The organism is Sutcliffiella rhizosphaerae (assembly GCF_917563925.1).
Classification (GTDB): Bacteria; Bacillota; Bacilli; order Bacillales; family Bacillaceae_I; genus Sutcliffiella_A; species Sutcliffiella_A rhizosphaerae.
This window is the reverse complement of the sequence record NZ_CAKJTJ010000027.1, coordinates 1-54,246: the sequence shown is the minus strand read 5'-3', so window position 1 is coordinate 54,246 and position 54,246 is coordinate 1. Positions and strand designations below refer to the sequence as shown.

Below are 54,246 nucleotides of genomic sequence, written 5' to 3'. Positions count from 1 at the left end.
GGATTAACAACTTAACGAAAGTTATGAAACGGAACGCTTTTGGTTTTAGAAGCTTTCAGCGTTTTCGAGCAAAAATACTCTTAACACATAAGTATAAAAGATTGGGTACGCATATTGGATAGGGTGAAGTAAAAATCACTTCACCCCAACATTTGACGTAGAACCTTTTTTAGATAGATTCAAATTTAACACCTCCTCGCTTTTCTATGTAAGGATATAATTTTTTCCATAATATTGAAATGTCATTTCCTTAAGATAATGATTAATTTTTTTTAATGAAGCTGATTCAAAAATTGATGGTATATGGCTTCGTATTACTAAACACTAAAGGGGACCTGACTATTTTTCAACAAGTTCCGAGGAAGGTATACGATTTACGTAAATATAAAACTTTCGAATATAACGAGTTTGCTAATAAATACAAAAGTTGAAATTACAATAAAAATTAGACAACTAAAAACACTGAAAAAACAAAGCTAAAGATGGAATGCGTCAGTGTTTAAGGATCTGTGAATACCACGCTCTTCACCATTTTTCATTCACCTCTTTACCTTCATTTTACCCTTTTAATCAACTCAAGTTTTTCTTGCAAAAACTTATCATAACATGTAACTTTATGGTGTTTTATATTCACATAGCTTTTGAGTAATACTTATCTGCAGCTGGACAATTTCCATTAATACATAGTTGTATGCTATTTGATAGTGGAATTCTCCGAAAAAGCTTGAGATTCCTCCTTAATGCAGTACTCTATACCTTCTTCACAGTGTTTTATGGATAGGTCGTATTCAGCTTGTCCTAGTTTAAACCCTAGCTATACTGTAACAATAGCGCGAAAATATTTTGGAGGTTTTAATTAAGGTTTTCTTTTCTATTTCTTCTTTTATAAGCTGATATAAATCCGCTTTTTCTTAATCTTCCATGGTATTATGAACAGAACCAAGACTTAGTGCAATTTCAATTTGTTGTTCACTCCATATTTTATCAACTGGAGTAACTTTAAAGGCTTTTTCCAATGTCTTAATTTAAGTAATTCACACTGGATAACACCTTTATGCCAAAGTAAGTATTGAAAATTCATACCGTTGTCCTGGAATCAGAATCTCATCTAGTTTTGGTGTTGTACTAATGTCGAAAAAGTAGGGTCAACTCCGACCTTTTCTGAAATATGAAATAAAGTATTGGCAATTGGGAAGACGCTTCCTCTTTCAATCTTGCTTATTTGAGCTTGGGGACAAATACCGTCAGCTAGCTCTCTTTGAGAATACCCGGCATTTATACGAAGTTCTTTTATTTTGTCTCCTATTAATTTGGGATTCAAATACTTCACCAACCTAAAGTTAATAATGAACTCAATTGTATAATTAGATAATTCATTAGTTTAATCCTATATAGTTTTTTATTTCTCCTTTTGATTTTCCCATTTCAATTCTTTAGATTTACGATAGAAGGTAGTTTTTGACATCCCTACACGTTTCATAGCTTCTGTAGCAGTAATTTGATTTTTCTTCCATTGTTCATGAATTTCTATAAAGAAAGAAGTTATTTCTGTTTTAGGTCTGCCAAGATGCTTCCCTTTTAATTTAGCTGCTGCAATCCCCTCAAATTGTCTAATTTTTGTATCTTGAATTTCTTTTTCAGCAAAAGCAGCTAGAATAGTTAAAATAACCTTTTGAATAGCTTGTTGTAGTACATCTTCTTCATCGGTTGTGTTTATCATTGGTTCTTTGATAAATTTTAATTTCACACCGTTTTCCACAAACCATTCATATTCTTTTAATGTATCATTCATCGATCGCCCCATCCTGGTAATTGAATCAAATACTATTTCGTCCCCTTCTCTAATTAACTGTTTTAACAATTGGTATTGTGGCCGTTCATAATTTCTTCCACTTAATTTGTCTATAAAAATATCTCTTTCTTCTATTCCTTCTTTTTTCATCGTTTCTAGTTGACGGTCTACATTTTGTTCTTTTGAAGATACACGGATATATGCAAAACGTTTCATAAATTTCAACCTCCCATAAAAATTATACCGAAAACGAACCAAAAGGTAGATATTATTTATGGAACGTTCTTTTATTTATTATATAACCTTTTGAAACTGTAGGTTATCAATATTTTCAAGTACACTAGTAAAGGATAAAAAGGTACACCTTTTGAAACTAAAAAGATACAAAATTATTAAAAATGAATGTACTAATTAGGATTAGGAAAAATATTAAATTAAATCAAGTGAAATTCGCAAAAAAATTTATCTTTCGACAAAATATGCAAAGAAATGATGGTAAAAAAAGAATAGGATATTTAAACTATGATAAATTTCGTTACTTGGGAATTAATTCTAAATTAGATAAGGAGAAAATTAGTGAGAATCGTTCATTTGTCAGATGCACATTTTAATCCAAAAAGAAGCTCGGAGTTTATAAATAACATTGTTAAACCACTTATAAAAGATTTAGTTAAGTACCATAAAACAAAGCCAATAGATTTAATTTGTTTTACAGGAGATTTAATAGATAAAGGTGGGGGGATGGATGCTCCTATTGCATTTAACTTATTCCAAAAAATTTTTATTGAAGAAATCCTATCACAATTAGATTTACCCAAAGAGAGTTTCTTATTTATCCCCGGTAATCATGATGTAGAAAGAAATAAGATACACAATAAAATTGAAAAACAGTTACAACAAGAGTTAATAGATAAAGATAGTATTAATTCAAACATGGCTGAACCGAAAGATTTAAATTTAGAAAGACTGCAAAGTTATAAAAGCTTTCAAGATGCATATTACAAAGATATTGATAGTTTTCAGTCTGACAATTTTGGGTATTCATTAAAGTTAAAAGTGAACGAAAAACATATTGCAATTGCAGGAGTAAATAGTTCTTGGAGATGTAGCGATGAAAATGATCGAATGCGTCTCATAGTGGGGCGTAAACAATTAAATACAATATTAAAATCTTTTGAGGGATGCGAATTTGATATAAAAATTGCACTAATGCATCATCCATACGATCATCTAATAGAGTGTGATAAAGATGAAATAGAAGGATTAATTACGAGAGAGTTTGACCTACTACTGACTGGGCATGTACATCAAACGGGTTCTCATTTTTACCAAAATAACTTAGGGCATGGAACTGTCCGTTCTATTGCCTCTTCAAATTGGGATGATAATGTAGGAAATGATAGTATCATACACTGCAATGGATATACTATTATTGACTTTAATGAAATTGAAAAAGTAGCAACATTACATAATAGAAAATACAGTTTAAATAAATTATCATATATTCCAAACATTGAAATTTCTATGAATGAAGATGGAACAAGTATATTTAGACTTCCAAATAATGAAGAAAAAAAACAGTTTAATCAACAATCAGAAGTCATTGATAAAATTAAATCGAATTACTTACCAATACTGGATGAGAAATTGTTAATTTATAATACAGACACTCAGGCGCCTAAGGATTTGGAATCTATTTTTGTTTTACCTAAAATTGAAATGAAGCAAGAGAAACTAATGGAAGACAAAAAGGCGGAAGAAAAAAAAGAATTAGACTTAGATTTCCTTTGTACTACTTCGGATCATTTCTTGTTATTTGGAGATCGAGAAAGCGGAAAGTCGACTATTTTATACCGTCTGCTTCAATACGCTGCAAAAACGCATACAGAAAATAAAAAAATTCCTATATATATTGATTTAAAAAGAGCAGATTTAAGCACACATATTATTAATGATATTGTTCATTATTTGGGGATACGTAAAGAAAATGTAGAAGATTATCTCCAAAATAATAATGTATTGCTTTTATTGGATAATGTGTCTTTCAGTAAAAAACAAGAAAAGTATCTAAATAAATTACTTGTATTGCTAAAAAAGAATTCTAATCTAAATGTCGTCTCAACTGCTGAAGGTTTAGGGGATGGGGAAATTCCACTAGAGTTTTTATCCCAACAATTTTTTAAGGTTTGCAAAGTGGCAACCATAAAACATTTTCAGAGTAATCAAATACGTACATTAATGAAAAAATGGTTTGGCTTAAAGGAAAATGAAAAATTAAATGAGCAATTTGAAACAATTATTGAAACTTTTCATTCTTTAAATATTCCTACAACACCAATGGCGGTGTCAATGTTTTTATGGATTGTTGAAAAGCAGGATTCCTATAAACCAAAAAATAATGCAGCAATGCTTCAAAATTTCCTGGAAAAATTGCTCGATAAGCATAATATGGTAGAAATTCGATCTGAAGATTTTGATTACCAAAATCAAAATAGCTTGTTAGTCCATATATCAAAAAAAATGTTTGAGAGTAGTAACATAAACTATCGCTTAAGCGTACTAGATTTGAAGACTATTATTCAACAACATTTTAAAGAAGTAGGTTGGACACCAAAAGCTTATGGTAAACAACCATATTACGATTGGATTCCTGACTACTTTACATCCGTTGGGTTATTTATCGAGGATAATGCAGAGGATGACACCTACATTAAGTTTCGCTTAAATTGTTTCTTTCATTATTTTCTAATGCAGAATATTGATATTGATGAAAAATTTAGAGAGCATGTCTTTCATGAAGATCATTTTCTTGAGTTCCTTTCGGAAATTGATTATTATACAGCTCTATTTCGTGACAGAACAGATGCTTTAAAAAGAATTAATACTTTAATGAATGAAACATATGATTCTGTATTTGAAGTAAGAGAATTCAGGGAAACTTATAATGAACATTTTTTTGATACGCTATTTAAGAAAGAAGAAAATGAAAAATTTATTGATCAATTTAATACAGAAAAAGACATTGACAATTTTATTAGTGCATCGGCTGTTTCAGAAGAAAAAGAAGATCAATTAAATGACATGCTATTAGAAGATAGTAACTCTTTTCCTCAAGCAAGAATAAAAAATAAGGAACCTCAAATAGAGTATTCTAAAATGAAATTATTAGAAAAAGCTTGGATTCTAGGAGCAAGAGTTTTGAAGAATTCTGAAGAATCCAAGGATATTTTATTGAAAAAGCGAGCTTATCAAGATGTTTTAGAAAATTCATTAACTTTCATGGGACTGTATTATAGTATTCTTATCAAAATAAAAAAGAAAAATGAAAAAAGGTCAGTTACGGATGTATCTAAAGAAACAGTCATAGCCAATGAATTTTTAGAAGTAATGATGAAATTTATAGTGCCGGCTCACCAAATGTTACTTTTTAATAATCTAGGTACATCTAAGTTAGACTCTGTATTTAAAGAATATTTAGAGGATGTGAAAAATAAGCCCAATGTAAGTAATATATATAAATTTACAGCATTATTTATGTATACTGACTTACATCAAGAAGATAGTAAAGAGTATTTAAATGCAATGGTTCCACACCAGGTTAGAAATATTGTATTAGATTTTGTTTTTACAAAGTTAAGGCAGTATGAATCAAAAAAATTAGGACAAGAACATGAGTACTATCCAGATTTGATGAAAAAATTAGTATACATGAAGGATAGTCAAAAATATCATCCAAAGCGTCAAAGCAATCAAGAGGAAACGAAAAATAAAATTAAAAAAAGGCAATTCCTAGCTAGTGTGAAAAATAAAAGGTCTAGTAAAAGAAAAAGAAAGAAAAAGAAAGATCCAAGAGAAATATTTTGAGAGTGAGTAAAATGTAAACTAAGATATTTGAGATAAAAAAAGATCACTTATAACCAAAAGTGGTCTTTTTTTTATGAATTTAACTAAATCAACATGACCTTTTCTACCAAGAGTGATCTATAAGTAATCACTTCCAACCAAGAGTGTTCTATAAAGCATTTGCCAATAAGTGGCTATATTATCATCATACTTAAGAATACTAAACATTAAGTTTGTCTTAAGTGATCATTTTATTACCAAAAGTGACCCATATGGTGATCTTTATGAAGAAAGTGGCAACCATGAGTGTTCCGTCCAAAAAACAAAAAGTGATTATTTTATAACCAAGAGTGTTCCATATGAAGAGTCAATCTTTCTAGTATATTGGTTGATAGTAAAGGATTTTAGAAGTTTATTAATAAATGTTCACTACCGTTAATCGGTGTTCACTTGTTAACCAAAGGTGTTCCGTTCAAAAAAAAAGTAAATTTTTTTCGCTTAGAGCCACAAGGGATTCAAGCGTTTTCAAAGTGATCACTTTTCTCTAAGGGGAGAGGGGATGTAGAAAAAACGTGTGCTATAATACGGGTAATTAAAGGCTAGAGGGAAATAAAGGATAATCAACAGTGATCACTATTAACCAAAATTGATAAAAATGTTCATAGAAAAAGAACCAGTGTTGGAGCACTGATTCTTAAAAATAGTAGCAAACAAATCGGTTGGTCGCCATCTTGTTTGTACATTACTATTCAATTTATTGATTTCATATTATCATTTTTTAGATTGCAAGTAAAGTCTCTATATGTATAAATCAAGGTATATTTACTGCCTTTTTAGGAGAATTTTTACTGCAATTTTTGACAAGGATGAGAATAGGAGAATCAAAGATTGTTAGATAATGTTGAACCCGATTGAGCTTTGCTACTACTTAAAAAAGTAGAGCAAAGCTTTTTTGTTCTAGGAAAAGGAATGAATCGGTTATGACGTTATTTGATGTAGCACAAGTTCAACAACCTGATAAAAGTTACCCATCATCAAAGGTAAGAGAAGTAATGAACTTTATCTTAAAGGGTGCTTTGCAGCCATTTAAACCAACACTTTCAACGCACTCAAATAAAGAGGAAAAAAAGACGTATAAAAAAGGAGTCATTTTTGTCACACCAACAAAAGAGCACCTTGTAAATGGGAAAGGCCATGTTATTACGAGTGTTGAAACCTTATTAGAGCAATATAAATACCTATCTCACTGGACACCAAATGCGTATTATGGTGGAGGCTACAAAGATTTTAGTCGCCGATACATAACAGGTCACTCACTAGATAATTTAAAACAGATCAATGTGATCACTTTAGATATTGACATAAAGAGAGCTGAAATTCTATACGCCTTATTTTTGGGATGTGATGAATGGGAACTACCAAGACCGAATCTTATTTTAGAAACGCCAAGAGGGTATCAAGTTTTTTTCGTTCTGGACAAGCCTATTTTTATACGTAAAGAACAACAGTTTAATGGTTTATCGTTTGCAAAACGTCTAAGCTCTAATATTCGTCTAGCCTTAAAGGAGCATGTTCAAGTTGATACCAATGCTACTTACTTTGGTTTTTTCCGTATGCCCAATGACCATAATATTGTGTACTACGATGAAAATCCTATTTGTAATGAGTCGTTATTCACCTGGTCAAAAGAGTACGAAAAACAAACACAAGTTAAAAGAAGTGATCACTTTATAACCAAGAGTGTTCTAAATGCAACACAATCTTCCTGGTATTATGCACTGATGAACGCTGAACATATTAAAGGAGAACAGGGAGTATTTGGCCGTAATAACGCTATTCTGACACTAGCTTTAGCTAACTATGCCGATGGTGTGCCATATGCAGACATGTTTGATGAATTGGACCAGTTTAACAGTAAATTAGAGTCACCATTAACCCTAAGAGAATTTGTAAAGACAGTCAAAAGTGCATATTCTGGCAAATATAAAGGTCCTAAAAAAGAGTATGTACAAGCTCTAATTGAGAGTGCTGGTATCAAAGAAACTTCTTATCTTTCTGGTGTTAATGGATTTTACAAGCATGCAAAATTGCGTAAAGATCGAGAACGCTCACATTACGACGAGTGGGAAAATGACATTTTAACATATATGGAGAAACACACTTCTGCAGTGCAGCCGTTTCTAGAGGGATCTTTAAAGAAATTAGCTGCTTTATTCGGTATGGCCGTCTCTAGTTTACGAGAGGTATTAAAACGTTCTAAGAGGATCGTTAGGTTTACTGTTGGTGTTGGGCGAAAGGCAACCACAACGATTACAAGTCGAAAAATACTAGTAAAACATTACGTGTATAGAGTAAAAAGAAATAAACAACCGATGCTACTAGAGAAGATTGTTAAAAAGAGATTTCTCTCTATTAATGACTTCCTAGGGATGGGAGACGTTATTCAAGAGTTTAGCAGAGTGCTAGATTCAAAAGAGCAGCGAGGAAGTCCACCTATAACCAAATGGGAACACGCATTATAGAACAGGTATAAGTACCTTTGTTTTTAATGTGCCAGTCTGCCATTACATATAGTTTATAAGGGTTCTTTTGCTTTTGGGTTTTTAACTGTTACCTCTTTAAAGGATTTATATTTTTTACAGTGAGTCTTACATGTTAGGGGAAGAATCTTTTTTCCTCCAAGATTATTAGTGAATTTGAGGTTCTTGTGTATGCGAACTTATATATGTATTTCTATGTTTGGATTTTTGAGGAGTTGAAGTGTTAAGTAGTTGAATGAGGGATAATCTCTATTGGTAATTTTAGGTAGTATGTAAGACATTGCTATTTTTAGCTTAAATGCTGCTTTAATCTGGGTTAAATCAGGGGATTAATGAAATTTAATAAATTCATTTGGTAGATTCCTAGAAGAGCAGCCACACCAACCATCTTTTATTATGCTATCGCCTAATAAATCTCCTGACCTCACACAAGCAACATACTTTGTGTGAGGTCAGGAGAACACTGGCTGGTGTGGCTGTAATAAAATGGGTATTATGTATGATTGAATTCAGAAAATATTGAATGTTAAGGTAGATAGGAAGGATAAATTTAAGTGACTTTTAAGGTCAAGGGAGGGAAGATCAAGAGAAGTAGGTCAAGTAATTAATGTCAAGAGAAAGAGAAAAGATTAAGTAGGATGTTAGTTTAATACTTGTATGGAAGCTATTTCTTTAGAGAATAAAGAAGGAGATGATAAATAGGAGGAGATTAGCATTAGAGTATTATTATCAGAGAAGCAAGAACAAGTGTTAGAAGCGATAAACCGATTCGGTGTGATTACGTCGACGCAACTATCGGAATATCTTAAGGGAAAGATTAGTTATGTTACAGTATATGCTGCAAAGCCAAGATTAGTAGATTTAGGCTTTATTGCTGAAGAGAAGATTGGACGGGTACTAATTCTATATATGCGTCCGTCTGGAGTGGACTATCTAGGTAGTACTTTAACGCCTTTTACTAAAATTAATTATGCAGGTTTAAAACATCAATTGATAATGAATGATTGTTTGTTGGCTTTAAGAAGTTTAGCGATAAAAAAAGGTGCTTCTTTTGAATTTATTACAGAGCGAGAGTTAAGAAGCCAATATTTAGAACAAAACTTTACCTTAGCAGACCGAAAGAACACAACTTTATTAAAAAAACTACCTGATCGTATTCCTGATTTTGTAGTTACGGAGAACGGAGAACAGGTAGCTCATGAAGTAGAGTTGACTCAAAAATCTTACAAACGACTGTTACGTAAATTTGATACGTACACAGGTGAAATTTTAAACGGTCGATATTCAAAAATACGTTATTTATGTTATTCGGATGTTATTAGGCAGGCTGTTACTAGAGCAGCAACCGCACAAAACTTTCGAAAGGATGCACTTCAATTAGAATTAATTGAAAGGCTGATGCATTTTGCAGATAAAGAATGAAAAAGATGTTGGAAAAGAGATAGGTATGGTTAGTGCTCTTTTGCTTTCTGTCTTGTTTATTTTTCCTTTGCTCGTATTTTCGATTCCCCTCTATATATTGGCCAGAATGTTCCATAAACCTATACTTCATTTGATATTAGCTGTTATTGGCTGTTGTTTTTTGGTATTAGGGTTTATGAATAATCCTGCTGCTTATTTTGGACTTTATAGCATGTTGCCTTTTAATATGAATTGGTTAGTCGAATTAACGGGTTATCCTTTGGTTTTGTCACGAGCATCGTACATCATGTATATAAGTGGAGCTTTAGTGATTTCCTATGGCTTTTACTTATATAGTGAAATGTTCAGAAATAAAAAGGTGAATTCAATTGAAGATGAACGTGATCGATTTAAAGAATCTGGGAAGTATCACAAGGTCCGAAAACAGAGGCATAAGCTCAATGCAAAACTTCAGGAGAAATGGAGGAGAGAAGGCAAATACAATCGTGTTTTATTAGGAATTACGGAGCAAGGAAAAGCATATGAATTGGACTTTTCGGAAATTAATCAACATCATTTTATCGTTGCAACTACAGGCGGTGGTAAAACCATCTATCTATTAAATTATGTAGAGTACGCACTAGCCAATGATTATCCGATGATATTTATTGATGGAAAAGGCTCAATGGAGTCTATTGAAGAAGTATCCACCATTTGCAAAGCATATAAGAAAAACCTCCAAATATTTAGCGATCAAGAATCTCTCACATACAACCCTCTGAAATATGGTAATGCTACCGTCATTACTGACAAATTAAAAGAATTAGTGGAAACGGAAAGTAAATACTACAGTGAAATTTCCACTTCACTCGTGCAGGTGATTATCCAGTTTATTGATGCTTATGGCTTTAAACGAGATTTACACACCTTTGCATACTACCTCGAACCTAACCATATAAAACAAATCCTAGTGAATGATACGGTTGAAAAAGTAATAGATGTAGAAGATACATCAACAGAGCAAGATGGCTATCGTGGCTTATTTGATAACGAAGAGATGGGCATTGCCACACATACTGTGAAAGTTGAAAAAGAACTGAGTGAACGTGCAAAAAAGCATCAGTATAAAATTTTTGGCAGATATGAAGCTTCAGAAGAAGGAGAACTGTACCTTTTTGAAAACGCAGCATCTGTTAGAACGCAAATTCATCTGCTGTTAGATAGTGAATTAGGCCATCTATTTGAAGAAAAAGAAAATGGGTTGGACCTGTTATCGTTGAGCGAAAAGAAAGAATCGCTGTTTGTTTCTTTTGATGGGACGATCTATGATTCTTTTATTAAAAAAATTGCCCGTTTTCTTATATTAGACTTGAACTATCTAGTTTCTTATCGGAATCGAACGATGCAAAAAGATCAACCGTTACTTGCGATTTATGACGAGTTTAGCGTTTATGCAAATGACAAAATAGTTGATACCGTCAATAAATCACGTTCTGCAGGTTTTCATTGTTGTATTGCGACCCAACTAGTCGCAGATTTAGATGATGTTAGTCCGACACTTGCTAGGCGTGTGATTGGTAATACAAATACATTTGCAATTGGCCATACTAACCTACCTGATGAAATAGAAACATGGGCTAATGTATTAGGAACCTATAAAGATCATGATATGACGATTACAACTGAAGGAAAGGGACCACTGCATCGCAAAGAGTTAATGAAAGATGCAGGAACCGTGCGTAAAGTGAACAAGTTTAAAGTGAGCCCTGATGAAATCCGGGATTTACGAGCTGGTCAGTTTTTAATTACACGAAAGGCAGCAAAGGGTGATTACCCTGTAGAGCCTGAAATTGTTTATGTGCGAAACCCACTAATTGGACTCTAAAGAGGTGGTGATGAGAGTTGAAAAAGGTGCTGAAAGAGAAGAAAGGAGCTTCTAAAGTAAAAGAGGGAAAGGCATCAGGTTCCAAAAGAGAGATCTCTTTTTCTAAACGTAAAACGAAAAGAATTGCTAGTTTCTTAGTTTTTGGCATAATGTTTGTTTCCCTTCTGTTTAATGTGATTCATTTTAGTAAAGTGCAGACGATTCGGAACACAGTACAAGCGTCGTATGATGAAATTGAACAACAGGTGAAAGGTGCTGGTAGACATAGTCTTCTTGAGACGCCTCTATTAATTCATTACAGTACGGATTTTATACGAGAATATTTTGAGATTCCAGCCGATGAAGAAGAAAGGAATGCAAGGAAGGACCGATTAAAACATTATTTTGTTAGTGGATTTGATGTGAATAGTTTAGAAGATATGTCTGAATTTATAGGTTCACGAAGTGTACAGTCCATTGACTTAATGGATATTCGTTCTACAGATACAGATGAGGTACAAGTTCAATACTTGGTCACCTATCAAGTCATCGAACAGCTTGAAGAGGAGAAGGAAGTGGTAACCACAGAAGTAGATAAAGATGGTGAAGAGAAAGAAGTAACACAAACCGTTCTAGAGGAGATAGAAAAATCAACAGACTACCAGGTGGAAGTAATCATTCCCGTGGTGACCGATGGTGAAGGTTTTGCAGTCACGAGACATCTTACTTTACTAAGTTCGGATATCAAATCAGTTATTCAATATGAACCTTTGGCTTTAAAAGGGGAAGACCTTACCTCTCAACAACAAGAAGCTCTGAGTCCTTTCCTAAGAGATTTTCTAACATCGTTTGGTCAGTCAGATGAAAAGTTGGCTTTTATGGCTAGTGTTGATCGAGGATTGTTAGATAAAGTATACGAGGACCATTCGATTGTGGAATCAGTAAGGCAAAACGGTGTTTATTCTATTCGTTTACATGTTAATTATCGTGAGGAACAAACCTCTCTGACATCTCGTTATTTTTACGAGATTCATATGAAGGAAGAAAACGGCCGATTTTTCGTAGAGAGCATTCATTAAAAAGGAGCGTGTTCCATATGAATTTTAACTTTCAAGAAGTGACCAGTAATTTAATCTCACAAATTGGATTTATCGTTCTGTTAATTATGGTGGTTCGAGCCTTGATATCCTACACAAAAGAAGATTGGGGGCAATTTTTTTCTGGTTTAGTGTTAGGGTTATTCTGTTTAATCGTTGTATTTTTTGGTCCACAACTTGAGCAACTGGCACGAGCACTTGGAAATTCTATTTTTAGCTAGTAAACACAACGGATAGGTGGTGTGTTTAGTTGAAAGGAGATAATTTTACAAAGGAATATAAGTATCCTATTAAAATTTACCGAATTGGTAGATTGGAATTTGCGAACGGTCTAGAGGTTCGCAAATTGGTTGTAGCTGGTGGAGTTATTCTAATAATGATTATGGTTTTTATCGGTTTTGGAGCGTCCTCGCATACAGGGGCGATGCGATTTATTTTTGAAAATTGGCTAATTATCCTCGTATGTGTACCAGGTGTCATTACATTTGTAGTGTTTAGCTTAAAGTATGACCACAAACCGGTTATACCGTTCATAAAAGATCGATGGGCATACTACAATACAAAACATAAAGCCTATGAACATTTTAAGGAAATTCCATTATCTCAGTATGAGAGAGACTTACAGTTTGAGCCTTATATACGCCGAGAAAAGGAGGTGTAATGGTGGGAGTTGCTACAAAACAGGAATTATTAGAATTTCCAATTGCATTACGGCATAAAAATTTGGCATTTAATACAAGTAAACAGGTTTGGGCGTTTTACCGTTTACGAGATGAATCTTTGCGTCTAAACAGTGAAAGTGATTATCGTCAGTATACACATAATATGATGAGCTTTCTCGCAAATGAAGAGTATCAATATCATTTCTCCATTTTGCCAAAGCGTTTTGATTTTATGAAATTTACAGAGGTGATAAAGAAAGATATTGTTCATGGGGAGTTTGCCGACATTGGACATTCGTACTTTTCACGAGCAGCAGATATTTTAAATGATGAGGTCTTTCTTCATGAATATGACGTGTATTTATCCGTTCAAATCAATAAATCGGATCAAATCGTAACAACGGATGTAGGTGATTTTTTTAAGAAGTTTACGAAACGTATTCGCGAAGATATTGCGAAGGTTATGAGTGTTGATACGGAAATTGAAGATGATTTTACTTTCTATGAAAAACAAGAGGAAATTTTTATGAATCGAGTCTCCTATACACAAGAATTGGAACGTCTGAGTGAAAGTGAATTAGATGGTTTAATCTATTATATGTTTCATCGTACAAGCGATGGTTTTGAGATACCGGATACTGCCTACAATTTAACAGAGGGTATTATTCGTAACGAACACAGTTATATGACGGTTGATCATGGGAACTACAAGGAGTATTTATGTTTTCTTCCCTTTTATGAAATGCCAGTTTCCATAGATGGTTTTCGTTTTATCCAACATATATATGAGCAGTTAGATTTTCCACTTGAAATGCAAATACGCTATGACTTTAAACAGAACGAACAAAATATTCGAGAAGTACGTAAACTAAAGCGTCGATTTCGTCATTTTGATGAAGAAATTGCTTCGACTAGAGCTGCAGATGAAGACGTGGTAGTTGAGTTGGCGTCAGAACGATTGGAGAAATTACTTGATGATGTGAAAGATAATAGTCGTAAAATACTCTTTATGACCTTTACCCTTGTAGTTGCTGATACCTCAAAAGAGGGGATGGAAAGTAAGATTGAGGCTTTACGAAATATATTTAAAAATACGGATTTTAAGTTTGTTCGACCTGTGGTCGATCAGTTAACGCTTTTTAAACAAGCGTTGCCTGCTTCTGAAAATTTCTATCGGCATTTCGAACAAGTCGTGGATGAGTCATATTTAGGGCAGTCAGGAATGAACTTAAACAGCCGTATTGGCAACCGTTATGGTATGTACTTAGGAAAAGTGATTACCAATCGCCGTTTAACGAGTGTCCAACAATCACGAGAAATTAATAATAATATCGTGATTTTCAACCCTATGTTAACGAAAAAAGCGTTACAAGGAGCAACTCATACCAATGGAAACATTTTAATTACAGGACCACCTGGAAGTGGAAAATCCATGTTGGTTAAAAATTTCTTTACGTGGTCTACGTTTTTCGGTTCAAAAGTGCTGTATATCGATCCGAAAAATGAATTTCAACGTTATTACAAAGAAGCTCTAGAGAAAAACAGTCACATTGATGAGTTTTGCGAGCTGTATAAGCGAATAAATTTTATACATTTATCAGAAGAACGTGAATTTTGGGGAGCACTGGACCCACTTGTATTCTTAAAAGGAGATAAGGCTATCCAAACGGCTACGATGATTTTTAATACACTAGCCGGTGATATAAGTGGTCGAAATGAAAGTGTATCTATCTTTCAAGCCGTATTGGATGAGGTGAATGATGCCTCACACCCTACCATGACTGGGGCATTGCAGCGATTAGAGGAAATTGAACCCACCTTGGCCAAAGATATCAGTCGTTATCGGTATGGATTAGGACGGATGTTGTTTGGGGAACGTTGGAGCAAGGGGTTAGATTTTGAAAAACAAGTGAATGTCCTTGGAATGCAAGGATTGAGCCTTCCTGAATCGGAAGATATGAATGACGAACAACGTATAGGACTATGTTTAATGATGTCTATTTCGAAATATGTTAATACCTTTAGTCGAACACCTGAAGAAGAAGCAATGATTATTTTTGATGAGGTATGGACGTTAACAAAATCCAAATATGGCGAGTCGCTTATTAATGAAATGCTACGAACTGGTCGTTCTCTTCGTACCGATATTGTGCTCGTGACACAAGCTTACAATGATGTAAACTCAGATGAAATCAAGGAGCAAATTGGTGTGAAATTTGCATTTCGTCCTAAATCAGATGATTCTATTAAACCAATACTAAGATTCTTTGATCTTGACGAAAATCAGCCAAACATACAAGTGGTCAAACATCTAAAATCGGGCATGTGCTTGTTTCAAGACTATTTGGGTCGAACACAAGCAATCGCGCACGATGTGTTATTTGAAGAATGGTTTGAAGCCTTCAAGACGACCAATAAAGAATCAGAAGCTGTACATCTAGAAGAAAGTCGATAGGGAGGACAAACGATGAAACGAATAATAGCAAGCATTCTAGTGAGTGGATTGATATTAGTTGGCTGTGGGAATAGTAATACCCCCTTTGGATTGGATGGGGAGAGGTTACAGGAGAGTGTGGCTAAACAAGCACTTACGTATGCAACTATAGAGAAAGGTGGGTATATAGAAGAGGATATTGAGTTAGTGAGCGTATGTGCAGCTGTGAAAAAAGGGAATGCTGCTTTTGGACACCAAGGGGATTATGTAGTGTTTTGGCAAACCTTAGACGAAGAAATCCAAGAATATAACTGGTTTAATGAAGATAATTATATTGTGGAATTTGGAGCAAATTCCTATGAGGAGTATGAGGATATGGGATGTCATAATTTTAAAGAATAAGAGGGGGTTATATGAAAAAGACGATAGGGTTTTTATGTCTCGTTATGTTGTTTTGGGTTGTCATACCAACCACGCTCTTTGCGGAAGAAGTGACAAGGGACGGACAAAAGCATCATGAGTCGTCGTATCAATTAATGAATTACTCGGACACAAACTGGCATGAATTTGGTGAGAATACAAGTAATACTATTGCCTCTTCGGTTAAAGATTTTATGTGGATGATTAACATTATTATCTCTAAAGTTGTGCTTATGATTGTGTATCAACTTTTTAGTTTGGATATTATTAGCCTGACAATTGATGCGATTAAGAGCATTAGCTCCTCGATCGCAGATGGTTTACTCTCGACTTTTGGTGCGTTTGCATTAGCACTATTTTCGTTAGGTTTAGTCGTAAAATCTTATATCCAACAGAACTGGCAGGCTTTTTTAAAACTGTTAACTCTTGTATTAATTAGTTTAGCTCTTTTGTTCTCCATTTCTTCGGAACGTTTTGACTACATTAGCTTTGTGCATGGTATATCGGTGGAAGTCGAAAACATGGTGATGAATGTGAATCCTTCTTTAACAGGAGACTCCTTTATTTATTCCGGTGACATTAACACAACAGCTGTTGCATTAGAGAATAAAGTATTTGATGCATTAATCTATAAACCATTTTTACTCTTACAGTATGGTACAACGGATGAAAGTGCGATTATTCAAGATGACCCGAACCGTATAACGGCTTATTTAGAAGCTGATCCTCGTACCGAAGAAGGTATGGTAACTAGAGGTGAAATAGCTGAACGAGAATATAAAATCTATGATAACTATAACATTTCAGCTGCAAATGGTTTTAGTCAAGCAGGTTATATTATGGTTATGCTGCTTTCAACTGTTGTTCAAGGTGCTGTTTACTTTTTTATTGCCTTGCTTCGAATTATGTTACAGTTTGGACTTGTCATGATGTTGCTACTTGCTCCATTTGCGATTTTTCTTTCGATTTTTCCTTCCTTCGAAACAGTTGTTGGAAAATATGTGCGTGCTTTAGGGTTAATCGTTTTGTTTAAAGGTGTTGTGATGTTCTTCATCCTTGTTGCCGTTAGCTTTATCTCTCTTGGGTATGACATGACGAATACAACCGATGATTTGTATTATCGGATTTTTATGCAAATCATTATGAGTGTGGCAACCATTTTCCTTTATACAAAGCGTCATGTGGTTATGAATATGCTAGAAGGTGCTAGTTTAAGTGTTGAAGATATGGGTGGTGGAGCTTTTCGTATGCCACGACTTCATCGTGGTGGAGGAAGTTTTGATATGAAAAGAGGACAAGTCCCGAATACTACTTCCCAACTACACCGAGATACCTCTCCTAAAAATAGCTTCGGCTTACCTAAGATGAGACAAAGTGGAAAAGTTAGTATCTTGAGAAAGGTGGGAACTGCAGTACGAACGCAACCAAATGAAGTTGCTAGTATAGAACGTCAGAAGCCTCAACAGGGAAATCCATCCTTTAAAAAAGCATTTACTCGAGTTGGGAATTTTCAACAGGGGAAATCAAATGAATTTCATGAAGGTAATCTAGATGACCGTTATGCACAACAAGAAGTGGCTGCTGCAAAAGAAAAAGATGCTAGTTCAGGAGTACATCAAATAAGACAATCAAATTCTTCACGTTTTAAGACTGATGGTAAACATCGTAAGGATAAAAAAGAAGGGGTAACAAGCATAGATAGCTCTAGAAACTTTCAACATATAAGCGCAAATCAAGATTTACCATCAACTTCCACGAAATCTAGTTCATCACGTAAAGTGGTCCCTCCAAAAAAAGGTAATAATTTGACAAAAGCCGAAGCTCAACGCCAAGTGGATGCACAAAAAAGCCAAAAAAGTTCCCATCGAGAGGTGGGAAGCCTAAGTCCCTCTGCTCGTGCGGAAGAGGGGAATGGTTCCCCTGTTAATGAAGAAACGCAATCTAGGACACCTAAAATCATGAATATTAAAACAAAGCGAGATGGCTCTAAAGGTCGATTAGGACGTTCTTCCCGTTTGAATCAGAATAACTAAACTAAGGAGGGGATCTTGTGATTCGGCAAGCTCTATTGATGAAAGCTAAGGCAGGCGCCTTAGCTTTGTTTGTCAAAATGATTCTCCCCATTTTTTTAGTTGTGGGAGGAGTTTTTGCCTTAATCTTTGCCATTATGTTGATGGCAGGGGCTTTATCTGACTCACAATCCTCCAACCTAAGAGGTAATGGTAGTGTCATAGGAGTGAGTGAGGAAGTTTTACAGTATCAAAGTCTAGTAGAGAATATAGCTAGGGAATATGGCATTCCTGAATATACTGGAATTATTTTAGCGATGATGATGCAAGAGAGTGGTGGAAGAGGGAATGATCCGATGCAAGCTTCTGAGAGTTTATGTGGGGTAGTGGGTTGCATACAAACGCCTGAAGCATCCATTGAGCAAGGAGTTCATTATTTTACTCAAGTGCTGAAGCAAGCCCAGGGCGATTTAAGGCTTGCAGTTCAGTCATATAACTTTGGACTCGGTTTTATTTCTTATGCGTTAGAGCGAGGTGGTTATAGCAAAGATGTCGCAATCGATTTTTCTATTATGCAGTACGAGCAAGTCAAGTATACGGGGAACTATTCATGTGTTCGGCCTGAATCGGTCGCAACAGGGGCATGTTATGGAGATATTGGTTATGTGGATGCAGTTTTTTCCTATTATAACTATGAGCAGGGAACAATACCAATCCAAAATGGCGATTTCGTAATGCCGGTGGCAGGCATGAATATGACATCTGATTATGGGATGCGCCAACATCCAATAACTGGAGAAAACCATATGCATCATGGCATGGACTTTGGATGTATAAATAGAGTCACACCAATTGTAGCTGTCACTGACGGCCAGGTTGTCTTTTCAGGTGATAAAGGAGGTTATGGGAACAAAGTGGTTCTACAGCATTCAACAGATCTTTTTACTGCCTATGCCCATAATAGCTCTAATATTGTCCGTGAGGGAGAACATGTTAGAGCTGGCCAACAAATAGCCGTATGTGGCACTACAGGAGAAAGTACTGGACCACATTTACATTTAGAATTTCGCACCACCCGAAGTGGTGGACATTCTGATCCGAAACTTTATTTAGGGTTGTAGTGGAGGGGATGGGTTTGAAACAAGATTTTCTTTGGAAAACAGTTATTTTATTGATTGGTCTTGTTGTTATAATTGGTTTGTTTATCGGTTTTCGAGTTTTTGATCATCAACTTGCTGTAATTGACAGGTTACAAGCAACGATAGAGCAGCAAGAAAATCAAATCTCCTTGCTTGAAGCTTCAAATCAACGATATGACATCGAGTACCAGGAAGATGAGTCCCAACTTATAGAAGCTGTTATTACTTCCTTTGTGACAGCGATTTATGATGTTCGCCAAGATAACTATGACATACGCCTGTCGGAAGCAGAACTGGTGATGACTCCAAGTATGCTAGAACAATACTTCCCTGAAAACGAAGGAGAAGTTAAACTAGAGATGGAGTACCAGGTAGGTGAAGTTCATATTTACCCTTCGCTTGAGCTGGAACGAGCATTAGTTTTGTTGGAAGGGACAACTGTTAATCTTAGTAATGGTAAACGAGAACAAAACCGAATAACGTTAGAAGTAAATCTTATTAAAGATGATGGCAAGTGGATGGTTCAAGGATTTCAACAACTTTATGCAGAGACATTATAAATAAAAGAACCACTATTTGGAACAGTACGAGAACAACCAAGCAATGGTTGATAATTGTGAAAACACCAATTCCTGAAAGGGAAAATTTTTTTCTCAAAGCCTATAAAGAAGAATATGAAAATGCCATTTGGAAAGAGGTAACTACTAGGTTTCCAGAATACGTACTTTAAATTCCAACACATATTAATGGACTTGGTTAGTTTAATGCTGTTGTACAAGGGATTCAGCAAGCATCCAAAGAATGAGCAGGCAACAGTAACGCCAGTAGCAAAGAGTTAAAGGAAATAGAAGCAACGAACGACTATAATTGTACCTGGTTTTAGTTGATTACCGGGGAATTAATTACAAGCAGAGTAGGAGAATAGAATTGAATCCAGTGTTAAATGCGAAGGATATAAAAGAGTATCTAAGGGTTTACGAAGGTGTATGGGTTGTTCCTTCAGACTGATTTTCCAACGTTGGGGATCGGTTAGAGGAGACAAGTGAATTCAGAGGATTTTCTTTTGTGGCTAGAAAAACAAAAACAATAAAAAATATATGAAACTTTTCCAAAACTAGGCTAATAAACCTGATATAATATCTCTATGTCCAAGGAACAGCAGTAAGGCTTATTCTTGGAAAGGGTTTGATTTTATGAAAAAGGTACTAGAATTCATAAAGACCCATGAAAAAAAGATTAAGAAAGGTTTAGATTGGTGCGTATCAATCGGAAACCTATGCTTACTTTTCTTCAGGGCTTTTATGAAGTAACAAAAATTTTCCCACAGTAACTCGTAACTAAATCCTATGGACCCTGGAAGGTGGTTAAGGTTGTGCCCCCATGCACTCGGACTTTAAATTGCTGTTAAAAGCCTTTTCCCACTCACCTTCCTTATAATTATTATGATTATAGCCAAAAAATGATATACATAAACGAAAAAAGCTCCAGGTTCCCACGCCCGGAGCTTTTTCTAATATTCTTGGATTTGGCTTTTATTTATTAAAAGATACTAAACGGGTGTTACCTCTTAAACCTTCACTTCCCACGGTCAAAGGTTTAAGACCTCCCTTTTTTGCACCTATCAATAGACACTCAAAATCATTATTTAATCTACGTAAAATAATCAAAATAATTGATAGGTTACTATTAATCTTAGCACAGTGTAAGTGGAATTCAAATCATTTTGTTGCAAATTTAGGCATTTTAAAGAAAAGTGGAGCGTTTGTACAAGATTATCATTAAGGAAATCCCTAACACAAAAGAGACCTTGAACAATTGTTAAAATACCTGATGCAGTTACGAAGAAAAAGATACTTGAAGAAAAGCTAGCAGATGTTTTTCCATGGTCGATGTCCTAATTTTTAGAAAGGTGTGTGCAGCTACAACATCCAAGTCTCTCATAGTTAAAGCGTCATAGGCTTCCCCGTTTTGGTCATATAAATCTATCCGATAGGCGAGTATCTCTTCTGGATTATCATCAACTGGAAATACTTATGGATGTTATGTTACATATTTGCATTTTGTAAGAACATCACGATTTCCCCACCTATTAATTTAAAACTTGCGCCACAATACCCTACCTACTCAGGTAACGATTCAAGTTGTTTTGAATAACATAACGTTTTAAAAAATGTTTCTATCGTATTTTGAGTTGTTCCACAATCTCTGTTATAACAGGTGATTTTTTGAAATAATGTAGGATCTTATTAATTGTTGTTTTGCAGTTTATTGTTGCCTTGGGAGAAAGAAAGCATTTCATAATAAAGTAGTAAGATGGACGTAAAGCGTGGATAAAAAAAGAAACATTATATTTTGGGGATAGTAGCCAATAAGTTAGAAGCAACGATTTAGTATTTAAAAGTATTGAAGAACGACATTCAATCTGGGCATTAATTAGGAACTAAAGTAATTCTTTTGAATTACTTAAAAAATATTGACAATTTTTTATTTTAGCGATACAATTAGTATGTAATTCGTAAGAAATACATACATTAATTTTAACTAGGTATAAAACTTCAATATTTTAACTGTTTAAGTCGGAAGAACCTTTTCCAGTGAAGCTAACTTTGTCCAGTTATCTTTTGCAATACATTTCAGATCATCATTAAACATTTTGCTTTTCTGAAATAAATGGTTATATTGAGTCAAATATTTATTAAAGGGGGGTTTTTACAGATGAAAATATTGAATACAATAATTCACTTTTTAATTGAATTCGCTAAAATTGGAGCCGCAACTGTTCGGACTTTACAGAAAGATGATCCGTTGACCATAGAAACCGATGGTAAAAGGAAAAAAGTCGTTGTTCCCAAATCAATTGTACTTGGATTTTTTATTTTCTTAAGTTATGCAGTTCTGATTTTACACAAATAAGCGACAATTAGTTGTTTTGTTCTGTGCTAGGGTGCAACTAATGGTGTAAATCCCTAGTTGAGAAGAAGAAACAACAACTAAGAGTTTGATCTTTCAAAAATAGTAATTCGTGTGAATTACTTAAATGATATTGACGATTTTGTTTTTGGGTGATACGATTAAAAGGTAATTTAAAAGAAATACATAAAAAGAGGGCAGGATATGAAACTTCAAGATGTTGTAACCGTTAAAGTTGGAAGGAACCTTTCTAGGGGAAACGAGAAAGATGATTTAACATTAGTCGCATACTCGTACGAGGATTTAATCCGTGATTTAGATGGCTTATATTTGGACACTGAATTAGACGCTTGGAAAGATGAATACTCAATTAATGGTTACGAAAGCTATGCTGGAGAAGTTGTCTTCAGCTTTGTAAGTTCCAAAGCCGGGATAGTGAGTAACCAAAACGAGGGGAAAATCATTAACCAAAACTTCGCGAAACTTATTATTGAGCATGAAGAGTTGGATAGTAGCTATCTATGTTATGCATTAAATGAATCATATTTAATGAAAAAACAGATGGCCATTAGCATGCAAGGAAGTACTGTACCGAAATTGACTCCGTCCATATTAAAAGAGTTGGAAATTAAGTTACCAACTCTTGAGAAACAACGGACAATAGGAAAAGCTTATTTCTATTTAAGAAAGCAACAAGCACTAGCTAGAAAACAAGCAGATCTGGAAGAACAACTATATTTAGAATTATTGAGGAAACTAGACTACTAGACAAACAAAATGAAGTGGGGAACAAGACATGGCAAGATTAAACCAAAAATTATTTAGTGCTGCAGACAATTTGCGAAGCAAAATGGATGCATCCGAATACAAAAACTATTTATTAGGATTGATTTTTTACAAGTACTTATCGGATAAATTACTAGAAAAAGTGGTTGTCATCGCTGATGAGTCACTTGAGGAATACAACACACAAACTAAACAAACACAATTGTACATAAATTTTTTAGCTGATGATGATGTTAAAGGAGATTTGATTGAAACACTAGTAGATACACTGGGCTATGATATTGCGCCAGAGCACTTATTCAACGTGTTAACTGATCAAGCGAAGCAAAACACTTTTCAGTTGAATGATTTGTATAAAGCCTTTATAGATCTAGCGACAAAATATGATCAATTTAATGGGTTGTTTGATGACGTAGATCTAAAATCAAAAAAACTGGGTTCCGATGATCAACAACGAAACATTACCATTACAGAAGTTCTAAAAAAACTTAACGATGTCGATTTAATGGGTCATGATGGTGATGTCATTGGTGATGCCTATGAATTTTTGATTGGTCAATTTGCTTCAGAGGCTGGTAAGAAAGCCGGCGAATTCTATACGCCTCATGAAGTATCGGACATGATGGCTCGGATTGCTGCAATGGGTCAAGAAGACAAAAAATTGCTTAGTGTATATGACCCAACCATGGGATCGGGTTCTTTAATGTTGAATGTTCGAAACTATATCAACTATCCTGATAGTGTGAAATATCATGGACAAGAACTAAACACTACCACTTATAATTTAGCGAAAATGAACCTTATTTTGCACGGAGTAAATAAGGAAGACATGCGCTTACGTAATGGAGATACATTGAACAAAGACTGGCCAACAGATGAACCTTATACCTTTGATTCCGTACTCATGAATCCTCCTTATTCTGCAAAGTGGTCTGCAGATGACACATTCTTAGACGATTCTCGATTTAACAGGTACGGAAAGTTAGCACCAAAATCCAAAGCAGACTTTGCCTTCCTTTTACATGGATTCTATCATTTGAAAGATTCAGGAACGATGGCAATCGTTTTACCGCATGGGGTTCTGTTCCGTGGAGCTGCAGAAGGTGTCATTCGTAAAAAATTACTAGAAGATGGAAGCATTGATGCGGTTATTGGAATGCCAGGAAATTTATTCTTTGGAACATCCATACCAACTACAGTCATTATCTTGAAGAAGAATCGCGAAACACGAGATGTACTTTTTATTGATGCCAGTAAAGAGTTTATTAAAGGGAAAAATCAAAACAAACTTTCTAAAGAAAACATCGATAAGATTGTCCAAACATACAAAAACAGAGAAAGTATTGTTAGATACTCTCACGTGGCAAGTTTTGATGAAATAAAAGAAAATGAGTTTAACTTAAACATCCCTCGCTATGTTGATACGTTTGAGGAAGAAGCAGAAATTGATATGGCTGCGATTGGCTTAAACATTAAAGATATTCGTAAGGAAAAAGCAGAACTGGAATCTAGTTTGTTTGAAATGATTTCATCATTAGAATTTGAAGAAAAAAATGCAGAATGGATAAAAGGTGCTTTAGAGGTGTTTAATCGTGAAAAATAAGCGTATGCCAGAGGTTCGATTCGCGGGGGTTATTGGAGATTGGGAAAAGCGTAAGTTAGCAGAAGTAGCTCACTATAGTAATGGTGGAAGCTTTGAAAATGAAATAGTCAATAATGGAAAGTACGAATTAATAACTTTAAAATCGGTAGATATTGATGGGAATCTAGTTTCTTCCAATAAGTTTATTGATTCAGAAGTTAGTACTTTGGAAAAAGATACTTTAGTCATGATTTTGAGTGAGCAAGCTCCAGGATTACTTGGAAAAACTTCTGTGATTCCCTTCAATAACTATTATGTTTTAAATCAACGGGTTGCATCATTAACTCCAAAGGAAGAAGCGGATAGCAATTTCTTAACTAAAGCTATTAATAGAAACGGTAAATATTTTAGCTCAAGAGGGGCAGGAACAAAGGTTCAGAACATCTCTAAACCGAATGTGGAAAATTTCGAACTTTTCATACCTGAATTTAAGGAACAAATCAAAATTGGTAACTTCTTTAAACAATTAGATGAAATTATAGCACTTCATCAGCAAGAACTAACCACCCTCAAACAAACAAAACAAGGATTCTTGCAAAAAATGTTTCCAAAAGAAGGGGAGTCGGTGCCTGAGTTTCGGTTCCCGGGGTTTTCTGAAGATTGGGAAGAGCGTATGTTAGGGGAAGTATTAATAGTTAATTCTGGTAGAGATTATAAGCATTTACAATATGGAGATATTCCTGTTTATGGTACAGGCGGTTATATGCTTAATGTTAATGATAAACTTTCTGATAATGACGCAATAGGGATAGGTAGAAAAGGAACAATAAATAAACCACAGTTTTTAAAAGGACCTTTTTGGACAGTTGACACACTGTTCTATATGACTATTAAAGAGGAAAATGATTTGCTCTTTTTTTACTCTCTAGCAAATAAAATTCAATGGAAAAAGTATGATGAATCGACTGGTGTTCCTAGTTTATCAAAGGCTAGCATTGATAAAATTCCAATCTGTTTTCCTACACCACAAGAACAGTCTATAATAGGTGATTTTTTCAAGCGTATAGACGACACAATTGCTCTTCATCAAAACGAATTAGAGGCATTAAAAGAAACAAAAAAAGCCTTTCTACAAAAAATGTTTATTTAATTGGACAAAAGGGGTGGGAGTATGGTGACAAAGATTGCACATAATGATGAACTTGCAGTTGAACGTCGATTAATTGAAGTCCTAGGGGAAGGGTATAATCAATGGAATTACCGTTCAGATTTAAAGACTGAAGAAGATCTTTGGATGAATTTACGTAAAATTATTACTCGAAATAACTTATCAGAAATTGGAGAATACCCAATTTCTGATAAAGAGTTTGATTCCATTAAAACAGAGTTACTCTCGAAAACGAAGACACCTTTTGATGCTGCTAGATGGTTGAAGGGTGAGAACGGAATAGCTCGTATCTCAATAGAACGTGATGACGTATCTTTAGGCTCAATGTCGCTAATACTGTATTCTAACCAAGATATTGGGGGAGGAATTTCAACATACGAAGTCGTGCATCAGATTGCCAAACAAAAAGTGGAAGCAGATGGCCGGGATCGCCGATTTGACGTGACCCTCTTGATTAACGGGCTGCCAATTGTTCAGATTGAGTTAAAGCAGGTAAGCGCCAAAGATGGTGTTTTTCAAGCTTACAATCAAATTAAGAAATACGCAGAAGAAGGGATGTTTAGAAATAACATCTTTTCTACACTCCAGTTATTTGTTATCTCGAATGAGCAAACAACACGTTATTTTGCCAATGCTCTTCCAAAAGACATGCATAAGAAATTTGTTTTTAGTTGGCGAACAAAGGACAATCGAAAAGTAGAAAATCTTTATGAATTTGTAAAACAAGTCTTAAATATTCCAGATGCGCATCGGTTGATTGCCAATTATACAATCGTTAGTGAAGATCAAGATAACAAAGCATTAATGGTGTTACATCCATATCAAATTCATGCGATAGAGGCTTTGTTTACTTCTGCCATGAAACGTGAATCGGGATTTGTTTGGCATGCAACAGGTTCAGGAAAAACGCTGACAAGCTTTGTATCTACTAAATTGTTAGCACGTAAACCAGGTGTAGACCGTACGATTATGTTAATCGATCGAAAAGATTTGGACAGTCAAACCACGTCAGAATTTACCAAGTTCGCTTCAGAGTTTAATACTGGTATTTCTTCAGGTAAAGCAAAGTCGAATAGTTTAATTGTCGGTACAAAGAGTGCAAAGAAGTTAAGCGAGACTCTCTTATCTGACGCCAATTCAAATACTGTCATTATTACAACACGCCAAAAATTAGAATCGGCGTTGCGACTTGCTCAAAAACAAGAAGAGAATAGCGGAAATCAGCGCTTTAAGAAATTAATAGGCCAACATATCGTGTTTATCGTTGACGAATGTCACCGGGCGTTAAGTGCAGAAGGAATGGAAGTAATTAAAGGGTTTTTTCCAAACGCTACTTGGTTTGGTTTTACAGGTACGCCTATATTTAATGAAAATAAAAAACAGGCAAAAGGTCAATTGGCACGGACCACTCGTGATCAATATGGAGAAATTCTCCATACTTACACCATTAAGAACGCATTAGAGGATGGATCAGTTTTAGGGTTTCAAGTAGAACACGAAGATATGATAAAACCAATCTCATTATATAACTCTATTTATAATCAATTGCGTCATAATGAAAAATATGCAGATTTTACGGATGATGAACTGAACGAAATGATTGATAAAATGGATGGCATAGAGAAGGAAACATATATTCCGAACACTTCATATGAAAGTGAGGACCATATTCAAAAAGTTATTAAAAAGATCTTTCGTCCAGATAACGCCTACACCAAATTTGATTTTAAAAATGGCCGGCCACAAAAATCCGCCATTTTAACAACTAGTTCCATAGAAATGGCGAAGCGATATTATCATGCGATTAAAGAGATGACAAAAAATCCTGATTGGTTAACAACTGAATTTACTGGACAACCAATCCGGAAAGGTCGTACGATTGAAGATCCCGATTTCCCAAGAATCGCCATTACCTATTCTGTACAAGAAAATGAAGAGAACTCTAAACAATTCCAGGATGAAATGAAAGGAATTATAAATGAGTACAATAATTACTATCAAACAGCATGGTCAATTGAAGATATTGAACGATACAATGGCGATATCAATAATCGTTTAGCTCGTAAAAGAGCAGAATTTAAAGAATTTGGGAAACAAATTGATTTGGTGATTGTCGTAGATCGATTGTTAACAGGATTCGATGCACCGACCATTCAAACGTTATTTGTCGATCGAAACTTAAGTTATGCTAACTTAATTCAAGCTTTTTCTCGCACCAATCGAACGTATCCTGGAAAGACCAAGGGGTTGATTGTAACATATCGAAAGCCTTCAACGATGGAGCAGAATGTGCAGGATGCGACGAAATTATACTCGAATGAAAATGAGGATTCTAACCTAGTTTATCCTACGTATGACGAATCAAAAAAGCGTTTTAAACAAGCTCATAAATCTCTGAAAACGTTAGTGCCGAACCCTACAGATATTAACGAGTATTCTCCACTTGAAACACGGATTGAATTTGTGAAAGCGTTTCAAGAACTGAATAATGCCTTTGAGGCTCTAGTTACGTATGATGAATACAACGATGATATGGAGAAATCAAAAGTTCTTCAAGAGCAGGTGAGGACTTTAGAGGAATTTATAGGTGTGTACAATACTGTAAAGGGATCGTTAGTAGATGAAGAAGATGGTGATGGACCGAGCCCAGATTTCTCAGGAATTGAGTTCTATGGAGAAAATGTGATTAAACTCTATGACATTGATTCCACCTATATCGACCAGTTATTGGGTACATATTCTGCAAACAATCAGAACATCCGATCTGAGATTGAAAAGGCACTTCAAAAATTAAAAAAGTCAGAAGTTGTTAAAGAGATCTACCGTTACATTTTAAATGCTATCGATAACAAAGAAATAGATGCCGCGGAAGATGTTTTTGTCGTGAAACGTCGTTACTTTACACAGTTCTACAATCAAGCTATTGGAGATTTTGCGAGTGCTTGGTTTGTGGATGAGCGAGAGCTGCATGCCTCTGCCGTTCAATATCAGATAGGAACGGATCCAATTCCGAATATTGGGGGAATCATCGACAGCAAAGACTTCAATAAATATAAGGCCGTACACCCAAAGGCAGTACCGTTCAAATACGGACCAGAAATGAAACGTCAATGGAGAAAGACATTAGATGAAATTCTTGTCCCGTTAGATGATGAATTGAGATAAATAGATTGCTTTTTTAGTAAAGTCCAACTACGAAGGTTTGTAGTTGGACTTTTGGGATAATCCCCTAGCTCCTACAGGTATCTATTTTTTATCGCCCGTGATTTAGCTCTATAACCACTTCGTACTAGTCTATGTAATTCATCACCTGATCTAGGTTTAGAGTCAATAACACACACCACATAGTCTCGATCTATTTCAACGCCTCCATTTGTTTTAAATCCATTCTCATTAGCCCTTCTTGCTACCTCTACTAGACTATTAGTAATTGCATATTCTTTAATAATCCATTGCTCTAGCGTATTGCTTGTATACTCATCTACCAGTGCAATATACTGGTTCAGTCTTGCCACTTCTTTCTTTGCCCGGCTATAAATTATTAGTTTACTTGCCATTTTTCTTCACTCCCTTTTCTTATTGGTGTTCCAAGTTAAAAATACAGTTGTATTTCTCTTTTAACAAACAAGTAAACAGAACATTTATCTCTTATATATCTCGGAAAACAATGAATTCTCCTTAGAGAAAATAATGATTTTGGATGAACGGAAATAGATAAAAAAACAAATTTACCCAACTTCTCTAATTCATCTATACTTGGAGTTAAATAAAGGAGCATGGCTTCCGACATCGAGCTTTCGCAAGTCGTAGGCTTTTAAAACGGTGAAGGACTCGTTATTTATGATTCAGTAATATTGTAGAACCAGTTGAGAGGACAGGTAAGGTGACCTGGCTTTGCTTTAGAGAGTGAAAGGGTCAGGGGGGAGTAAGAGGTTATTCTTTAGCCTCATAGCATGAAACAGGTCCGGAGACGGAGCTGTTAATGTTTTTAATTAACTATGTAAAATTGATACAACAAAGTTGAAGTATACAAATAACTAGTTCAATTAGTTAATAAAACATGAAGTATTCAAAAAAGTGTCCAATTATACAAATAAAGCATTCAAATTATCTATAAACCAGATATTCAGAGAAGAGCCCGCCAATTGTAATAGCATGTTTTCCTCTACTAGGTTAGGGGTTCGAGTTATACCTTCTTTCTCCGAGGTATATTCAAAAAAAGTTTGTAAGCATTAATTCTTATTTTTAAAATTAATTATCATTATCTTTATACCTCTTTGTAAATATCTGATAGTTACCTTCTTCTATCTCTGCAAGTAGAACAACCTATTAATGTAAATACCCCTAAAAAATAGAAAAATATTTTCAAAATACCGCACCTCCTCATTTCTATTCATAAGAATATGCCCGACTATTTTTCCATTCAACTAACTTTCCTTCCGTGCTAAATCCATGTTTTTTCTAGCTCTTATCAATGGTTTGAAAGAAAAATGATCCCTGTACAATACAGAGATCATCTTTTTACTGCTTAATCCATTTTTAAATGTACTTTATTAGAGTTACATTTTAATGAGGGTAAACTTTTTTTTTGTTTTTGCATAAATTTTATTTGTTTGTCTAAGTCTCAATTATTTTTAAGTTTTACTCAATTCACTAATATTATCTTTAAAATTATTATTTGTTTTAATATCATAAAGTTTTATAAAATTTAATTAGCTAATGAAGCAGATAATTCATTTTTTGTTTCTTTATCAATTAAGGCTAATTCTAATCCTAATGCTTTAGTAAGTTTTAATAACGTTAGTATTTTGGGAATATCAATTCCATTTTCTATCCTAGATATAGTTTTTTGAGGAATTCCAGAAATTTTGGATAATTCTCTTTGAGATATTGATTTCCGATCACGAGCAGCTATTAATTTACCTACGATCTCCAATGATATAAATAACTCAGGATCTTCTTGAATGAGATCACTTCGGAGATCATTGAATGTCTTCATGGTTTACCCTCCTTATTATTTTTTTGTAATCCAGTGTATATTTTATTTTTAGGTTCCCGCCTGTATTATATTATTATACCTAACCGGCAAGCCGGTCGCGGACGCAATTGAGTTTATAATGGTTTATTTAAGAAGTGATTTTTTCTCGTTTCAGCACGGTCTATCTCACTTTGTGGTGTTTCATTCTGTTTCTTTATAAAGGTATTAGTGAAGACAATAGCGTTTCCCTGATAGTAGAAAAACAAAATCCTATGGTCATTAACCCTTAGTTGCCACATTTCAGTGCCCTTTAGTTTTTTTATATCTTTTCGTTTGATTTCTCCAGACTGTATCAATTTACCATTTTCATGTAGCATTACTTGAAGTTGATACATTTTTCTAAAGTTGGCAGGTTCGTGCTTCTTTGTGTGCTGAATCCATTCGTAAACTGGTTGGCGTCCGCGACTGTCGGTATAATAAATTATCTCCAACATCGCGGGGGATCCTCCTCTATTATATTTATAATTTTCTTCATATGTGATAACAAGTATGTTATCGGTATAATATCATTATATTATCCGTAAAGTCAAACTTTTATTACTAAATTTTTATTATCAGAATAAAATACTCCTTTAATGTTTTGGTGTGTTTTTTTGTTGGAGGTGTATTGAAATGCTTAGTGATAATGGAGTCGGTCAGTTTCTTTTCATGGGAAGTATGAGTTTAGGTCCTTTTTTCCCCCTTTGGTAGTCGGGATTTTCTTAGTAATATAGATCGCTTATAAATTCAATATTTAAAAAAACCTTAAAAAGCCCAGAGATCTGTTAAGAAATCTCGGCTTTGGGATTATTGTATTTATATTAATTTATAGGCTTTACAGATTCAGCAGCTTATTCCGTTTGCAAGATTTTACACAAATGTTCATTTAAAGTACAAGTTAGTATAATGAGTAAATAATAAGTAACCATATTTATAAAAGTAATAACTTATTACTAACCAATAACACTTACGAGTGAACTTTATAAACTAATTATTATTCAAGAAGTACCATAGGCTTTTCAGTTTTTGTTATCATTATTTCTTTTAAATAATAATCAATTATTTCTCTTTCAATAGATTTAACATTTTCCTTAGAGTATTCTTTAGATAATAAAATAAACTGATTAAATAAATATTGATAACCACAGTTTTTCGTTTGATTATATCCTAATTGTAACCATTTTTCGTACTCTGGATGTCCATGTTTTTCTAAGAACTTTACGTAATATAGCACGGCTTCTAAATAGTAATAATTAATATGTTTTAAATTGCTTAACGCAGTAAGGTAATAGTTATTTGCAGAATCGAAATCATCTTCAATAAAAGCTAACATAATATTTTTTAGACCGTCTGTATAAGGATTAATGGATACTAATTTAAATACCTCTTTCTTAGTAATCGGAATTTGCTTTGCTTTTATATAATTTGTTTGTACTAATTCAATAAATTCCTTAGAAAATAATTGATCTATAAAATTCTGCAACTTATCTATTTCTAATTTTCCTTTTCTATTCTGAATCTCAAAATGGAAAAATTCGCTTTCTTCTGCAATATTATCCAAGTAATTATCTAAACCTAATTTGAAGAAAATTGTTTGTAATTGTGATCTTTCTAACGGGAATTTAGATTTTATAGCTAAATCTAATACCTTTAATTCATTCTTAAAACTATATAAATTTAATGTTAAACTAATTATTTTCTTGTTTGTAACATTTTCATTATGAGTACTGCCTTTTTCAAGAAGTTCAAAAATCGATTCTAAGGGTAAAATCTTTTCAAGACTAATAATGGCTTCTTCAAATTCACCGTGGAAATATTTTATATTTAATATATAAATATCAATTAATAAGCACCCATTTTCAATATCAGTCAATAAGGGCTTTAAATCTTCTAGCAAAGGGGTAATACGCTTGTTCTCAAAAAGGTGAAGGGGCTCAGCTATATATGCAATATATTCTAAAATCTTATATTTATTTTGAATATTTATATTAGGAATGAATTTCACAGCTTCTATAAAATTGTTAACATACTTATCAAAAAACTTATAAAAATTGCTAGTAGTTTTGGTTTTATATTTTAATACCTTTAAAATAAAGGCATTTAATTCAAATGCTCTACTATAGTAAGATTCTTGTTCTTCCTTGCTTCTATTTTGAAATTTATATCTAGCAAATCTACCAACAATGGACTGGAGTTTAATGAGACTATTAGAATTTTCAATTAGTGATTTATTCTCTAAAGATTTTATATCCTTATCAGTAAATTTACTTAAATCTCTCTTATAATCATTGCTTTCAAAGAAGTTTTTAAAATTATTTATCTCTATGCCGTCTGGAAATAATGAAAGTAGTTCAAAAATTAGTTTCTCTCTATGAGGTAATAAACTGTATGAATAATTAATAGAATTAAATATAGATTTAGACCTTTCAATATTTAAATCCTTTTTTTCATCAAAAATATCTTCATAATATAAATTTGTAGCTTTAAAAAAATCTATTTCTAAATCCTTTTTAAGGTCTTTCATTTTTTTTCCGTTTGGAATATTACTTGTGACAATTTTTATTGCTAGAGGGTTATTATTTAACAGGTTTTCAAGTACTGATTCTCTTAAAATTTTTCTCTCAACATCATTAACTTCTGATTTGAAATTTTTGAAAAAAAGCTTTTCTGCTTCATCTGTAGTTAGTGGTCTTAAATCATAGAATTCTTCAAACTCTAACCCTAAAAGTTCTCTAGTAGTTACTACGATTGAGCAAAAATCACAAAGAAAAGTAACGAGCTTTTTAATTGAATAGGTATGTTCTATATCTGATAAGTATAACAATGACTCGAAATTATCTAGAATTAAGAGTAAATCTCTTTTGCCATTATTAATTGATAAATAATCTACTAGATTATTAGTATGATCAATTTCAAAGCTATGTGAAATTTTATTTTGAAATGCCTTTATATCTGAAATGAATTCACAATCAATAAAAATAATCCCATCTTTAAAGTAATTTCTTCTGGATAATTCAAATGCTATTTTCTTCACTATAGTCGTCTTTCCTATTCCACCTGAAGCTTTAATTGAAAGTAAACGACCATCTAAATCTTGAATTTTTCTAGTTATTGTTTCAAGATCACTTAGTCTTCCTACAAAATTTAAGAGGTTTTTTGAATCAATTTCACTAGAGATATAACTATGTTTTTCATAAACGGTACATTTACCTCTATTAATTTGTGGAATAATTAACTTATCTTCGTTAATTATAATTGTTTCATTTTCATTAATTTTGTTCTTTCTTAGAATCTGAAATATCATTGAATTAAAATTTTGTTCATTAAATTTATTTATGATATATGAATAAGTAAGTGAGACTTCTTCATCTCCTGTATAGAGTTTTTTAGAGAATATAAAAACCCCCTTGAGATTATCTGCAAAGATTTCTTCTTCAAATCTATTTAGTGTTATAAATGTAGAATTTAGGTAGTCATCTTCTACTAAAATTTTATTATTAAAAGCTTCTGTAAATAGGAATAGATAATCGAAATTCTCTATATTATTTAATTTATTTATACTTAAAACGTCAATTGTTAAATCAATATCGTAATTATTAAAAGCTTTTATTATTTTATTCTTATTATAGTTATTCTTACTATTAAAAGGTTCTGCAAATAATACATTAAATCTAGGTTTAAAAAATTCTTTTTTCTCCAAATCCTTTTCTACTGGTATTGAAGTAACACTTACTGCATCATGAGCTAATTTTATTTCGTATAAGGACTCTAAAAATTCTTCTATTTTGTCCCAACTATCAAGCTGAATTTTTTCAATCCCCTCAATTTTTTCCATATGATTATCTGTTGAGACTATAAAGTGATTGCCTTTAAGTCCCTTATAAATAGAGTAAATATAATCAAACTGTTTCTTTACAAATTCATCTTTTAAACTAAACCCTAAGAAAATCACCGTATTATCAGCAATTAGTTTTTTCAATTCTTCAATTGCAGGAGAATTTGAAGTGTATAATAAATCATATTCTTCTGCAAATAATACACATTTTGTAGGGTCTTCTATACAACCATGTAACTTATAGATAAAATTATCCAATTCATGTAGTTTAGCTACTTTGTACTTATTATCATAAGTGAATTTCTGTATATCACCATTTGCAATTTCTATTATTTCATCATAATTCGTTGTAATTATTTTTTTTGTTATATCTGTTATTTTTTTGTACTTAGTAGAATTGTTCTCTAAATATTCTCTTTTATCACTACTAACTGTAAAATAAGTTTCTAATTTGTTTAGTATTGTCGGTTTAAGCTCTTTTTTTTCAAGCTTTTTTAATACTTCTAAAGTATCCATCATTTCTGTGTCTAAGTTCTCTTTTAATAGCTTACAGAAATCATAATCAGTACTTAGATCACTTAAGATTGAACTAAGTAGTTCTTTCCAGTCAGAAAAACCCAATTCTTTAGAAAAACCAGAACCTACGAAGAATATGAGTCTATTAGTTTCTAACGCTTGTTTAATTTTTGAATGAATTTTCACATTAATCACCATCAATTTACTATTTTATTTTACTCTGACAATTTTATACTATTTTTTTGTAAGAAAACACAAAAATAACAAATTTAATCAGATGCTTTGATTTTTAAGGGTTCTATAAACTGTATACTAATCTCAAAAGTTATGAAATAAACCTTTAACACACCATCTGAATTATCAGGGACTCCCCAGACAACATCGAGTTTTCCAAAGCCGTGGGATTTCTTCTTTAAGCATATGGACGGGTTGTCGAAGGCATTGAACCCCCGTCAACCCGACTGTATACGGCGTTGCCTCCTACAGTTTGCTTTCCTTTCATAAGATCCGAAAGGTTTGCTTTCAATTGACGGCTGCGGGCATCGAACCCTTGCTGCCAATGGGTGTGGTGTCTGCTTCTTCCTTCGTTCTCCTCATTGTAACAAGCTCGCTTGTAACAGCAGGAAGGGCGGGCGTTCAGGCAAATAAATCGGCAAAGCCAAGTAGGCTAAGGGCCAGTAAGGAAGTAGCAACCACTTCCTTACTGGCCCTAAGTCATTGGGCTTCACTCGATTTATAACGACAAAGCCCAAAGAGCTGGGGCATTGCCTAGCCTTCTCTGGCAAGTTCGCTACCTCGTAAGCGAACCCTTCCTCCTGTTCGCGCGAATTGTTCAGGTGTTTTTGAACAAAGAAAGGGGAGAAGGAAAATGAAAACAGTTTATGAAGTGGTATCCATTAAGCAAATTATCAAAGAGGTTAAAACAGATGAAGCGTTTATCATTCGATCACCAGAAGATGGAGCAAAAGTAGCTGCAAGCTTTATTTGGAATGAGGATCGTGAAGTGTTTTTTGTCATGTGTCTCAACACTAAGAATCGAGTAGTTGCAGTGCATCGGTGCCATGTTGGAGGGCTCAATGCTAGCATCGTAATGCCACGAGAAGTATTTAAAAGTGCTATATTGAATAATAGCGCATCCATTATCATTTCACACCAGCATCCAAGCCAAGATGTTACACCGTCCAGAGAAGACATCGATGTAACAAAGAGGCTGGTAGAGTGCGGAAAGATATTAGGGATTGAGGTACTGGACCATCTAATTGTCAATGAATCAGCCGACTATTGTAGTTTAAAAGAAAAAGGATACATCTAAAGAAAGGGGGAGTAATCCTCCTTTTTTATTTGAAGATAACAAAAAGGGCTTTCGGAAGAAAAGCTTTTTCTTCTGTTTAGATGTACAAAAAAGGATATAATGTTATAATATATACAATAAGTTATAACAGAAATAAAAATCATAACGGTTTATTTGTTATAATATTCGTCATAATAGTTAAAGCTAAAAGGAGGATAACGAAATGGCGGTGAAAGCGTTGGAAAGAAAAGTGACCAAGGTAGGGAATAGCTTAGGAATCACCCTTCCACAAGAAGCGTTAGAACACGCAAAAGCAAAGCAAGGCGATGAATTGAAATTTACATTGAACGATGATGGTTCTATTACGTTGAAAAAATATCAACCACTTCAACTTGATGTATTAGAAGATATGGATATTGATCAAGAGTTTTTAGAAGGTATGAAAGATCTCGTTGATAATTATGACAATACATTAAGAAATTTAGTGAACAGGTAGGCTGATGATAAGATATTTAACGGAAAAGGAATTGCTATTCCTTAATAGTTTTATGATTAAACGATATTCCCCAGGAGAACAAATGGGAATCAAAGACTATCCCTTATTCGACAGTGCTTTAAATCGCCCAAAAGCAAGTGCTTTTGGAGAGGATGCTTATCCTGATCTTTGGACAAAAGCAGCTGCTTTACTTGCTGGAATTGCTCAAAATCACAGTTTCCATAATGCTAATAAACGTACAGGGTTTGCAGCAATGAAACAGTTCTTATGGGTAAATGGTTACCAACTAACCATGAGTGAAGAGATGGCTGAAGAATTTACGGTAACGGTGGTAAAGAAAAAACCGGCAATAAGCGAGATCGCTGAAAGCATCTATGAATACTCTACTAAAAGAAATTGAAAAAAAGGTGTGCCATGTTTGGCACACCTTTTTTGAACCGTTATTCTAGGACAGGGTTAATTTTTAAGATTATAAAATAATACTAGGTCTTTATTTTTAGGTTTAAAAGTAGTGGAGTTTACAGAATTAACGGGAATAAATCTTTTGACATATAAAAGTCCCTGCAAATATGAGAACAGAACTGATGATTAAAACCACTATTCCTGTAAGTGGATGTATCATAGCGTTTTCCAAGGCAAGCCCTTGCGCCCCATTAATAACTTTTCCAATTTCCAAATACGAAAAAGGAAGCCAATGGGAAATTCCCACTAACATTTCGTTTGATATAAGTGTATAGCCCACTATCGAAATAAAGATTGTTAGCGCTAGAATCAGTATCTCATTTTTAATAAATACCGCCAATCCAACGGCAATTGATAGATAAAAGAATAAAGAGCAAAATCCCAATAATCCAGCGTAAACCAAGTATTCTCCCATTGTAATGAAGTGAAATGCACCTTGTTCCATAATGAAACCATTGTATCCAGCAGCCCCTGATTGTTGAGGTGTATCATAATGAATAACAGGATAAAACCAATCCCCAAACCGATTACTTATTGTACCTAGGAGTATTATTAACATGGAGCAGGCTAAAAAGATCATTCCAGAAATCATGCTTGATACCATGATTTTTCCAGTTAATAGTGTTGATGGGTATAGTGGTTGAGTTCTTAAAAAGTCAATGGTCCTACTCTTGCCATGTTCGGAAGAAAAAATGGATGCTACTAGGTAAAGAATGATAGCAAATAAACCTAAATATATGTTCAAATCATAGAATAAAAACAATGAAAAAAGTCCTGTACTATCAATTTTCATAGATTTGCTTTTATCTAACTTCTTTTCATGTATCGTGTAAAGTATCTCTGGATTTTGTAATGGTGCAATATTATATCGATCTAACCATTTTTTCTCTTCAATACTTGCCTCAAATGTGAAATTAGAAATGAAAGACTCATAGGATCCTTCGGTATCAATATCCCCTTTCCATAATTGATTTTGATAGATCCAATAATGATAAACTGCAGACCAATCCTCCTGTTCATAGGAGGTTATCATTTCCTCAAGACTCTTTAAATCATTAGTTTGACTGAATAGACTTTGATTCAATTGCTCTAGATGATTCTTGGCAGCCTCTAGTTTAAGTTGATCTTCTGCTTCTTTTGAATTTTCAACTTCTAAATCTTCAATTTCCTTTTCTTTTGAGAGTATCTGAGCCTCTGTAAGAGGAATGATTTGTTCTTTGTGAAAATTTACCATTCTATCCCAGTAATCCCAAAAATATTCTTGACGTTGATTCGTTTCATTAGCTAAGTACACATAAGCTCCAATAAAAGCAATTAAAAGAATAATTACTAATTGTTTTAATGGTCCTTTTCTTAAAACTTTTCTTAGCTCGAAAAGAAGTATTGCATTTATAGACTTTATCTTACTGTATACGTTGCCACCTCGAAACGGTTTTTGTTGAAGGGATTCGAAATTAAAAAGGGCAGTTTTTTTCATAAAAAATAGTGAGAATAAAAACCCAATAAAGGAATAGGTCATTAAAATGAAATTCGGAAATAATAAGTTGTTGTTTTCTGTTGTTTCCAGATAATTTGAAATATTAATATACAAAAACGGGTTCCAGCTTACAGTTAACCATGGAATGTTAGTAGTTAACAGACTTCCCCCAACGAATAAAACTAAAAAGAAGATTATAGTTAGAAAGCGTTTTTTACATATTGTGCTAATTAGCAAAAGTAAGCTTATAACAAAGGATGCGGTACCCACAAAAAGAAATAATATTTGCAAGATGAATGTAGAAGTATCAACAAACTCGTGCCCTGCATTGCCTACTACAAGCTGCGGGTACTGAAAATTTCCAATTTCTCTTTGAAAGATTGACGGGATTAATAGGGAGAAAATAAGTAAAAAAACCGCCCATATCCAAGCATAAATTATCAAAATCGTGTATTTGCTCAATAATATGTTCCACTTTTTTGTTGGTTGTGTAACCAATGTCCTAATGGTTTGTTGCTCATACTCAGCATTTAGATTATCGCTGAAAAAAAGCACAAATATTATGCTACCAGTAATGCCTAAGAAAAGTGCTAGCATAGATTTCATAAAAGGGCCAGTTGAAATGGGATATTCCTCTGTATCATATGGCAATTCATGCTGAATTAATAGTTCATTTTTAGTTTTCCATCGTTTGAGATCTTCCTCAGCAAGAATATTAAATTCTCCCCCCAGTTCCAAATGACTTTCCACTCTTTGTATAAATTCAAGTTCTAGTTTGGGTAAACTGTCTAGGTCACCTTTGCTGATGGCTCGCTGGACTTCCATGATACTTAGGTTCATTTGGTTCGCATTTTTGTATAGTTCAGGTGTATCTGGAGGAGAGTCTTCATGATTTAAAGTTTCCATATAATACGTTAATAAAGCAAACGTTTCGTTATTATAATCGGAGTAAATATTACTCTTATCCGATAATGCCTCTTTTTGCATACTATAATGATAGAAATACATAAATGAAACCGAAAAAAGTGCCAACAAGGATAAGGTTAGAAGTTTTTTACTTTTCCAAGTTTTTTTCCACTCAAATTTAAGCATCGTTTTCATCTTGGTCATCCTTTGTGGAGAAAATTTCTCTATATCGATCTTCTGCTCCCATTAATTTTTTTTCTATATCATGAATTTCAATTTCATTTAATGCCAGTTTTTTTACTACAAATTTCAAGGTTGTATTGTTGTTGAGTTGAAATATAACCTGGTTTCCAATTACTTTTAATTCCAGATTATTATCTAACAGGATACGTGATGCTTTTTCTACATCATCCACGGTGAGGGTATAAAAAATACTTTGATAATTGCTTATTTCTTCTTTAATTAATGTTCCTTTTTTCAAGAAAAAAATATTAGATGTTACTTGATCAATTTCACCTAAATTATGGGATGATAATAGAATAGTTGTCCCTTCATTCACCAACCTAAGCAATAATTCTCGAACCCTAATAGCGCTAGTTGGATCTAGTCCATTTAATGGTTCATCTAATATTAATAATTTCGGCTTATTAATAATAGCCATTGCCAAAAGCAGGTGCTGTTTCATACCAAGGGAATAATGTTTTACTTTTTTATGTAAATATTCAGCATTGCCAATAGTTTGAGAGGTGTGGAGAATCTGTTCTTTAGAAATAGACTGTAATTCTGCAATAAACTGTAGATGGTCGTATCCTGTCAAATAGTCGTATAGTACAGTGTTGTCTTGCATAAATGACATTTCTTTAAAAATTTCTGAATTACTATTGGGTTTTCCTAGGATGGTCACTGATCCAGTATCTGGCCTAATTAAATTTGAAATAATATTTAAAAGAGTAGATTTTCCTGAACCGTTTGGACCTACAAGCGCAAATATTCCTGGCTTAGTAATCTCAAAGTTTATGTCTTTTAGTACAGGTTCTCTTACATAAGCTTTATAGATGTCTTTCACTTGTAAAATCATATTATTCTCCTATTCATTTAAATGATAAAAGAACATGCTAGGAGCATGTTCTTTTTACTCTGTTCTATTAATTATCCATATAAGATTATTTAACTCTAGGAATTGGTTTGGAATTGTTTATGGACAAGCTCCACCAACACATATTGGATATATTTCTCCACCATAGTATCCTCGATAACCATTTGTTATTTTTTCAGCAGTCTGTAAATCGATATAGCCACCATAACCCCCACTTTGATAGTAAATTCTTGCTGGAGGATAATTTGAAAAATCTCTAGGGATTTTATTTACTAATCTAGAATCCATTGTAACTACTGCCGTTTCTGCCTTAGAAATTTGCGGAGAGAAGCCAAGTGTAAGTGTAATTATTGCAATGCAAGACATTAATATTTTAATTTTATTCATTTTTTCCCCCATATGTAGTTTTTTAATGAAATATGTAAGAAGGTTGCAACCAGTATCTTACATTTAATATTATAAAAAAAGTAATTAAACATTTCAATATTATTAACAAAATATTCCTAAAAGAATGTCAAATTACGTCTAATTGTGAAGTAGAAATATGTTCCTGTTATGGAGTAACATGAGACGTTTTTGTATAAATTTATGGTTAAATAAACATCTATTGGAGTGCCAGCGAAGATATCACTACTACTAACTAATATTTTGTTGCCTGCTTTAAAAGATAAGTTAAAGGATTATGGGAATTCAATGTTAGACGAAGAATCCCTTAATCAGTTAGATGAAGTGCAAGCGACATTTCAAAGGTTGGCTTGTTTCTTTGAAGCACCAGGCAAAGAAAGCTTTGATATTGCTTCACTCTATCATCATTTAGATAATGATTGGTTAGAATTAGCGCTGGAATTGATTACAGAATACTTTCGAGAAGATACGTATTTAATAAAAAAGTCATCTTATTCTTTAGTCAAAGATGGTTCTGACTATTACAGTTTGAGTCAATTTGCTGATTATTTGAGTAAGCAAGGTCTACGATATGATCGTCAAAAATTAAATCTTTATTATGATCGTGGGAAAGTTCAAGTACCTGATTTAATAATTGGAGGAAAAAAGTATTGGTCGTTGAACACCTTCGAAAATATTGCGAAAATGAGCGAACCAGAGCTTCGGGAGAAGAGGTGGACAACAAAATCTTAAAGGGGTAAGAAAAAAAAGATTATCGATTCTTTTTTGAGGACGGCAGCACTACAGACTGATCAAAAAGCAAACGAGGCTTTTTGTCATTCTGTACGTGTCGCTGTGCTACTAAATGATTCGTTAACTACGGTATATACGGCTCATTCTTCTCCTACATTCCGTAAGTTCCTAATCCATTTGCCTTTGGCCGCACCCCACGAGCCAAAAATCTAAACATTAGAACCAAAAGCAGTTACAAACTAGCTCTAAACTTTGTTTTGCTAGAAAAAGAAGCTTCTGTTTCCAATCATGAATATGTACGTCTTAGTAACATAGCGTCTTAAAGGTGCACAACAGTTGCCTTTCAGGCAACGATCATCTTTGGAGGTGAGTATGTGATTTGTTTTTATTGTGGAACTGAAAATAAAGAATCAGCAATTCACTGCGAATTTTGTGTTGCTCCACTAAAGAAAAAGCGTCCAAAAATGAAAGAGTCGGTTTACCTAGAACAATGTGAATGGCCGTTTGATGAACTATTATTATTCCATACATATGATTTGTTGGTACTACTTCAACTAGTGAGAGAAGAACGGACGAAAGCTTATAATCTTTTGAGAACCTTGCAAAAGGCTAATGGTGATATATTAATAGATTCGGAATCTTTGAGCTTTGCAAAGGCTAAATAATTTCATTATACGGGTCGAATGAAGGTGCTTGAAGGTATCCTAAAAGATCGTCGTATAGGCTAACACCAAAACGAGTAGATAAGAAACTTTTAAAGAGTTTAGAAGTGAAAATGAAGAAAGAAAAGAGTACAGTAGATATTTACCATATAAGTCCTTAGCAAATCCTTTAGAAAAGGAAGTATAGAGAGTTATTTTTCCCTCAAAAGCAAATACTACTATTGAGGTGAAGAAAATGGATCTAGCAACAAAAGGACAAATTGTCCATTTAAAATCAAAAGTGGTGGACTTGGGATTGAAAGTAGGAGAAGAGTGGGAGCACTTGCATTCTCCTGAAAGTTGGATAGAGGACATTTCATATATCTAAAAAATGCTGGATGAAATGGAGCCAAAATAAACTCGAAGTTTAATTTTAGATTTAGAAGAAAAGCTTTTGGTATTTGATAATTAAATGATCTAATTCTTCACTTAATTTGATTATGTGAGGATCTTGTAGTCCTTTAATCAAACCCAGTTCAATTAATTCTTTTCTTCGGTTTTCAATAGCGAGAAGTAATTCATTTTGAATGATAATAGTCATATTAGTCTCCTGAGGAAATATAAAGGGATTATATAACATATTTTGTAATAAAATTACACAAAAGGGAATGGATTCGACAAAATAACCATACAATTGACAAAATTAATATTTAATAGTGACTAATTATGTTAGAAACAAAGTAGACAGTCATGAAAGAATAGATTATAAATTAAAGAAAATAATGCTTTCATTTCGTAATATCAATTGACACAAAAAAGCCCACAAATTAATGTGGACAAGTTTATCTTTTAACCCATATATTTACTTTCTTCTGATTTACTCCGGTCATTTTCTGCGATGTACCTTTAAGATATCTCCGTAATGTTACATATGATACTCCAATTTCCGTTGCAGCAGCTTTAATTGTTAGACCACGTTGTTTGATTGTTTGCTCTAATGTACTTGGAGTAAGTTCTACAGTAAGAGAGTTTTTAGTGTCATCGTCTAGGAATAATGAAGTTTGCTGGTAAACGATTTTCTTTTGATTCCTTTTCTTAACTGTATCAAGTGGAACGATGTTAATGTTTAGATTTCTCCAAAAGGATACATACCATTTCTTTTCTCCTTTTGAAGGCTCGTCAAATGAAGAAGCATATTCCCAATAATCAAAAACATTATCAGCTTGTAGAGCGTTTAAAATTTCTTCAAAACGTTCTTTTAAGTTTCTTCCTTTATAACGAGGAGAAATTTGCATTTCACCTAGTAAGGTATTTACTTTGAAAGATTGATAGTTTCGGTTAATCGTTTGAATTTTCCATTGAAAACTTAAATAACGCATCAAACGTTTCATTTCCCGTTGAGCATGGTGGTTATATTTAAAGATTTGCTTATCTAAATAGCCTAAGGTCCCCTTCCGGCCGTCTAAAAATGGTAATAAAATTTTGGAAGGCTTTATTTCTAACTCATAAATACCTAATACTTTTTGGGTTGCACTATCGCGGGCGATGCTTACTTTGCCTATATCAAACATCTTATGTAAGTTTTCAATATCCAACTTTTCTTCTTTTAATGAAGTTTCATCATATATTTGAATGCTTTCTGTCCCCGTTAAGACCCATAGGCTTGTGAGGGCACCAATACGCTGCATAATAGAGAAGCGATCACGATTACGAAATGGCTCATTAGTAACCTGTTTTTTTAAGGCGAGTGCATCGTCACTATGGAATGTTATATATCCATCTTCTGTTTTCGGAGAGACAATCCATTGATAGGTAATAAGATCAAAAAGATCAGCTGTAAGTTCATCTAGCGAATTTATAGCAGATCCTATCAATTCATACCACAATGCTTGTTTTTCTGAATAACTTTCCTGCTGCATCAATTCTGATGGTTTGAACTCCACTAAACCATGTACATTGCCTTGACGGTCCTGTATGGGACTCCGATAGGTACCATTCTCCATTTTTTCGTAGTTCTTATTCTTTGTTACCATGTCACGAAGTAAATGGTACTGACTAGAAGAACTTGTATAAATATAATCATCATCTGAAACAGTCTCATTAACCTCTACTTGTCCCTCGCTATGTTCTTCGTAAAGTTGGTAATACGACCCATCTCCAACAGCAATAATGGTGTCTCGGTATTGTTGTAAGGCTTCACGAATCATTCGTAAAGTTATAGGTTTTCCAGGGTAGAGTTCTTCTATAAAAAAGGAATATATACGTTGATAAGACTGATCATTTTCATGTTGCCATGCATGTTGTAATTCTTCAGAAGAATGAAAGATTGGTTGGCATTGTTCAAAAATAACTTTTCTCAAAAGGGTATCAGATAGTATTAGGGTTTCGGGAATTTGTTTGGTAATCACTTTTTCACTTCCCATCTATTAATCATACTAGCATTATAACAAAGGTGATCACTCTTTTGGTAAAAATGATCATATTTGACCAGAAGTGTTCTTTAATGAGAGCACATCATTAAAATTATTAAATGCTAACAATACAGGACATTACCTTCATATTTGTTGGGATATAGGGCAAACTAGGGAAATAATAACCTAGGGAGCCATCTTAAATGAATGTATCTGACAAATATACTATTGTAGAATTGAAACTAAAAGTTTTATATATCGTAGATTACTTAATTCATGACGAACTTTATACGAAAGAGCATGCTGCTAAAGGGTTAAAAAAATTAGTGGATTATCTAGATGAGATGAATCAAAGCTTGTCGTGCAACAATTTAAATGATTAGAGTATCGTTTTTTATCTGTGAGCAATCAAAAATATAAACACCATAAATAAATAATGCTGAATTAATATATTTTTTGTAATTTATACATTAAATAAGTGTAGTTGTTAACACGTCCTTTTCTTTATAGTTGCATTTGTTACAAACAACTTCAATAAGAATTTATTGATCTTAAAAGTGTATGTATTACATTAGGAGCTTTGCTTGATGAAGAAAGAATATCAGTTCATAAATAACAAGACATAGTTTGATAGAAATGATATAGCAATAAAATACAAATAATTGTAAATTATAGATTTTTAAAAATAGAATAAAAGAAGTTTTTCTCTATGTAAAAATTTTTAAAAAAGTATATAATTGGATTATGATGACTACTAAAATGAAAAATAAAAATGAAACTTATGAGTTGATTAAAGCATTAATTATTGGTGGCATATTAGTTGTGTTAGTTCGGTTTTTTCTTTTTTCACCTATTGTAGTAGACGGAGAATCCATGGTACCAACTTTGTTAGATGAAGACAGAATGATAGTAAATAAATTACGAATAGGAGAGTATGATCGTTTCGATATCGTAGTATTTCATGCTTCACAGAGAAAAGATTTCATAAAACGTATAATAGGATTGCCAGGAGACAGAATTGAATATAAAAATGATAAACTTTATATTAACGGTGAATTTTTTGAAGAACCATACTTAGAAGAACTAAAAAAAGAATCCCTAGATTTTATAACGGGTACGTTTCAATTAGAAGAAACTCCAGGTGGGTATCTTGAGGTACCCAAAGGACATGTTTTTGTTCTGGGGGATAATAGGAAATTTAGTAACGACAGCCGACATATAGGAGTAATACCTATAGACGAAATAGTAGGAAAAGCACAAATTGTATATTGGCCATTTGAAAGATTACTGATAGTTAACAATAAATGAATATAAAACAAACTTGATATTGTATAACAGGATCTGATACCTGTCACAGTAAAATGTAAGAAAAAGAGACCAACAAATTGCAGTGAATTTGTGGTCTCTTTTTGCTAATTTGATTTGTGGGCTTTTAGTAACGTTATGTGTCGTATTTGAAGTAAATAGTTTTCTGTTGTCTGAGGAAGTGAAGTTCAAGTTAACATTATTAACAAGTTTGCTAGCAAAAGTGTCTATTATTTATTTGTACTTTAATAAATACATGTGTGTCCATATTATATGAGGATTTAATTATAGAGGCTTAATGAGGAATTTCTTAATCTGCAAATGAGATGAAACTCATCTTCATTTGTATATACTTAATAGTATTTAATATAATTATTGACGATTTCGTTATAATTATTTACATTATTTTTAATAACAAAGTTAATACTACTAACATTACTATCATTATTGTTAGTATTGTTAGTAATGTTAGTAATAGTATATTTTCATTTAAGTGTTGTTAAATCATTGTCTTTTTCATGGTAATCGACGAATTAGTATTTGAAATTTTGTATATATACTCTTTTGTTTTCTTTTTGCGCTTGGCTAAATCATTCAGGACCTCATGGACATCTTTACCCAAATAAAATCCAACATACGTTTTTAACTGTTCGTTCAGATCTCTATTGAGAAGACTTGTTGGTACCATTAATAGTAATGTTATTATTATTATGATTAGTATTTTAATAAATGTATTTATTAGTATTTTTATCATTAGAAATAATGTTATTTTTAATATTAGTTTTGCTATCAATTTTACTATTGTTATTATTATTTTATAAATCATAATCATTCATAAAACATGAGCTACTATTCTTATTTTTTATAACTGATTTTATATATTTTTGTTGCTGTTTTTTAACACTAAGTATCAACTCATCTACACTAAATATAAGTGAAAAAAAAAGCTATTTAGTTGTGCGCTTAACTAGATCATTTAAGAGCAGCCCCAGCAAAATTTGTTAAAGTCAGTCTTAATATTCGCTCAGAGTATTTGCTATTGCATCATTGATAGTGCAGTTATCAGTGCTATGGTCATTAGTTTCAGTGTTATGTCTACTAATGTGAGTATTGTTTTAATTAATAATATTTTTACTAGCAATATGACTATTAATATTGTTATTTATATTGATATTACTTAGTTGTTCTTTTAGAACTGATTTTATATTAATATTGCTATTATTGAACACTGAGTTGCAACGCATCTACACTATATAAATTTAAAAAGGGTTACTTTCTTATTCTGACTTTACTAAATCGTTTGGGGCAAAACCACCATGAAATTATTATAGGATGACGAGATTTTTCATGTAGAAGAATACCAAAATATTATTAGCGATGCTACCAGTACTATTATTATTGATAGTATATTTGTTAATTTTACTCCTAGCATATCTATATCGAAAACTTCACTACATATACAAAATAAAAGTCTGCCAAAGGGAATAAGAAATAGAACCATTGAAATTAAAGTGAAAATAAATCAAAAACTAGCAAAAAAAACCTCCTTTAAAATATTAGGGAGGTAAAAATTTCAGTAATGTAACTTTAATAGTCAATTTATTTCTTTTCTAATAGACCGTTATCCTCAAAAATGCTTCTTAAAATATCATTCAGAATTTTAGATTTATATCCTTTTGTTTTCTTTTTACTAGCTTTCTTTTTGCGTTTAGCTAGATCATTTAGGACATCATGTACATCTTCATCCAAATAAAACCCAACATACGCTTTTAGAGGTTCGTCTGAATCTTCACTCAGAAGATTTGCGATAGTACCATTAATAGTATGGTTATCAGTCTCATGGTCATTAGTTTCGGCACCATGTTTGCTAGCATTGTCATCATTAGAATTTACGTTGTTTTCGTTATTATTTTTGCTAGCATCTTTACTATCGTTATTGCTATCTTCAAAATCATAATCATTCATAAAAACATGAGCTGCTGAATTATTTTTTTTAGAATTAATCTTATCTTTAATTTTGTTGTTTTTGGACACGAAGTTTCAACTCCTCTACAAAAGGTACGTAAAATTCAAGTGCATTGTCTAATTCACTGTTATTCTCAAAACCTTCTAGAGCTAGCCTTCTAGTAGAAGCTCTTCTTTTAATAATAGATTTAAAGGCCATGTTGGGATATTCCTCATCAACGGACTCTTTCATAGGTTCATTTTCTTTGGCTCGTGAATCTATCAAACTGAAAAGGATTCCGGCCACTTCTAGTTCAGGATTATGCCTTTCCTGTGAAGCTTCAATAATATCTAAAAACTTTTGAATGGCGAAATATGCAAACATAGAACCATCAAACATTATGACTGCATAACTTCCGGCAGGTGATTTAGCGCAAAGTGGTAAAACTGTTTGTTCACCTAAAGCTGGTGGCGTATCTATAATAATCCAATCATAGTCTTCCATCACAGGTTCCAAGGCTTTTTCCAATGCTTGATAATCCATTTTCTTCTGGTAAAAATGCCTGGATAGTGTCGCTAAAAAATCATTTGATGGTACTAGACTAAGATTGTGTTTGATGTTAATTATGTACGGGCGTACATCACCTTCTATAATTCCTTCTAAAATGGTTTTGTTTTGAAATGCATTACAGATATCGTATTCACCAGTTAAAAAGCTTGTAAGGTTTCCTTGTCCATCAAGATCAATTGCTAATACCTTGTCAGTTTTACTAAGAATATGTGCGGTAATCCCACTTGAAGTTGATTTAGAACAACCGCCTTTTGAAATTCCAAATGTAACTATTTTGGCTGTCATATATTCTCCTCCTATCAATTATCTAGCGTAAGTTAATTAAATGATAGCACGTTTATGGAGGGGATTCATCAATAATATGAAAGAAGTTAATAATAATTGTATTAGTATTAATTTTATTTCTATAATTAATACTATCACTTATATTACTAGAAATAGTGTAATTATTGTTAATAGTAATATTACTAGCATTTTTAATATTTATTTTACCAAAGTTTGTGTTTAGGATCTGTAGCTTGATAGCTATTACAATATCCTTAAAATAAAAAAACATTTCAGCATGAAATGAGGGAGCTATGTCAAAAATGCCCTAGGATTAGTTCCAAAGACCATAACTCCCTGAATCACTTACCTGTCCATTATGTAAAATACAGATAAATATAAATTTATAGGCCCCCTTTTATTTGAGATATTTAAATAGTGTTTTGGCAAAGTTTTTGGAATCCTCAATTTTCAAAACACTTAATTTCGTAGAAGTGTTTTTCTTTAATATTACCGCTAGTTCTTTTTCTAGCTTTCGAAGTTCAATTTCATTTAAGGGTAAGTGCATGTTTTCTCCTTTCCCTAACTATAATTTAGTACAAAGAATACTTTTCCTTTAAACTTAGAACGAGATTACTTAAAAAAAGGTTTAGGTTTTTTGCCCAAATTTATATAATAATCATTTCTTGGACTAATTGAAGGTTTTTAATAATTATTCACAGTGTGGAAATTATGTCATATCTTTTTCCTTTTACTTGTACTAAAGAAAAATAAGGGGGCTATAGGAAGGTATAAAGCATATCTTAGACAGATGAGTTTACTTAATAGGAATTTGTTTTTCACCTCAAGTTGGTAAGGAAAATGGTACGGGTAATAAAGAAATACTAACGCTATTAAGGGGTTTGAATTTGTATATAAATATAAAAAAAGGTCCTTATTATCGTAAATGATAATATGAACCTTTTTATTTATTTTAGACTAGGCTTTGTCTAGTCTCGTCTTAGTATTAATCTTTAAGTGTTCCAGTTACTTTCACTGCGTCACTTGAACCTCTATTAAGGTTTCTTGCTATAAGTGAAATAAACTTTCCAAGCAATCCAGCATCAAAAGTAATATTAACAGTAACATTGTAATGGTTTTCCACTTTTATGTTGTTTCCACTACCGTCTTGGATAACATACTGTACTCCGCGGTTACCTCCAGAGAAAACATTTTGTTGGTTTCCAACTACAGAACCACCACCAATAATATATTCTCGTGCAAGTTGTTTTTGTTCTCCAGGGTTAAGAGTTGTGTTATATGCAGTATCTGCTGAAGCTCCAGCTGGAAAACTAGAGAAACCTAATATTAATGCAATAGCAATGAGTAGGGATTTTATTTTAGTTTGTTTTTTCAATTTTTTCCACCTCCTTATATTACTAGAGTAATACACTAATAGCACAGGAGAAATAGAAAACAATTAAGAGTAAACTAAATTTTTGTTAATATTGTCAATTTTTAGGCAGTATCCTTTGTTTTTATGATAAATTAGTAATGTAGGTGTTTGAACATTTATTTCTATTTTTTCTCTTAATTTTTTTATGCATACATATAAAGAAGAAGGTGAAAATAAATCTAACTTTTCTAATAACGTTTCGGTACTAACAAATTTATTTTCTAGTTTTAATAGATAGTATAATAATCTGAATTCTAAATTAGTAAGCATATAAGTTGTATTTCCAGCTATTATGCAATGTTTCTCTATAGAAAAAACAACATTATTATTTAATCTATAAAAATCCCTATTGACAGTTGGATAATTATTAAACACAGCATGTAAATTTATTAAACTTGTACAGGTTGTAATAATGTTATCAGAGTTATTAAGTAGTATTACTGGTTTACTATTACAGTGTGAAATATTAAAAAGATCTTTAAAACAGGTGTAATCCCAGAGCAATAGTAAACAATCTTTATCCTCTAAAGAACTTTCTATTTCAAATATTAATTTTAAATTTAATTTGGAGTAGAAGGTTTCCAGTAATTTAAACAAATTTGTATTAGTGGTAAGTACAGAAATATATTGACTCATTTTTTACCCCTTATATATGTATTTGTATTAACTCAAAAACTTACTTTAATGTAAAAATATACAAATCGTTCCTTAATCATACTCTAAAAAATATTGAAAGTGAAGTGTAGTTTTATGTTAAAAAAATACAGTTTTTTAGTAATACTTTTTCTTCTACTTACGGCTTGCACACCAGAAACAAAACCTGTAGTAATTGCTACAATTTTTCCAGAGGATTTTGAAAACTCTATTTATATGAATGAATATAATCAAGATGTTGAAATTCGTTCTATACTCTCAAGTATTGATGAAGTAGATCAACATTGGCATAATTTAGATGATGTTATTAACAATTATATTAAAGAGAATAAGGACGTTGATATTGTTTATGGATTTCCTAATTACTACCTGCAGGGAATTGTTGATGAAGGGAATATTAAACAACTTAATGGACTTTTAGATGAAAGCATATTAAACAACATAGCTCCCGCTGTAATGACACCTATAAAAAAAGCAGGAAATGATAATATTTATGGTCTTACGCCTATGTTTCAAAATAATGTATTAGTATACAATAAAGATATTTTCGAAGAGTTAAATATGGAACAACCCCAAGATAGTTTAAAATGGGAAGAGCTTTTAACTATAGCAAATAAAATAAACAATACCTCAGAATATAAAGGTTTGACGTTAGGTTATGCCACAACAAACAGTGATTATTTTTATATGATCCAAGGTTTAGCTGATCCGATAGATAGGATTGAAAATATTGGTGGAAAAGCAGTCGTAAATAACGAAGTTAATAGAAAGTTTTGGAAAATATTTGCAGATATTTATAAAGAAAATGAGAAAGTAACGACTGAAGAGTTTATCAAAGGAGAAGTAGCTATGTCTATTTTCCCTATTGGTCAATTAATTGATACAGAAATTCTTAAGTATTATTCAAGTGATGTTGATATATCTAAATGGGGAATAGTGGAAACACCTGTGTTTGAAGAGAATAAAGGTGGAAGTGCTTATACAGATACTATGTTTATTCTATCATCATATAGCAAAAATGATAACGCTGTTAAATTTTTAGAATATATTCATGGAAAGGAATTTGCCGTTTCTTTGGTAAATTCTGAAATGTTTCCAAGTTATTGGGATAACGAAATAAAGTCTATATTTATGGAAAAATATGATGTTGACCTTTCAGCTGCATATATGCAACCTGGTGCTCTATCGAGTATTCCTCCTTTTGAGGGAGAAAGAGTTAGAGAAATTGAAGCTGTAGGAGCTAAAATTTTTGATCGTTATCTTAGTGGGGATGGAAACTTAAATGATTTACTTATTGAATATGAAGAAAGCATAAATTAAAAGGGAAATCATTATTAATATTCATTTTAAAAGGATAGAAGAAAACAATATCTTTTAGGCTATATATTATAAGGTTCTGCATACCTAGGGTAAGTCAGAACCATATATATATATATATGGTTAGAAAAAATCCGAACTAATTCAACATACTGTAATAGAATAATGAATTAGTTCAGATTTTTCTTTAGAATAATATTTTTGTATCGTACACATTGTAAGTGAAAAATTAATCAAAAACTAAGCGTCTTGGATGCCCTTAACCATTCAACGACTATGGAACGGCATATTTAAAGAAATAAGATTTGCCTACTAAATTGGTAATTATGTTAATGTTACCAGTCTTCGTCTTTTTTCTTCTATGCTATTGCTAAAATTTACGTTTTTTATGTTAGGTTATTTCAAATAAAAAGTTTATGTCGAATAAGAACACTAACCTATTTATTGTCAGCATCAAATAGGTACTTGATTACTGACAAATTAATCAATGAAAGTTCCTATTATTCTAACAGCAACTCTTGTTCCTTTGTATAAATTCTTCGCTTTTACAACAAATGTTTTTCCAAGAGAATTTAGATTAAAGTCGAATTCAACACGGTTGCAATAACAAGTTCTCACTGTATGTTGATTGCCTGAAGTATCTTCAATAATATAAGACACCCCATTACCACCACCTGAATATATAGGATTTTGAGTACCTTGTAGCTTTGCATTTCCCCAAATAGCTTCCCGAGCAATTTCCTTCGTTTGACCTGGATCAAGAACAGTATTATAAGGAGTATCAGCGGAAGCTGATGTGGGAACTGCAATGCTTGTTGCAACTGCCCCAGCTAATATTAACATTTTTATTTTAGGGTTCTATAATAAATGTTGGGGTTCCTACACAATTGGAAGACATAAAAAATGCACGTAATCACCCAGTCTAATATACTTGAATTGTCGAGAAACAAGTATAGATTGGAGATACGTGCATAATGAATTCTAACATAAAGCTCCCAGGATTTGAAGAAGTGAACGTGATGAAATTGGAGGAAGTGGAGGAAAAGCTCACTATACATGTAGAAATGCCTGTAAAACCCCATCTTTGCCCATTATGTAAGTCACCCACAGAAAAAATTCATGACTATCGAGTACAGAAAATCAAGCATTTAAAAATATTCGAAAGGCAGACGCTGCTTTTCTACAGAAAGCGCCGTTATGTCTGCGAGTGTGGAAAAAAGTTCGCCGAGAAACCCCCTCTTGTGAAACGGTATCAGCGTCTATCCGTGGAATTAAATCAGGCAATTAAAATCCGCAGTATTAAAGGGAAAACCTTTAAAGAAACGGCGGAAGTGTATGGGGCTTCTTCGTCCACGGTAGTCAGAAGGTTTGACCAATTGGCGGAGAGTACGGTAAATGAAGAAGCAAAAGAGCTGCCGAAAGTCATCGCAATTGAGGAGTATAAAGGGGACACGAGAGAGGGAAAGTACCAGCTCATCATCGCCAATGGAATAACGAAAGAACCAATTGATATTCTTCCAAACCGCTATAAAAATACCATTAAGCATTATCTTCGAAAGTTCGGTGCCAAGGTGGAAGTAGTGGTCATGGACATGAGCCACTCCTTTAAGGCGACTGTTCAGCAGGCGCTTGGAAAGCCGGTCATTGTGGCCGAATTCGCAAAGGCTGTCCAGACACTAAAAAACTGGCAGATAGAGATATTTAATAGCTTTAGCTATAACTATTCCAACGGCTTTTTAGAGGGGATTAACAACTTAACGAAAGTTATGAAACGGAACGCTTTTGGTTTTAGAAGCTTTCAGCGTTTTCGAGCAAAAATACTCT

The 54,246-nt window shown here is 33.1% G+C and carries 45 protein-coding genes; 29 read left to right on the top strand and 16 right to left on the bottom strand.

Features of this window, described 5'->3' with window-relative positions; genetic code table 11:
- The coding region (locus LRP81_RS23500; RefSeq protein ID WP_399208037.1) for a transposase at positions 1-122 on the top strand (122 nt) is incomplete at its 5' end.
- Between the two features lie 986 nt (positions 123-1,108).
- Here LRP81_RS23500 and LRP81_RS23495 read toward each other — a convergent pair.
- Positions 1,109-1,330 (bottom strand): helix-turn-helix domain-containing protein, encoded by a 222-nt coding sequence (locus LRP81_RS23495; RefSeq protein ID WP_399208034.1) that lies wholly within the window; start codon positions 1,328-1,330, stop codon positions 1,109-1,111.
- 69 nt (positions 1,331-1,399) lie between these two features.
- A complete protein-coding gene (locus LRP81_RS17965; protein WP_230503690.1) occupies positions 1,400-2,008 on the bottom strand; it encodes a recombinase family protein in 609 nt (202 codons plus the stop codon).
- 360 nt (positions 2,009-2,368) lie between these two features.
- Here LRP81_RS17965 and LRP81_RS17960 point away from each other — a divergent pair, with 360 nt between their 5' ends.
- The 17 genes from LRP81_RS17960 to LRP81_RS17880 all read left to right on the top strand — a co-directional run bounded on the left by LRP81_RS17960 (position 2,369) and on the right by LRP81_RS17880 (position 28,812).
- Positions 2,369-5,656, top strand: coding sequence for a metallophosphoesterase family protein (locus LRP81_RS17960; protein ID WP_230503688.1), 3,288 nt, complete (start codon positions 2,369-2,371; stop codon positions 5,654-5,656).
- A gap of 959 nt (positions 5,657-6,615) precedes the next feature.
- Positions 6,616-8,157 carry a primase C-terminal domain-containing protein gene (locus tag LRP81_RS17955; RefSeq protein ID WP_230503685.1) on the top strand — a complete coding sequence of 514 codons (1,542 nt, stop codon included), beginning with the start codon at positions 6,616-6,618 and terminating at the stop codon, positions 8,155-8,157.
- A 765-nt stretch (positions 8,158-8,922) separates the two neighbouring features.
- Positions 8,923-9,597, top strand: a complete 675-nt coding sequence (locus LRP81_RS17950; RefSeq protein WP_230503683.1) for a hypothetical protein — start codon at positions 8,923-8,925, stop codon at positions 9,595-9,597.
- Positions 9,581-11,461, top strand: a complete 1,881-nt coding sequence (locus LRP81_RS17945; RefSeq protein WP_230503681.1) for a type IV secretory system conjugative DNA transfer family protein — start codon at positions 9,581-9,583, stop codon at positions 11,459-11,461. Before LRP81_RS17950 ends, LRP81_RS17945 begins: the two co-directional genes overlap by 17 nt.
- A gap of 26 nt (positions 11,462-11,487) precedes the next feature.
- Positions 11,488-12,519, top strand: a complete 1,032-nt coding sequence (locus LRP81_RS17940; RefSeq protein ID WP_230503694.1) for a conjugal transfer protein — start codon at positions 11,488-11,490, stop codon at positions 12,517-12,519.
- A 38-nt stretch (positions 12,520-12,557) separates the two neighbouring features.
- Positions 12,558-12,758 carry a hypothetical protein gene (locus LRP81_RS17935; RefSeq protein WP_230503679.1) on the top strand — a complete coding sequence of 67 codons (201 nt, stop codon included), beginning with the start codon at positions 12,558-12,560 and terminating at the stop codon, positions 12,756-12,758.
- Between the two features lie 29 nt (positions 12,759-12,787).
- The gene (locus LRP81_RS17930) at positions 12,788-13,198 is read left to right on the top strand and encodes a conjugal transfer protein (RefSeq protein ID WP_230503678.1); all 411 of its coding nucleotides are present in this window, start codon (positions 12,788-12,790) and stop codon (positions 13,196-13,198) included.
- A gap of 2 nt (positions 13,199-13,200) precedes the next feature.
- Complete coding sequence (locus LRP81_RS17925; RefSeq protein ID WP_230503676.1) at positions 13,201-15,654, top strand: ATP-binding protein; 2,454 nt, start codon at positions 13,201-13,203, stop codon at positions 15,652-15,654.
- Between the two features lie 12 nt (positions 15,655-15,666).
- The gene (locus tag LRP81_RS17920; protein WP_230503674.1) at positions 15,667-16,035 is read left to right on the top strand and encodes a hypothetical protein; all 369 of its coding nucleotides are present in this window, start codon (positions 15,667-15,669) and stop codon (positions 16,033-16,035) included.
- 11 nt (positions 16,036-16,046) lie between these two features.
- Positions 16,047-18,086, top strand: a complete 2,040-nt coding sequence (locus LRP81_RS17915; protein ID WP_230503672.1) for a type IV secretion system protein — start codon at positions 16,047-16,049, stop codon at positions 18,084-18,086.
- Between the two features lie 17 nt (positions 18,087-18,103).
- On the top strand, positions 18,104-19,183 hold the full coding sequence (locus LRP81_RS17910; protein ID WP_230503670.1) for a lysozyme family protein: 1,080 nt from the start codon (positions 18,104-18,106) through the stop codon (positions 19,181-19,183).
- A gap of 14 nt (positions 19,184-19,197) precedes the next feature.
- The gene (locus LRP81_RS17905; RefSeq protein WP_230503668.1) at positions 19,198-19,761 is read left to right on the top strand and encodes a MerR type regulator; all 564 of its coding nucleotides are present in this window, start codon (positions 19,198-19,200) and stop codon (positions 19,759-19,761) included.
- Between the two features lie 2,155 nt (positions 19,762-21,916).
- Entirely contained in the window at positions 21,917-22,114 is a 198-nt protein-coding gene (locus LRP81_RS17900) for a hypothetical protein (RefSeq protein ID WP_230503666.1), read from the top strand.
- A gap of 201 nt (positions 22,115-22,315) precedes the next feature.
- Positions 22,316-22,879: a restriction endonuclease subunit S gene (locus LRP81_RS17895; RefSeq protein WP_230503664.1), complete on the top strand. Its 564-nt coding sequence runs from the start codon at positions 22,316-22,318 to the stop codon at positions 22,877-22,879.
- 28 nt (positions 22,880-22,907) lie between these two features.
- Positions 22,908-24,500: a type I restriction-modification system subunit M gene (locus LRP81_RS17890; RefSeq protein WP_230503663.1), complete on the top strand. Its 1,593-nt coding sequence runs from the start codon at positions 22,908-22,910 to the stop codon at positions 24,498-24,500.
- Positions 24,490-25,629, top strand: a complete 1,140-nt coding sequence (locus tag LRP81_RS17885) for a restriction endonuclease subunit S (protein WP_230503661.1) — start codon at positions 24,490-24,492, stop codon at positions 25,627-25,629. The genes LRP81_RS17890 and LRP81_RS17885 overlap by 11 nt, the downstream gene beginning before the upstream one ends.
- A gap of 24 nt (positions 25,630-25,653) precedes the next feature.
- On the top strand, positions 25,654-28,812 hold the full coding sequence (locus LRP81_RS17880; RefSeq protein WP_230503660.1) for a type I restriction endonuclease subunit R: 3,159 nt from the start codon (positions 25,654-25,656) through the stop codon (positions 28,810-28,812).
- Positions 28,813-28,883: 71 nt separating this feature from the next.
- On the opposite strand, the gene LRP81_RS17875 is transcribed toward LRP81_RS17880, so the two are convergent.
- The 4 genes from LRP81_RS17875 to LRP81_RS17860 all read right to left on the bottom strand — a co-directional run bounded on the left by LRP81_RS17875 (position 28,884) and on the right by LRP81_RS17860 (position 35,213).
- Positions 28,884-29,204: a hypothetical protein gene (locus LRP81_RS17875; RefSeq protein ID WP_230503658.1), complete on the bottom strand. Its 321-nt coding sequence runs from the start codon at positions 29,202-29,204 to the stop codon at positions 28,884-28,886.
- A gap of 1,151 nt (positions 29,205-30,355) precedes the next feature.
- On the bottom strand, positions 30,356-30,646 hold the full coding sequence (locus tag LRP81_RS17870) for a helix-turn-helix domain-containing protein (RefSeq protein ID WP_230503656.1): 291 nt from the start codon (positions 30,644-30,646) through the stop codon (positions 30,356-30,358).
- Between the two features lie 113 nt (positions 30,647-30,759).
- Positions 30,760-31,119 (bottom strand): type II toxin-antitoxin system RelE/ParE family toxin, encoded by a 360-nt coding sequence (locus LRP81_RS17865; protein ID WP_230503654.1) that lies wholly within the window; start codon positions 31,117-31,119, stop codon positions 30,760-30,762.
- A gap of 539 nt (positions 31,120-31,658) precedes the next feature.
- Positions 31,659-35,213: an SIR2 family protein gene (locus tag LRP81_RS17860; protein WP_230503652.1), complete on the bottom strand. Its 3,555-nt coding sequence runs from the start codon at positions 35,211-35,213 to the stop codon at positions 31,659-31,661.
- Positions 35,214-35,574: 361 nt separating this feature from the next.
- On the opposite strand from LRP81_RS17860, the gene LRP81_RS17855 reads away from it, so the two are divergent.
- The 4 genes from LRP81_RS17855 to LRP81_RS17840 all read left to right on the top strand — a co-directional run bounded on the left by LRP81_RS17855 (position 35,575) and on the right by LRP81_RS17840 (position 37,202).
- Entirely contained in the window at positions 35,575-35,754 is a 180-nt protein-coding gene (locus LRP81_RS17855; RefSeq protein WP_230503650.1) for a hypothetical protein, read from the top strand.
- 129 nt (positions 35,755-35,883) lie between these two features.
- Positions 35,884-36,327 carry a RadC family protein gene (gene radC, locus LRP81_RS17850; RefSeq protein WP_230503648.1) on the top strand — a complete coding sequence of 148 codons (444 nt, stop codon included), beginning with the start codon at positions 35,884-35,886 and terminating at the stop codon, positions 36,325-36,327.
- Between the two features lie 202 nt (positions 36,328-36,529).
- Positions 36,530-36,802 carry an AbrB/MazE/SpoVT family DNA-binding domain-containing protein gene (locus tag LRP81_RS17845; protein ID WP_230503646.1) on the top strand — a complete coding sequence of 91 codons (273 nt, stop codon included), beginning with the start codon at positions 36,530-36,532 and terminating at the stop codon, positions 36,800-36,802.
- A 4-nt stretch (positions 36,803-36,806) separates the two neighbouring features.
- Complete coding sequence (locus LRP81_RS17840) at positions 36,807-37,202, top strand: type II toxin-antitoxin system death-on-curing family toxin (protein WP_263458265.1); 396 nt, start codon at positions 36,807-36,809, stop codon at positions 37,200-37,202.
- 126 nt (positions 37,203-37,328) lie between these two features.
- Here LRP81_RS17840 and LRP81_RS17835 read toward each other — a convergent pair whose 3' ends face one another.
- From LRP81_RS17835 to LRP81_RS17825, 3 genes are all read right to left on the bottom strand, one after another.
- Positions 37,329-39,851, bottom strand: coding sequence for an ABC transporter permease (locus LRP81_RS17835; RefSeq protein WP_230503642.1), 2,523 nt, complete (start codon positions 39,849-39,851; stop codon positions 37,329-37,331).
- Positions 39,826-40,725 carry an ABC transporter ATP-binding protein gene (locus LRP81_RS17830; RefSeq protein ID WP_230503640.1) on the bottom strand — a complete coding sequence of 300 codons (900 nt, stop codon included), beginning with the start codon at positions 40,723-40,725 and terminating at the stop codon, positions 39,826-39,828. The genes LRP81_RS17835 and LRP81_RS17830 overlap by 26 nt, the downstream gene beginning before the upstream one ends.
- A 117-nt stretch (positions 40,726-40,842) precedes the next feature.
- Positions 40,843-41,130: a hypothetical protein gene (locus tag LRP81_RS17825; RefSeq protein ID WP_230503638.1), complete on the bottom strand. Its 288-nt coding sequence runs from the start codon at positions 41,128-41,130 to the stop codon at positions 40,843-40,845.
- A gap of 225 nt (positions 41,131-41,355) precedes the next feature.
- Here LRP81_RS17825 and LRP81_RS17820 point away from each other — a divergent pair, with 225 nt between their 5' ends.
- From LRP81_RS17820 to LRP81_RS23255, 3 genes are all read left to right on the top strand, one after another.
- The gene (locus LRP81_RS17820) at positions 41,356-41,880 is read left to right on the top strand and encodes a hypothetical protein (RefSeq protein ID WP_230503636.1); all 525 of its coding nucleotides are present in this window, start codon (positions 41,356-41,358) and stop codon (positions 41,878-41,880) included.
- A 374-nt stretch (positions 41,881-42,254) separates the two neighbouring features.
- Entirely contained in the window at positions 42,255-42,545 is a 291-nt protein-coding gene (locus LRP81_RS17815) for a hypothetical protein (protein WP_230503634.1), read from the top strand.
- A gap of 232 nt (positions 42,546-42,777) precedes the next feature.
- On the top strand, positions 42,778-42,909 hold the full coding sequence (locus tag LRP81_RS23255) for a hypothetical protein (RefSeq protein WP_263458264.1): 132 nt from the start codon (positions 42,778-42,780) through the stop codon (positions 42,907-42,909).
- A gap of 51 nt (positions 42,910-42,960) precedes the next feature.
- On the opposite strand, the gene LRP81_RS17810 is transcribed toward LRP81_RS23255, so the two are convergent.
- Together LRP81_RS17810 and LRP81_RS17805 are read right to left on the bottom strand one after the other, a co-directional pair.
- A complete protein-coding gene (locus tag LRP81_RS17810) occupies positions 42,961-43,122 on the bottom strand; it encodes an aspartyl-phosphate phosphatase Spo0E family protein (protein ID WP_230503633.1) in 162 nt (53 codons plus the stop codon).
- Between the two features lie 241 nt (positions 43,123-43,363).
- Complete coding sequence (locus tag LRP81_RS17805; RefSeq protein WP_230503631.1) at positions 43,364-44,929, bottom strand: hypothetical protein; 1,566 nt, start codon at positions 44,927-44,929, stop codon at positions 43,364-43,366.
- Positions 44,930-45,135: 206 nt separating this feature from the next.
- Between LRP81_RS17805 and LRP81_RS17800 the strand changes: the two genes are divergently transcribed.
- The gene (locus tag LRP81_RS17800) at positions 45,136-45,315 is read left to right on the top strand and encodes a hypothetical protein (protein WP_230503629.1); all 180 of its coding nucleotides are present in this window, start codon (positions 45,136-45,138) and stop codon (positions 45,313-45,315) included.
- 376 nt (positions 45,316-45,691) lie between these two features.
- Positions 45,692-46,240: a signal peptidase I gene (gene lepB, locus LRP81_RS17795; protein WP_230503627.1), complete on the top strand. Its 549-nt coding sequence runs from the start codon at positions 45,692-45,694 to the stop codon at positions 46,238-46,240.
- Between the two features lie 1,596 nt (positions 46,241-47,836).
- Here the strand turns inward: lepB and LRP81_RS17790 are convergent.
- The 4 genes from LRP81_RS17790 to LRP81_RS17775 form a co-directional block, all read right to left on the bottom strand.
- Positions 47,837-48,271: a hypothetical protein gene (locus LRP81_RS17790; protein ID WP_230503625.1), complete on the bottom strand. Its 435-nt coding sequence runs from the start codon at positions 48,269-48,271 to the stop codon at positions 47,837-47,839.
- Positions 48,249-49,037: a ParA family protein gene (locus LRP81_RS17785; protein ID WP_230503623.1), complete on the bottom strand. Its 789-nt coding sequence runs from the start codon at positions 49,035-49,037 to the stop codon at positions 48,249-48,251. The genes LRP81_RS17790 and LRP81_RS17785 overlap by 23 nt, the downstream gene beginning before the upstream one ends.
- Positions 49,038-50,022: 985 nt before the next feature.
- Positions 50,023-50,412, bottom strand: coding sequence for a hypothetical protein (locus tag LRP81_RS17780; protein WP_230503621.1), 390 nt, complete (start codon positions 50,410-50,412; stop codon positions 50,023-50,025).
- 63 nt (positions 50,413-50,475) lie between these two features.
- On the bottom strand, positions 50,476-51,087 hold the full coding sequence (locus tag LRP81_RS17775) for a winged helix-turn-helix domain-containing protein (RefSeq protein WP_230503619.1): 612 nt from the start codon (positions 51,085-51,087) through the stop codon (positions 50,476-50,478).
- A gap of 114 nt (positions 51,088-51,201) precedes the next feature.
- Between LRP81_RS17775 and LRP81_RS17770 the strand changes: the two genes are divergently transcribed.
- Positions 51,202-52,425: an ABC transporter substrate-binding protein gene (locus LRP81_RS17770; RefSeq protein ID WP_230503617.1), complete on the top strand. Its 1,224-nt coding sequence runs from the start codon at positions 51,202-51,204 to the stop codon at positions 52,423-52,425.
- Between the two features lie 477 nt (positions 52,426-52,902).
- Here LRP81_RS17770 and LRP81_RS17765 read toward each other — a convergent pair whose 3' ends face one another.
- Complete coding sequence (locus LRP81_RS17765; protein WP_230503615.1) at positions 52,903-53,265, bottom strand: hypothetical protein; 363 nt, start codon at positions 53,263-53,265, stop codon at positions 52,903-52,905.
- A 131-nt stretch (positions 53,266-53,396) separates the two neighbouring features.
- On the opposite strand from LRP81_RS17765, the gene LRP81_RS17760 reads away from it, so the two are divergent.
- A partial coding sequence (locus tag LRP81_RS17760; protein ID WP_230503613.1) for a transposase occupies positions 53,397-54,246 on the top strand: 850 nt, incomplete at its 3' end.

Bases quoted from the DNA above. Each gene is read 5' to 3' on its own strand.
- LRP81_RS17965 (WP_230503690.1), bottom strand. From the start codon at position 2,008: ATGAAACGTTTTGCATATATCCGTGTATCTTCAAAAGAACAAAATGTA.
- LRP81_RS17955 (WP_230503685.1), top strand. From the start codon at position 6,616: ATGACGTTATTTGATGTAGCACAAGTTCAACAACCTGATAAAAGTTAC.
- LRP81_RS17920 (WP_230503674.1), top strand. From the start codon at position 15,667: ATGAAACGAATAATAGCAAGCATTCTAGTGAGTGGATTGATATTAGTT.
- LRP81_RS17915 (WP_230503672.1), top strand. From the start codon at position 16,047: ATGAAAAAGACGATAGGGTTTTTATGTCTCGTTATGTTGTTTTGGGTT.
- LRP81_RS17900 (WP_230503666.1), top strand. From the start codon at position 21,917: ATGAAAATATTGAATACAATAATTCACTTTTTAATTGAATTCGCTAAA.
- LRP81_RS17895 (WP_230503664.1), top strand. From the start codon at position 22,316: ATGAAACTTCAAGATGTTGTAACCGTTAAAGTTGGAAGGAACCTTTCT.
- LRP81_RS17890 (WP_230503663.1), top strand. From the start codon at position 22,908: ATGGCAAGATTAAACCAAAAATTATTTAGTGCTGCAGACAATTTGCGA.
- LRP81_RS17875 (WP_230503658.1), bottom strand. From the start codon at position 29,204: ATGGCAAGTAAACTAATAATTTATAGCCGGGCAAAGAAAGAAGTGGCA.
- LRP81_RS17870 (WP_230503656.1), bottom strand. From the start codon at position 30,646: ATGAAGACATTCAATGATCTCCGAAGTGATCTCATTCAAGAAGATCCT.
- LRP81_RS17865 (WP_230503654.1), bottom strand. From the start codon at position 31,119: ATGTTGGAGATAATTTATTATACCGACAGTCGCGGACGCCAACCAGTT.
- LRP81_RS17860 (WP_230503652.1), bottom strand. From the start codon at position 35,213: ATGGTGATTAATGTGAAAATTCATTCAAAAATTAAACAAGCGTTAGAA.
- LRP81_RS17855 (WP_230503650.1), top strand. From the start codon at position 35,575: ATGGGTGTGGTGTCTGCTTCTTCCTTCGTTCTCCTCATTGTAACAAGC.
- radC (WP_230503648.1), top strand. From the start codon at position 35,884: ATGAAAACAGTTTATGAAGTGGTATCCATTAAGCAAATTATCAAAGAG.
- LRP81_RS17845 (WP_230503646.1), top strand. From the start codon at position 36,530: ATGGCGGTGAAAGCGTTGGAAAGAAAAGTGACCAAGGTAGGGAATAGC.
- LRP81_RS17840 (WP_263458265.1), top strand. From the start codon at position 36,807: ATGATAAGATATTTAACGGAAAAGGAATTGCTATTCCTTAATAGTTTT.
- LRP81_RS17835 (WP_230503642.1), bottom strand. From the start codon at position 39,851: ATGACCAAGATGAAAACGATGCTTAAATTTGAGTGGAAAAAAACTTGG.
- LRP81_RS17830 (WP_230503640.1), bottom strand. From the start codon at position 40,725: ATGATTTTACAAGTGAAAGACATCTATAAAGCTTATGTAAGAGAACCT.
- LRP81_RS17825 (WP_230503638.1), bottom strand. From the start codon at position 41,130: ATGAATAAAATTAAAATATTAATGTCTTGCATTGCAATAATTACACTT.
- LRP81_RS23255 (WP_263458264.1), top strand. From the start codon at position 42,778: ATGGATCTAGCAACAAAAGGACAAATTGTCCATTTAAAATCAAAAGTG.
- LRP81_RS17810 (WP_230503633.1), bottom strand. From the start codon at position 43,122: ATGACTATTATCATTCAAAATGAATTACTTCTCGCTATTGAAAACCGA.
- LRP81_RS17800 (WP_230503629.1), top strand. From the start codon at position 45,136: ATGAATGTATCTGACAAATATACTATTGTAGAATTGAAACTAAAAGTT.
- lepB (WP_230503627.1), top strand. From the start codon at position 45,692: ATGAAAAATAAAAATGAAACTTATGAGTTGATTAAAGCATTAATTATT.
- LRP81_RS17785 (WP_230503623.1), bottom strand. From the start codon at position 49,037: ATGACAGCCAAAATAGTTACATTTGGAATTTCAAAAGGCGGTTGTTCT.
- LRP81_RS17775 (WP_230503619.1), bottom strand. From the start codon at position 51,087: ATGAGTCAATATATTTCTGTACTTACCACTAATACAAATTTGTTTAAA.
- LRP81_RS17770 (WP_230503617.1), top strand. From the start codon at position 51,202: ATGTTAAAAAAATACAGTTTTTTAGTAATACTTTTTCTTCTACTTACG.
- LRP81_RS17765 (WP_230503615.1), bottom strand. From the start codon at position 53,265: ATGTTAATATTAGCTGGGGCAGTTGCAACAAGCATTGCAGTTCCCACA.